At 66.8% G+C, this 57,294-nt stretch carries 52 protein-coding genes (1 of these 52 only partly in view); 22 read left to right on the forward strand and 30 right to left on the reverse strand.

Going from position 1 to position 57,294, the window contains the following annotated elements; genetic code table 11:
- From FJ386_04660 to FJ386_04680, 5 genes are all read right to left on the reverse strand, one after another.
- Positions 1–439 (reverse strand): SDR family NAD(P)-dependent oxidoreductase (locus tag FJ386_04660; GenBank protein ID MBM3875997.1); only part of this gene is annotated, 439 nt, incomplete at its 3' end.
- On the reverse strand, positions 436–1,293 hold the full coding sequence (locus tag FJ386_04665) for a metal ABC transporter permease (GenBank protein MBM3875998.1): 858 nt from the start codon (positions 1,291–1,293) through the stop codon (positions 436–438). The genes FJ386_04665 and FJ386_04660, both read right to left, overlap by 4 nt.
- A 3-nt stretch (positions 1,294–1,296) precedes the next feature.
- The gene (locus FJ386_04670) at positions 1,297–2,211 is read right to left on the reverse strand and encodes a zinc ABC transporter substrate-binding protein (GenBank protein ID MBM3875999.1); all 915 of its coding nucleotides are present in this window, start codon (positions 2,209–2,211) and stop codon (positions 1,297–1,299) included.
- Positions 2,212–2,232: 21 nt separating this feature from the next.
- Positions 2,233–3,717 carry a hypothetical protein gene (locus tag FJ386_04675; GenBank protein MBM3876000.1) on the reverse strand — a complete coding sequence of 495 codons (1,485 nt, stop codon included), beginning with the start codon at positions 3,715–3,717 and terminating at the stop codon, positions 2,233–2,235.
- A 63-nt stretch (positions 3,718–3,780) separates the two neighbouring features.
- Entirely contained in the window at positions 3,781–4,119 is a 339-nt protein-coding gene (locus FJ386_04680) for a hypothetical protein (protein ID MBM3876001.1), read from the reverse strand.
- Positions 4,120–4,227: 108 nt separating this feature from the next.
- On the opposite strand from FJ386_04680, the gene FJ386_04685 reads away from it, so the two are divergent.
- The 7 genes from FJ386_04685 (at position 4,228) to FJ386_04715 (ending at position 10,807) form a co-directional block, all read left to right on the forward strand.
- A complete protein-coding gene (locus FJ386_04685; GenBank protein ID MBM3876002.1) occupies positions 4,228–5,040 on the forward strand; it encodes a hypothetical protein in 813 nt (270 codons plus the stop codon).
- A gap of 85 nt (positions 5,041–5,125) precedes the next feature.
- Positions 5,126–5,479 carry a hypothetical protein gene (locus FJ386_04690; protein MBM3876003.1) on the forward strand — a complete coding sequence of 118 codons (354 nt, stop codon included), beginning with the start codon at positions 5,126–5,128 and terminating at the stop codon, positions 5,477–5,479.
- 6 nt (positions 5,480–5,485) lie between these two features.
- A complete protein-coding gene (locus FJ386_04695) occupies positions 5,486–6,445 on the forward strand; it encodes an alpha/beta hydrolase (GenBank protein ID MBM3876004.1) in 960 nt (319 codons plus the stop codon).
- A gap of 68 nt (positions 6,446–6,513) precedes the next feature.
- A complete protein-coding gene (locus FJ386_04700) occupies positions 6,514–7,422 on the forward strand; it encodes a rhomboid family intramembrane serine protease (protein MBM3876005.1) in 909 nt (302 codons plus the stop codon).
- 112 nt (positions 7,423–7,534) lie between these two features.
- Entirely contained in the window at positions 7,535–8,431 is an 897-nt protein-coding gene (locus tag FJ386_04705; GenBank protein ID MBM3876006.1) for an alpha/beta hydrolase, read from the forward strand.
- A 72-nt stretch (positions 8,432–8,503) separates the two neighbouring features.
- Positions 8,504–9,307, forward strand: a complete 804-nt coding sequence (locus FJ386_04710; protein ID MBM3876007.1) for a type II secretion system protein — start codon at positions 8,504–8,506, stop codon at positions 9,305–9,307.
- A 492-nt stretch (positions 9,308–9,799) separates the two neighbouring features.
- Positions 9,800–10,807, forward strand: coding sequence for an acetyl-CoA carboxylase carboxyltransferase subunit alpha (locus tag FJ386_04715; GenBank protein MBM3876008.1), 1,008 nt, complete (start codon positions 9,800–9,802; stop codon positions 10,805–10,807).
- Positions 10,808–11,029: 222 nt separating this feature from the next.
- On the opposite strand, the gene gap is transcribed toward FJ386_04715, so the two are convergent.
- The 10 genes from gap to FJ386_04765 form a co-directional block, all read right to left on the reverse strand.
- Entirely contained in the window at positions 11,030–12,109 is a 1,080-nt protein-coding gene (gap, locus tag FJ386_04720; protein ID MBM3876009.1) for a type I glyceraldehyde-3-phosphate dehydrogenase, read from the reverse strand.
- Positions 12,110–12,184: 75 nt separating this feature from the next.
- Positions 12,185–12,463, reverse strand: coding sequence for a hypothetical protein (locus FJ386_04725; GenBank protein ID MBM3876010.1), 279 nt, complete (start codon positions 12,461–12,463; stop codon positions 12,185–12,187).
- Positions 12,464–12,577: 114 nt separating this feature from the next.
- Entirely contained in the window at positions 12,578–13,078 is a 501-nt protein-coding gene (locus FJ386_04730; GenBank protein ID MBM3876011.1) for a hypothetical protein, read from the reverse strand.
- 142 nt (positions 13,079–13,220) lie between these two features.
- On the reverse strand, positions 13,221–14,180 hold the full coding sequence (locus FJ386_04735) for a pyruvate ferredoxin oxidoreductase (protein MBM3876012.1): 960 nt from the start codon (positions 14,178–14,180) through the stop codon (positions 13,221–13,223).
- A gap of 60 nt (positions 14,181–14,240) precedes the next feature.
- Positions 14,241–16,064: a 2-oxoacid:acceptor oxidoreductase subunit alpha gene (locus FJ386_04740; GenBank protein ID MBM3876013.1), complete on the reverse strand. Its 1,824-nt coding sequence runs from the start codon at positions 16,062–16,064 to the stop codon at positions 14,241–14,243.
- Positions 16,065–16,293: 229 nt separating this feature from the next.
- A complete protein-coding gene (locus FJ386_04745) occupies positions 16,294–17,082 on the reverse strand; it encodes a hypothetical protein (GenBank protein MBM3876014.1) in 789 nt (262 codons plus the stop codon).
- 30 nt (positions 17,083–17,112) lie between these two features.
- Positions 17,113–17,388 (reverse strand): DUF167 domain-containing protein, encoded by a 276-nt coding sequence (locus tag FJ386_04750; protein ID MBM3876015.1) that lies wholly within the window; start codon positions 17,386–17,388, stop codon positions 17,113–17,115.
- 26 nt (positions 17,389–17,414) lie between these two features.
- On the reverse strand, positions 17,415–18,665 hold the full coding sequence (locus FJ386_04755; protein MBM3876016.1) for a LemA domain-containing protein: 1,251 nt from the start codon (positions 18,663–18,665) through the stop codon (positions 17,415–17,417).
- A gap of 154 nt (positions 18,666–18,819) precedes the next feature.
- Positions 18,820–20,400 carry a hypothetical protein gene (locus FJ386_04760; GenBank protein ID MBM3876017.1) on the reverse strand — a complete coding sequence of 527 codons (1,581 nt, stop codon included), beginning with the start codon at positions 20,398–20,400 and terminating at the stop codon, positions 18,820–18,822.
- 67 nt (positions 20,401–20,467) lie between these two features.
- Positions 20,468–21,118, reverse strand: a complete 651-nt coding sequence (locus FJ386_04765; protein MBM3876018.1) for a hypothetical protein — start codon at positions 21,116–21,118, stop codon at positions 20,468–20,470.
- A 265-nt stretch (positions 21,119–21,383) separates the two neighbouring features.
- On the opposite strand from FJ386_04765, the gene FJ386_04770 reads away from it, so the two are divergent.
- Together FJ386_04770 and FJ386_04775 are read left to right on the forward strand one after the other, a co-directional pair.
- On the forward strand, positions 21,384–26,153 hold the full coding sequence (locus FJ386_04770; GenBank protein MBM3876019.1) for an oxidoreductase: 4,770 nt from the start codon (positions 21,384–21,386) through the stop codon (positions 26,151–26,153).
- A 58-nt stretch (positions 26,154–26,211) separates the two neighbouring features.
- Positions 26,212–27,027, forward strand: a complete 816-nt coding sequence (locus tag FJ386_04775; GenBank protein MBM3876020.1) for a type II secretion system protein — start codon at positions 26,212–26,214, stop codon at positions 27,025–27,027.
- A 32-nt stretch (positions 27,028–27,059) separates the two neighbouring features.
- Here FJ386_04775 and accC read toward each other — a convergent pair whose 3' ends face one another.
- The 5 genes from accC to FJ386_04800 all read right to left on the reverse strand — a co-directional run bounded on the left by accC (position 27,060) and on the right by FJ386_04800 (position 32,439).
- Positions 27,060–28,445, reverse strand: a complete 1,386-nt coding sequence (accC, locus tag FJ386_04780) for an acetyl-CoA carboxylase biotin carboxylase subunit (GenBank protein MBM3876021.1) — start codon at positions 28,443–28,445, stop codon at positions 27,060–27,062.
- 32 nt (positions 28,446–28,477) lie between these two features.
- The gene (gene accB / locus FJ386_04785) at positions 28,478–28,945 is read right to left on the reverse strand and encodes an acetyl-CoA carboxylase biotin carboxyl carrier protein (GenBank protein MBM3876022.1); all 468 of its coding nucleotides are present in this window, start codon (positions 28,943–28,945) and stop codon (positions 28,478–28,480) included.
- 212 nt (positions 28,946–29,157) lie between these two features.
- Positions 29,158–29,595, reverse strand: coding sequence for a type II 3-dehydroquinate dehydratase (gene aroQ, locus FJ386_04790; protein MBM3876023.1), 438 nt, complete (start codon positions 29,593–29,595; stop codon positions 29,158–29,160).
- On the reverse strand, positions 29,592–31,028 hold the full coding sequence (locus FJ386_04795) for an O-antigen ligase family protein (protein ID MBM3876024.1): 1,437 nt from the start codon (positions 31,026–31,028) through the stop codon (positions 29,592–29,594). Before FJ386_04795 ends, aroQ begins: the two co-directional genes overlap by 4 nt.
- A gap of 28 nt (positions 31,029–31,056) precedes the next feature.
- Entirely contained in the window at positions 31,057–32,439 is a 1,383-nt protein-coding gene (locus FJ386_04800; protein MBM3876025.1) for a hypothetical protein, read from the reverse strand.
- Between FJ386_04800 and FJ386_04805 the strand changes: the two genes are divergently transcribed.
- From FJ386_04805 to acpS, 3 genes are all read left to right on the forward strand, one after another.
- Positions 32,404–33,846, forward strand: a complete 1,443-nt coding sequence (locus tag FJ386_04805; protein MBM3876026.1) for a hypothetical protein — start codon at positions 32,404–32,406, stop codon at positions 33,844–33,846. The two genes, FJ386_04800 and FJ386_04805, sit on opposite strands and share 36 nt — an antisense overlap.
- Before the next feature lie 62 nt (positions 33,847–33,908).
- Positions 33,909–34,646 (forward strand): pyridoxine 5'-phosphate synthase, encoded by a 738-nt coding sequence (locus tag FJ386_04810; protein ID MBM3876027.1) that lies wholly within the window; start codon positions 33,909–33,911, stop codon positions 34,644–34,646.
- Between the two features lie 93 nt (positions 34,647–34,739).
- Positions 34,740–35,120, forward strand: coding sequence for a holo-[acyl-carrier-protein] synthase (gene acpS, locus FJ386_04815; GenBank protein MBM3876028.1), 381 nt, complete (start codon positions 34,740–34,742; stop codon positions 35,118–35,120).
- Positions 35,121–35,140: 20 nt separating this feature from the next.
- On the opposite strand, the gene FJ386_04820 is transcribed toward acpS, so the two are convergent.
- Entirely contained in the window at positions 35,141–36,421 is a 1,281-nt protein-coding gene (locus FJ386_04820; protein MBM3876029.1) for a hypothetical protein, read from the reverse strand.
- Positions 36,422–36,633: 212 nt separating this feature from the next.
- Between FJ386_04820 and FJ386_04825 the strand changes: the two genes are divergently transcribed.
- From FJ386_04825 to FJ386_04835, 3 genes are all read left to right on the forward strand, one after another.
- Positions 36,634–37,764: a M20 family metallopeptidase gene (locus tag FJ386_04825; protein ID MBM3876030.1), complete on the forward strand. Its 1,131-nt coding sequence runs from the start codon at positions 36,634–36,636 to the stop codon at positions 37,762–37,764.
- Entirely contained in the window at positions 37,761–38,978 is a 1,218-nt protein-coding gene (locus FJ386_04830; GenBank protein MBM3876031.1) for a glycosyltransferase family 4 protein, read from the forward strand. Before FJ386_04825 ends, FJ386_04830 begins: the two co-directional genes overlap by 4 nt.
- Before the next feature lie 85 nt (positions 38,979–39,063).
- Positions 39,064–40,293, forward strand: coding sequence for a hypothetical protein (locus FJ386_04835; GenBank protein ID MBM3876032.1), 1,230 nt, complete (start codon positions 39,064–39,066; stop codon positions 40,291–40,293).
- On the opposite strand, the gene FJ386_04840 is transcribed toward FJ386_04835, so the two are convergent.
- A complete protein-coding gene (locus FJ386_04840; protein MBM3876033.1) occupies positions 40,287–40,691 on the reverse strand; it encodes a VOC family protein in 405 nt (134 codons plus the stop codon). The genes FJ386_04835 and FJ386_04840 overlap by 7 nt on opposite strands.
- Positions 40,692–40,737: 46 nt before the next feature.
- On the reverse strand, positions 40,738–42,093 hold the full coding sequence (locus FJ386_04845) for a hypothetical protein (GenBank protein ID MBM3876034.1): 1,356 nt from the start codon (positions 42,091–42,093) through the stop codon (positions 40,738–40,740).
- 58 nt (positions 42,094–42,151) lie between these two features.
- On the opposite strand from FJ386_04845, the gene mnmA reads away from it, so the two are divergent.
- A complete protein-coding gene (gene mnmA / locus FJ386_04850) occupies positions 42,152–43,240 on the forward strand; it encodes a tRNA 2-thiouridine(34) synthase MnmA (protein MBM3876035.1) in 1,089 nt (362 codons plus the stop codon).
- Positions 43,241–43,269: 29 nt separating this feature from the next.
- Here the strand turns inward: mnmA and FJ386_04855 are convergent, their stop codons facing one another.
- The 3 genes from FJ386_04855 to FJ386_04865 all read right to left on the reverse strand — a co-directional run bounded on the left by FJ386_04855 (position 43,270) and on the right by FJ386_04865 (position 45,576).
- Positions 43,270–44,145 (reverse strand): trypsin-like serine protease, encoded by an 876-nt coding sequence (locus FJ386_04855; GenBank protein MBM3876036.1) that lies wholly within the window; start codon positions 44,143–44,145, stop codon positions 43,270–43,272.
- Positions 44,146–44,322: 177 nt separating this feature from the next.
- Entirely contained in the window at positions 44,323–44,652 is a 330-nt protein-coding gene (locus tag FJ386_04860) for an adenylate/guanylate cyclase domain-containing protein (GenBank protein ID MBM3876037.1), read from the reverse strand.
- 42 nt (positions 44,653–44,694) lie between these two features.
- Complete coding sequence (locus FJ386_04865; protein MBM3876038.1) at positions 44,695–45,576, reverse strand: rhomboid family intramembrane serine protease; 882 nt, start codon at positions 45,574–45,576, stop codon at positions 44,695–44,697.
- A 115-nt stretch (positions 45,577–45,691) separates the two neighbouring features.
- Between FJ386_04865 and FJ386_04870 the strand changes: the two genes are divergently transcribed.
- Positions 45,692–47,641 carry a M6 family metalloprotease domain-containing protein gene (locus FJ386_04870; protein MBM3876039.1) on the forward strand — a complete coding sequence of 650 codons (1,950 nt, stop codon included), beginning with the start codon at positions 45,692–45,694 and terminating at the stop codon, positions 47,639–47,641.
- A gap of 31 nt (positions 47,642–47,672) precedes the next feature.
- Here FJ386_04870 and FJ386_04875 read toward each other — a convergent pair whose 3' ends face one another.
- Positions 47,673–48,839, reverse strand: a complete 1,167-nt coding sequence (locus tag FJ386_04875; GenBank protein MBM3876040.1) for an FAD-dependent oxidoreductase — start codon at positions 48,837–48,839, stop codon at positions 47,673–47,675.
- Positions 48,836–50,332 (reverse strand): rhamnulokinase, encoded by a 1,497-nt coding sequence (locus FJ386_04880; GenBank protein ID MBM3876041.1) that lies wholly within the window; start codon positions 50,330–50,332, stop codon positions 48,836–48,838. The genes FJ386_04875 and FJ386_04880 overlap by 4 nt, the downstream gene beginning before the upstream one ends.
- A 134-nt stretch (positions 50,333–50,466) precedes the next feature.
- Here FJ386_04880 and FJ386_04885 point away from each other — a divergent pair, with 134 nt between their 5' ends.
- Positions 50,467–53,025: a DUF1553 domain-containing protein gene (locus FJ386_04885; GenBank protein MBM3876042.1), complete on the forward strand. Its 2,559-nt coding sequence runs from the start codon at positions 50,467–50,469 to the stop codon at positions 53,023–53,025.
- A gap of 122 nt (positions 53,026–53,147) precedes the next feature.
- Here the strand turns inward: FJ386_04885 and ribH are convergent, their stop codons facing one another.
- Positions 53,148–53,642, reverse strand: coding sequence for a 6,7-dimethyl-8-ribityllumazine synthase (gene ribH / locus FJ386_04890; protein ID MBM3876043.1), 495 nt, complete (start codon positions 53,640–53,642; stop codon positions 53,148–53,150).
- Positions 53,643–53,654: 12 nt separating this feature from the next.
- On the reverse strand, positions 53,655–54,854 hold the full coding sequence (locus FJ386_04895; GenBank protein MBM3876044.1) for a bifunctional 3,4-dihydroxy-2-butanone-4-phosphate synthase/GTP cyclohydrolase II: 1,200 nt from the start codon (positions 54,852–54,854) through the stop codon (positions 53,655–53,657).
- Positions 54,855–55,114: 260 nt separating this feature from the next.
- Between FJ386_04895 and FJ386_04900 the strand changes: the two genes are divergently transcribed.
- The 4 genes from FJ386_04900 to FJ386_04915 form a co-directional block, all read left to right on the forward strand.
- Positions 55,115–55,651: a hypothetical protein gene (locus FJ386_04900; GenBank protein MBM3876045.1), complete on the forward strand. Its 537-nt coding sequence runs from the start codon at positions 55,115–55,117 to the stop codon at positions 55,649–55,651.
- Positions 55,652–55,748: 97 nt separating this feature from the next.
- Complete coding sequence (locus FJ386_04905; protein ID MBM3876046.1) at positions 55,749–56,339, forward strand: hypothetical protein; 591 nt, start codon at positions 55,749–55,751, stop codon at positions 56,337–56,339.
- Between the two features lie 101 nt (positions 56,340–56,440).
- Positions 56,441–57,229, forward strand: coding sequence for a dihydropteroate synthase (gene folP / locus FJ386_04910; protein MBM3876047.1), 789 nt, complete (start codon positions 56,441–56,443; stop codon positions 57,227–57,229).
- Positions 57,226–57,294, forward strand: partial view of a TIGR00159 family protein gene (locus FJ386_04915; protein MBM3876048.1) — the start only. It continues 855 nt past the right edge of the window; only the first 69 of its 924 coding nucleotides appear in the window; its start codon is at positions 57,226–57,228; its stop codon lies off the right edge, out of view. The genes folP and FJ386_04915 overlap by 4 nt, the downstream gene beginning before the upstream one ends.

Consider the following 57,294-nt stretch of genomic DNA (forward strand, 5'->3'; position numbering starts at 1 on the left):
TCATCCACTTCGCCGCAAGCTGGCTGAGAAAGTAGGGCCCCTTCAAGTTCACCGCCATGAGCCTGTCGAAGTTTTCCTCCGTCGCGTCGAGCAAATCGGCGCGGCCGATCGAGGTGATGCCCGCATTGTTCACGAGCACGTCGAGGCGGCCGAACTTCCCGCGAGTGAACTCGATCAGCTTCGCGCGGTCCGCCGAGACGCCCACGTCGGCCCGGCAGGGCTCGGCCTTCACATCCTTGCCCGCAAGCGTCGCGGCGAGGACGCAGTCGGAGGCGGTTCGGCTCGCGGCTTCGGCGTTTCCGGCGAAGTTGATGACGACGTCGTGTCCAGCCCGAGCGAGTTCGAGCGCGATGCCGCGTCCGATGCCGCGAGAGGCGCCTGTGATGAGCGCGACCGGATTCACCACGCGCAGCATGTCAGCGCGGCCGCAGCGGGTCAATGAGACGGAGGATTATCCGACGTGGTCCGGTGCGGTCCGCGGAAAAACTTCGACACGAATCCCGCGACCAGCAGCGCCGCGCCAAGGGTGCAGACGATCGCCGCGCCGACGGGAAGGTCGGCCTTGTAGGAAATCCAGATGCCCGAGACGCTCGCGACGACGGCGGTGAGCCAGCCGACGAGCAGCATCGCGCCGAGGCGCGTGACGAGGAGGTTTGCGCACACCGCGGGCACGATGAGGTAGCTGAACACCAGCAGCACGCCGCCGATTTCCAGGAAGCTCGTCACGACGAGACCGAACAACGAGTAGAACAGGAAGTCCCACCATCGCAGGCTCATCCCCGCGGCCTTCGCGCGGGCGGGCTCGAAGGAAATCATGAGGAACTGTTTCCGCCAGATGACCTGCACGGCGGCGATGGCGAGAAACAACAGGCCGGTCTTCCAGACGTGCGCCCACGTCACGTTGAGCACGTCGCCAACGAGGATGGCCTGCAATTCCTCCTTGCCCGCCGTGCTGCGGCTGAGCAGCAGAATGCTCCCCGCCGCGGCGACGACATACACGATGCCGATGAGCGCCTCCTGCGGCACACGGTGTTTTCCCTCGGTGCGCGTCAGCGCGAAGATGAGCGCGCCGATGATCGTGAAGCCCGCGGACCAGATCCAGGTGTGCGCGTCGTTCGCGTCGTGCCCGAGCATGAGGCAGAGGCACGTGCCGATGGCGGCGACTTGTGCGAGCGCGAGGTCCACGAAGATGACTTCGCGCCGGATGATGTGGAGGCCGAAGTAGACGAGGATGCCCGGCAGCAGCACGCACGCCAGCACCGGCCATTTCAGGAGGTCAAAGACGATGTCCATGAATCACTTTGCCTGCGCAAACGCCTTCGCCAGCGAAGTCACCATCGCGTCCATCCAGTCAAGGTAGTTGGTGCCAGTGTTCTTGAGCGCACCGGGAAACTGCGCGGCGTCGACCACCGTCGCGCTGGTGAGCTTGGCGACGCTTTCGGCGGTGCGACGGTTCAAGTGAGGTTCGGTGAGCACGACTTTCACCCGGTCCGCATGCATTTTTGCCACCACGTCGGCCAAGTGCGCGGGTGACGGTGGGATGCCGGGCCTGGGCTCGAGAAACAGGTCCATGCTCAACTCGAAGCGCTTCGCGAAATATGGCCACGAGTTGTGATACGTGGCGACGCGCCGCCCCTTGAACGGCGCGAGGAGTTTCTGCCATTCGGGCAGCTTCGCCTGCAGCTTGTCGTCGAACTGCTTCAGGGCCGACTTGAAGTAGTCCGCTGAAGCCGGGTCGAGTTGCGCGAAAGCGTCCGCGAGATGCGCGGCGACAATGCGGCCGTTGAGCGGATCGGTCATGAAGTGCGGATTGCCCGCGGCGTGGATGTCGCCCTTCGAACGGTCGAGCGCCGCGGGCACCTCGAGCATGGTCACGCCCGCGTTGCACTGGATGCGTCCGGGCTTGCCGGCGGCGAGTTTCGCGTTGCGCGCGCCTTCGAGGAGTGGCGACAGCCAGCCGGCTTCGAGTTCGGCGCCGCTCTCGATGAGCGCGTCGGCGCGGTTGAGCTTCACGATGAAGCTGGGCTTGGCGTCCACGAAGTGCGGGTCCTCAGTGGGCTTGGCGAGCGCAGTGACCTCGACGCGGTTGCCGCCGATCTCGCGCGCGAGCGCGGCAAAATCCGGTGTAGTCGCGACGATCGTGAGCTTCGCGGGCGCGGCGTGCAGGTTCAGCACGACGCAAAGGGTCGGGAGCAGGAATCGGGTGAGCATGGTCTTTCCTTTCGCGTTGCGTCAGAATTTGTGCGCCGGGTGCGCGCCAAGGCTGAACTCGAATTGCAGCCACAGGCTGTGATCCACGCCGATGTTCTTCCGGTCATCGTAATTGTATTGGAACCGGACCTTCGAGAATTCGCTCGGGAACCACGTGAGGTTTGGCGAGAGACGCCAGCGCGAGTCTCGCTGAGGATCGGGGCCGAGGAACAGGTTTTCGTATTGCGCGCGCTTGCCGCCCAGCCAGTCGCCGCGAAGCGCCGCGACCCAACCCTTGCGGAAGCCCCATGCGACCTGCGAGTAGAGGCCGTGGTCCTGCAGCTGCTCGCGCGGATACAGGTCGGGCACGCCGTTAGCGTCGCCGTCGCGCTCGTCCGGATCCACGGTGGTGTTGTTGTTGAGGTCCCAGTTGAACGCGGCCGCTTGGTAGCGCCGCCACATGCCCTCGGTGGTCCACGAGACGAACGGGAAACCTGCGTGGTGGTTCGCCGGCCGCCACTTCCACGTCACGTCGAAGCCGAAGATGCGCGTGTCGGTGTCCGTGCCGCTCGCATTCGGGCCGAGCGCGGCGGACGCGCCGAGCAACAGCGTCTGCGTGTCGGTGAGCTCGAAGCTCGTTGCCAGCCGGGGCGTGAACAGCAGGTCGCCTGGAGAGCGAACCCGTCCCGCCGCGCCGATGCGGCCGAGATACGCCTCGCCTTCGTGCTCGCTGCGAAAGCTCTCCGCGGTCTCGCCGTGACTCGATTGCACCGTGAGAAACAGCTCCGCGTAAAACGGCGTGGGCGCGAGCCACGAGAAACGCGCGCCGGGGTTGCGAAGCCCGTCGCCACCGAAGAAGCGGCCGTTGACGAGCGGCTGGTCCACGAAACTCCACGCGTGCGGATGCGTCGGATTGTGGCGCCCGAACTCGGTGAAGAACTGGCCCGCGCGCAGTTGCAGGCCGCCGGGCAGCGATTGCGTTTCCGCAAACGCTTCCTCCAGCTCGAAGATGGACTCACCCGCGGAGTTGAGCTGGTAGACGATCGAGGACTGCGCGCGGAAGTAAGGATCCACCGCGCCCGCGAGCGTCAACTCGACATTCTGCACGGTGAAGCCGCGCTGGTTCGGGTCGTGCGCGCCGAGTTGGGTGCCGCCCTCGATGTCGCGCGCCGTGGAGCCGCCCGCGGCAAAGAGCGCGTCGAGGGAAACATCCAAATACGCCCGGCCTGTTCCGAGTCGGAGCGGATCCGTCGGTCGCCACGGCCGCGGCGTCGTCACGTCCGCAGGCGCAGGCTGCGGCGCCGCGGTCGCGCTGTCCAAGCGCGGCGGGGCTTTCTCCAACGACTCGATTTTCCGGGTGAGCGCGTCGATTTGCTGACGCTGCGCCTCCTGCTGTCGCTGGAACTGATCCTGCAGTTCCTTGAGTTGTTTGCGAAGCGGTTCGATTTCATTCGCCGTCTGGGCCTGCAGCGTCATCGCGCACAGGCAAAGGGCAGACGACCACCCCAGCAGAGATTTCAGTTTCATAGTTTTTCCTGCAATTGACCGCCAGTCTTGGCGGATTCAAACCCACTGCAACACGGACACGAACTAACGACTCGGGGTGCAGGAGAAACGAGGCGGGGCGCGGCCCGGCGCAAGCCGGACATCGCTCGAGGAGGGAACGAGACGGAAAACAGGGGTGCGCGCGATCGTGACGACGAGCAGAACCGTGCCGAGGATTGGAGATGCGTCCGCCGCGATCACTCCGCCCTTGGTGAAATGGCAGACGGCGCAGAGATGGCTGGACGAACCGTCCTCGTGATGTTCGGCGTGAAGCGCGGACGTGCCGGAGAAGACAGCGAGCCAGACGATAATCCCCGCAAGCGACACCGCTGCGACGGGCTTGAGTCGCCCGCGCAGGGTCGAGTGGAAGGGATTCCAATTCACGGCGTGGGCGAAATACAGCAGACTGGTCGTTGGAACGCAAGTAGAATTGCAAACTATTTGCAGTAAGCGGCGCTTTCACGCGGCAGTGCGTTGTGATTCACTGATGTCATGGCTTCGATCTCCCGTCGGCGTGCAGCCGGGCTTTCCGCCGGCGCGTTGCTCTCACTCGGCCTCTGGCCCGGACGGCTTCGCGCGGCGGACAATGGCAAGGGCGGTGAGTTCACGTTCATCGTCGTCAACGACCTGCACTACCTCGACAAGAAGTGCGAGCCGTGGTTCGCCGCGATGGTGCGACAGATGAAGGCCACGGAGCCGAGGCCGGAGTTTGCGCTCGTGGTCGGCGACTTGTGCGAGCACGGCACGCCCGGGCAGCTTGGGCCGGTTCGCGACGTGCTCAACTCGATCGGCATTTCATACAACACCGTCATCGGGAACCACGACTGGACCGCGCCGGGCGACCGCAAGGCCTACGACAAGTTCTTCCCCGACTCCACGAACTACAACCTCTCCCACCGTGGCTGGCAGTTCATCGGGCTCGATTCGAGCGACGGACCGAAGGCGAGCGGCGTGTCCGTGCAGGCGCACACGTTGCGGTGGCTCGACGACGCGTTGCCCCGGATCAAGAAGGACCTGCCCACGGTTGTCTTCACACACTTCCCTTTCGGCGTGCTCACGCCGTATCGCGTGGTGAATGCCGACGCCGTGCTCGAACGATTCAAGGAACTGAACCTCGTCGCGATGTTCAACGGCCACTTTCACGGCTTCACCGAGCGCCCGCACGGCGGCACGATGATCACCACGAACCGCTGCTGCGCATTCTCGCGTGCGAACCACGACCGCACCAAAGAGAAGGGCTACTTCCTTTGCCGCGCAAAGGACGGGAAGATCGCGCGGCAGTTCGTCGAGGTGAAGCTGGCGTGAGTCACTGATCCCCTTCCGCATGACTCACCGCGCAATGGACGAGGTTTTCCACCCTCACTGGAACGCCCCCGGGTTGGCCGCGTGCATGAAATCGCTCGCGGCCGCCGATCACAAGGTCATCGGCCATTCCAGCACGTCGGACCACATGAAATGGCCCGGCGGCTGGCTGCCCGACGTGATGGTCATTCCGCCCGACCGGCTGCCCTGGACGGTCGCGCCGTGGCTGAATGGGTCTGGGAAGCGAAGAAACGCCCGCACATCCCGATCGTTTTCTGCGGCGGCGAACCTGACAAGGTCGGCGACAAAAGTGATGTGTCCCAAGGCCATCTACTGCACCACCGATGTCGTTGCTTCGATCATCGCAAAGCTGCCGAAAGCCACCGCGCCCGGCGAAGCGACCCGTGGTTTGACGAAGCGCCGGAAATCGGAGATCAAGTAGCCCATCATGAAACCATCCCCGCTCACGCTCACGCTCGCCCTCACACTCACCTTCGCCCCGTCGCTTGTCGCGCAGGACAAACCCGCCGAGAAAGCCAAGAATGTTGCGAAGCGCGAAGCCAAGGCCGAGGTCGCGCGCGAACCTTCGGCGGGAACGACGCTCAGGGAGTTCACCTACAAGCGCGCGTCCGGCACCGACCTCAAGCTGTTCGTCCACCATCCCAACGGCTGGAAGGCGGCTGACAAGCGCCCGGCCATCGTGTTCTTCTTCGGCGGCGGCTGGAAGAACGGCACGCCGAACCAGTTCTTCATGCAGGCTGATTATCTGGCCACGCGCGGGATGGTCGCGGCGCGTGCCGATTACCGCGTGCAATCGCGGCAGGGCGTCACGCCCGACGCGTGCGTCGAGGACGCCAAGAGCGCGGTGCGCTGGATGCGCGCGCACGCGGCCGAACTTGGAGTGGACCCCGACCGCATCGTCGCAGGCGGCGGTTCCGCGGGCGGTCACACCGCCGCGTGCACCGCGATGTGCGAGGGCTTCGAGGCGATGGGCGAGGACGCAAAGGTCTCGTCCAAACCCAATGCGCTTGTGCTCTTCAATCCCGCGCTCGACCTCGCGGCGCTGAACGTCGTGGGCCAGTGGTCCGCCGGCAAGGACATCATCCCGCGCATGGACCCGGCGCGCCACATCACGAAAGGACTCGTGCCGACCGTCATGTTCTTCGGCACCGCTGATCGCATGTTCGACCACGCCCGCGAGTTTGCCGCGAAGGCAGCGCCACTCGGCAACCGCGTCGATCTCTACAGCGCGGCCGACATGCCGCACGGGTTTTTCAACCGCCCGCCGTGGACGGAGATCACCGCGCGGCAGGCGGATGCGTTCCTCACCTCGCTCGGTTACTTGAAGGGCGAGCCGACACTCAAGCTCCCGCCGGCGACCGAGGTCGCACTCAAGCGCGAGAAGTAGCCTGAAGCGGGGCGAACACCGAATCCGCGAGCAGGTCGCCGGCTCCGAGCAGCGCCTGCCCCACCACGATGCGCCAGATTGGCCAGTTGCAATCCGAGTCCGACGCGAGGCGGTTGGGCGACTATCTCTACGCGCAGGGAGTGGACAACCAAGTCGAGCGCGATGGCGACGCCGCGTTTGCAGTCTGGATTGTCGCGGACGAGGACGTGGACCGCGCCGCGCAGCAATTCGCCGAGTTCATCGCGAATCCCGCCGACCCGAAGTATGCCGCGGCCCGCGACGCTGCGAGCGAGCGACGCGAGGCCGTTCGCAAGGACAACGAAGCCGCGCGCCGCCGGATGTTCAACCGCCGACAGCTCTTTGCGAAGCTCGGCGGCTACGGCATCGGCCCGCTGACGTTTGTGCTGATCGCCGCGTGCGTGTGGGTGGCGATTCTCTCCAAGCTCGGCTCGGAGCGCGAACCGGTGCAGGCGTTGTTCATCTCGTGGGAGGAGCGGGTCAAACGCGCCGCGGAGGCGATGCCCGAAGTCCGCCGCGGCGAGGTGTGGCGCGTCTTCACTCCGGCCCTCCTGCACTTCGGCGCGATGCACATTCTCGGGAACATGATGTGGCTCTTCTCGCTCGGGGCGATGATCGAGGCGCGGCGCGGCAGCGGGCGCTTTGCCGTGCTGGTGCTGGTGCTCGCGGCGGGGTCGAACCTCGCGCAGTATTTCGTGAGCGGCCCCAACTTCGGCGGCATGTCCGGCGTGGTGTTCGGGCTTTTCGGCTACTCGTGGATGCGCGGGAAGTTTCTCCCCGGCGGTGGCGTGTTCCTGGGCGATCAAGAGAAGCTGATCATGCTCGCGTGGTTCTTCATCTGTTTCACGGGCGTGGTGGGCCCCATCGCAAACACGGCGCACACCGCCGGCCTCGCGCTGGGGATGGGGCTCGGGTGGTGGAGCGCGCGGCGCGCGATTCGCGGCGGACCTTCGACCTGAGTCTCACGGGGCGGCTTCGGGGCGTCCGGTTTGCCGCGCATCGCGGGGGGCGAATCAGAAACTTCCAACTCCAAACTCGCCTCCGTTGACCCGCGTCCGTATCGTCACGCCCATGAAAGCTCTGTTAGCCGTCGCCGCATTGCTCGCACTCGCTGCCACAGCCCTCGCGCAACCACGCGAACCCTTCCCGCTGTGGCCGCAGGGCGCGCCCGGTGCGCTAGGCAACGATCCCGTGAAGGACGTCCCCACGCTCACACCGTTTTGGCCGGATGCGGAAAAGGCGACGGGCGCCTCGTTCGTGATCTGCCCCGGCGGCGGTTACGGGGGTCTTGCGTCGCACGAGGGGCGCGACTACGCGCTGTTCCTCAACCAACACGGCATTGCGGCGTTCGTGCTCAAGTATCGCCTCGGCTCCGCCAACTATCGCCACCCCGCGATGATGAATGATGTCCAACGCGCGCTTCGCACCGTGCGCGCGAACGCGGCGGCCTGGAAGCTCGACCCGAGGCGCATTGGCGTGATGGGAAGTTCCGCCGGAGGCCACCTCGCATCGACGGCGCTCACGCACTTCGACGCCGGCAAACCCGATGACGCCGATGCCATCGAGCGCGTGAGTTGTCGTCCGGACGCCGGAATCCTCTGCTATCCGGTGATCAGCATGGGAGCAAACACCCATGCGGGCTCAAAACGAAATCTGCTCGGCAACGAACCCGCGCCCGAACTCGTGAAACTCCTCTCCAACGAGCTTCAGGTCACGAAGGACACGCCGCCGACGTTTCTTTTCCACACATGGGAAGACAAGGCCGTGAAGGTCGAGGGCGTGATGGATTTCGCGGCAGCGTTGCAGAAGAGCGGCGTGCCGTTCGACCTGCACGTCTATCAGAAAGGCCCGCACGGGATCGGCCTTGGCATGAAGGGTTACGATCCCGCGCAGCACAAGATCGAGGCGCTGCATCCGTGGACGCGGGACGTGGCCGTGTGGCTCAAGGTCCAGGGCTTCGTGAAGTGAGAACGGCCCCCTTTCGAATCGAGCCTTGCCAGTGCGAGGCCCCTGTGCCAGCGTCCGACCCGAACTGAAGCGATGAGATCACAACGCCCATTCCAGTCCCGCACTGCGTTCACGCTGATTGAACTTCTCGTTGTCATCGCGATCATCGCGATTCTCGCCGGGTTGCTCCTCCCAGCCTTGGCGAAGGCGAAGAACAAGTCCAAACAGTCCTACTGCCTGAACAACATCAAGCAGGTTGGGCTGGCCTTGAACATGTATGCCGATGACAACGACGACTGCACGCCGGCGGGCAACGACGCCGTCACGAGTTTCATCACGTCCGGCACCCCGAACTACCTGGGTTCGTTGGTGCCCTTCATCGGAACCACTTCCAACACCGTCGCGCGGATGTTCACCTGCCCGGTGACGCGCCCGGCAGGACCAACCCAGGAAGTAACGGCGACCAATGTGACGAGCTACCTTGGAAACGCGGTTGTGATGAGCTACATCGATGCCACGGTCACACCGAATCGAGTCATGCGCCGCCGCGTGTCGCGCATCCCCAATCCTTCGGGGCTTGTCTATCTGCAGGAGCTGTTTGACCGGCGCGACATCGCTTTCCTCCGGCCATTTCGACAGGCCAACGACACCTACCGTTACTGGCATTTTCGATTCGATCCGTTCAACCCGACCACGCTCAACTCCATCGGCCTCAAGGAAAACTACACCGTGCTCCACGAGCTTGGCGGAAACCTCCTGATGGTGGACGGACATGTCGAATATCGAAAAGGGAACACCATGCGCTCGTCGGACTTCGGGATGATCGCGCCCAACGGCTCGGTCCACATGTGGGCCGACGATCCAATGAACAGCACGGCCTACACGCCGATGTTTTGAAGCGTGGGTCTCCCCCTCATGAAACGGCTCGCTGTCGGATCCTTGGTCGTTCTCGCGGCTTTCCTCGGATGCAAAAAGCCCTCGGGAGACATGGCACCCGCGGCTGTCACCCCACCTCCTGCGAGTCCGAAGTCCGCGCCGGCAGGCGGCGCGGCGGCAGCCGCGCCATCGCCACCCGTCGCTCCGGGAGAGCCGGGTGTCGTTTCCACGATCCCGGCGACGGCACCGGGAGCGGGCGAGTCAAACCCAAAGGCGGTGAACTCTGTCCTCACGGGCGCGGTCGCCCGGTTCTACGACAAATTCCAACGGCTGCCTCGTGATTGGAACGAGCTGGTCAGGGCGGGTTTTGTCCAATCCATGCCCGCACTTCCAGCGGGGAAGCGGTTCGCGATCGATCCGGACACGCACATCGTCGTCGAAGTCGCGCGCTGAGTTGGCACGGCTTAATTGTGCATTGCCGCACTTTGCCCCGGCGCCTAAGCTCCGCAGCGCATGAAGCATCAGCTCGATTTCGAGAAGCCCATCGTCGAGTTGCAACGCAAGCTGGAGGAACTTCGCAAGCACCCCACGAAACACTCGATCGGCGTGAGCTTCGAGGAGGAATGCCGCATGCTCGAGTCCAAGCTCGACACGCTCAAGCGCCACACCTACTCCAACCTCGCCGCGTGGCAGCGCGTCCAGCTCGCGCGCCACCCCAAACGCCCCTACTCGCTCGACTACATCGGCGCGGCGTTCTCGGACTTCACCGAATTGCATGGCGACCGGCTGTTCGCCGATGACCGCGCGGTGGTCGGCGGCTTCGCGAAACTCGACGGCCGCAAGGTGATGGTCATCGGCACGCAGAAGGGCCGCGACACGAAGGAGAACATCCTGCGCAACTTCGGCTCCGCGCATCCCGAGGGCTACCGCAAGGCGCTCCGGCTCATGCGCGTGGCGGACCGCTTCAGCCTGCCGATCATCACGCTCATCGACACCGCGGGCGCGTATCCCGGCATCGGGGCCGAGGAGCGCCACATCGCCGAAGCCATCGCGGTGAACTTGCGCGAGATGACCCTGCTCGAAGTGCCCATCATCGCCGCCGTCATCGGCGAGGGCGGCTCCGGCGGCGCACTCGGCATCGGCGTCGCCGACCGCGTGCTGATCCTCGAGAACGCCTACTACTCGGTCATCAGCCCCGAAGGTTGCGCGGCCATCCTGTGGAAAGAACGCAACGCCGCGCCCAAGGCCGCCGAGGCGCTCAAGATCACGGCCAAGGACTTGCTCTCGCTCGGTCTGGTGGACGAAATCATCCCCGAACCTCTCGGCGGCGCGCACCATGACCCGGCGCGAACTGCGGCGACTTTGAAGGCGCATCTCTCGCGTCACCTCGACGAACTCTCCGCGACGCCGGTCGCCGACCGGTTGCGGAAACGCTACGAGAAATTCCGCGCCCACGGGCACTTCGACGAGCCCAAACCTCAGCCCGGCGCAGACCAGCCCGAGCCCGTCGGCGCCGCTTGATGCGCGGCCGGGCGCGGCCGCCCGATTTCATGAGCGACTGGGACTTCAAACTCCCCTACGACGGCGACTGTTCGTTTTGCGTGCCGGAGATACGCTGGTTGAGCCGTTGGAACGGGCGCGGCCGGTCGTGCGCGACGGGCACTTGCGCTGTCGCAGCCCGAGGCAGGAACAGTCTCTGGTCGTCCCGGGAGGACTGATGCGTTGTGGAAACCCGGAGGGAACCTACAGCCCCTTCGAGATCACGAACCGGACCAGGTCGCCGATGCGGTTGGAGTAGCCCCACTCGTTGTCATACCAGCTCACGAGCTTGAAGAACCGCTTGTTGAGTTCGATGCCGCTGCCGGCGTCGTAGATCGACGACGCGGCGCTGTGCACGAAGTCCGTGCTCACGACTTCGTCGCCCGTGTATTCGAGGATGCCCTTGAGGTAAGTCTCGCTCGCCTTCTTCATCGCGGCCGAAATTTCCGCGTAGCTCGTGTCGCGAGTGGTCTTCACCGTGAGGTCCACGACGGAAACCGTCGGCGTGGGCACGCGGAACGCCATGCCGGTCAGCCTGCCTTTCACCTCGGGGCACACGAGCCCGACTGCGCGCGCGGCTCCGGTGCTCGACGGGATGATGTTCACCGCCGCGGTGCGGCCGCCCTTCCAGTCCTTCTTGCTCGGGCCGTCCACGGTTTTCTGCGTGGCGGTGTAGGCGTGAATCGTCGTCATCAGGCCTTCCTCGATGCCGAAGCCCTCCCGGAGCAGCACGTGCACGACGGGCGCGAGGCAGTTGGTCGTGCAACTCGCGTTGGAAATGACGTGGTGTTTCGCCGCATCATACTTCCCTTGGTTGACGCCCAGCACGAGCGTGACGTCCTCGTTCTTCGCGGGAGCGGTGATGATGACTTTCTTCGCGCCCGCCCGGATGTGTCCGTAGGCGGACGTGGAACGAACCTTCGGATCGTCGCTGCGGTCGGCGTCGGTGAAGAGTCCGGTGGATTCGATGACGATGTCCACGCCGAGGGCCTTCCACGGGAGTTCCCCGGGAGACTTCGCGCTGACCACCAAGATCTCGGCGCCGTTCACGACGAGCACGTCGTCCTCGGCCTTGTCGCCGGAGGATTTCTTTGAGCTGGTCGTTCCGTTGAAGCGGCCCTGCGAGGAGTCGTATTTGAGGAGGTAGGCGAGGTTGTCCGCGGGGACGATGTCGCCGACGGCGACGACCTGGATCTCGGAGCCGACGAGGCCCTGTTCGACCATGGCGCGGAAGACGAGACGGCCGATCCGCCCGAAGCCGTTGATTGCGACTTTGACTGGCATGTTGGATTTCCTGATTCGTGTCGCGTGCGCGTCAGGCGCGAGCGCGCGCGGATGGTAAGGTCGCGCTTCGAAGCGTCAACGAGAATTCCGCGACGGCGAAGTGTCGCGGGATCCGCCGCCCTGCCGGTCGAAGAACAAGCGGCCGAGCGGCTCGCTCCATGCGACCGTGAGCACGACGAGGTAACCGACGCTGTGCCAGAGCAGGACCTTGGTGCGCTGGACTTTTTCGTAGGGCTTCTCGGGTTTCGGAGCCGCCCCGTCCATCGGGAGGTTCGCGATGTGCTCAAGTTTGGAAGCCGGGGTCGCCTCGGCGGGCCGGAGTTTCCGGCCCGCGGGCTTGCGTCCGCTCTTCAAGGAGAGGTTTTGAAGATCGGGCGCGTCAGAACCGCGCTTCGAAGCGCTCACTCGCGCTGGGATGATGACATCGGCGCTCCGGGATTGAAAGTCCAATCCCCCGCTCCGGCGCGCTCAGGGTGATTTGCGCGCAGGGCGCTTTCGGTCGGGCGGCCGCGGGCCAGGTTTTTGATCCGGCGTGAGGCGCACGACTTCGCCGGGTGTCCATGCGCGCTCCTTGCGATTCACGCCGAGCCGGGTCGGGAGCAGTTCGATTTCGTGGCCGAAAAAATCCATCGTTACTGCACCGGGGAAATACATGAGGTCGTCGTAGATCACCGTGCCGAATGGCAGCGGCGGGCGCGGTTTGTCGAACCGCACCAAGCCGGGCGAGTTGGTCGCGGCGAGGGCTTCGCCGGTGAACACAATGCGCACGCTCGCGCCGCCGGGCGCGGGCGGCTTGATGGCGATGGCGGGGTCGCCGCCGGGTTCGCGCTCGAACGCAATCTCCCACGGGGCGCGGCGGTTCCGGAGGTTGGAGTCCAGCGACCAGAGGAGGACGTAACCCGCGAGCGCAATCACGAAGACGATGCTGAAGTGTTTCAGCAGTTCGCGGGAGTCTGCGGGGGCGCTCATGACGTTGTGAAGTGGCGCGGGGCGGAATCTTGGACGACGAAGGGGCCGCGCTCCAAGCTGGGGGCAAGTCCGGACATCCGGCGGTCCGGGCTCACGCCTTCCTGCCGGTCTTCGCCGCGATGAGCCGGGCGCAGCGCGTCGGTCACTTCATCCGGTCGAAGTTCTTTTGCAGAATCTCCCAGTCCTTCATGCTTTTCGTCTTCTCCTGCGCCTTGGCGTTGATGCCGGCCTCGAGCGCGTTCTTCGTCGGGCGGTTCACCTTGTAGAAGATTCCGAAGTGGCCGGGAAACGCCTCGCCCGCGAGCTTGTAGGCGGCGTCCTCGCTGGTCACGTCGTGGTCGGCGGGGACGGGTGTAAACTGGCCGCCCTTGCGCGGGTTGCTGGCGTCGAAGGCGCCCTCGTAGAACTCGACGCACTCGCTGAGGCATTCGATGAAGCTGAAGCCATCGTGATCCATCGCGGCTTCCATCGTCTGGAGGACGTGGTTCGCGTTCGTGTGGGTGGTGCGGGCGACGAATGTGGCACCGGCGGAGATGGCCTGTTTCATCGGGTTGATGGGCTGGTCGATCGCGCCCCACACGTCGGTCTTGCTCTTGAATCCCAGTGGGCTGGTTGGCGAGGTCTGCTTCTTCGTCAGGCCGTAGACCCAGTTGTCCATGACCACGTAGGTCATCTTGATGTTCTTGCGCGCGGTGTGGTTGAAGTGGTTGCCGCCGATCGAAAAGGCGTCGCCGTCGCCGCCGAAGACGAACACGTGCAGATCGGGCCGCGAGAGCGACACGCCGCTGGCGAACGGGAGCGCGCGCCCGTGAATGAAATGCGCGCCGTGGCCCTGGACGAAATACGGAAACCGGGACGAGCAGCCGATGCCCGCGACGGTCATGAGCTTTTCATGGTGCAGCTTGCGGCGCTCGATGAGCTTGAAGTAGAGCGCGAGCACCGAGAAGTCGCCGCAGCCGGGGCACCACGTCGGGTGATCGGCGGCGACGTCCTTTTTCATCAGCGGCTTGCGGTCCGCATCCAGAAACGGGGGCGGCACGGGCAGCGTCCCAGCAACGCCGGTGCGCGGGAGGGGTTCGAGCGAAAGGGCGGGCGTGTTCATGGTGGGTCAAGAGGCAGGGGTCGGTCCGGGTGAAAGGGGGACGAGTGTCTCATCGAAAGGTCACAGTTTCCGCATCCCGGCCGCCACGCTGTCGGTCGCGCGCTGCAGGATCTCGCGCACCTTCCAAGTGAGGCCGTCGGTCTTGTTGATGCCTTGGATCTTCGGGTCGCAATAGCGGGCGCGCAGCAGGCCGGCCAGTTGCCCGTAGCCGTAGATGCCCTCGTCGTTCAACTCGACGACGAAGACGTGGTTGAACCCGGCGAAAATCGTGTCGAGCCCGTTCGGCAGCGGATTGAGATACTTGATGTGCAGCGCGCTGACGCTGTCCCCGACGGCGCGCGCGCGGTTCACGGCCTCGCGCAGCGGCCCCTGGGTGCTGCCCCAGCCGACGAGCAAGACGTTCCCCTCGGGCGGGCCGTAAGTCTGCGGCACGGGCAGTTCGGCGGCGAGCTTTCGCAATTTGTTCCGGCGCTTGGCGGTCATTTGCATGTGCAACCTGGGCGAGCCGGTGGGGTGGCCGAGTTCGTCGTGCTCGAGTCCGGTGGTGATCGGATACTTCCCGCTCGCGATGCGTGTGCCCGGCGCGACGTGGCGCGTGATGCCGTCCGGCGCGTTCAAGTCGTAGGGCTTGTGGTCGGCGACGGGCGTGAAGTCCGGGGAGATGTCCTGGCAAACCTTCGCGAGGTCGGGTTCCTCGAACGCCTCGATGCGCGTGGCGATGCCCTGGTCGGTGAGAAAAATCACCGGCACGGAATACTTGCGCGCGATGTTCACGGCCTCGATCGCCATGTAAAAGCAGTCCTCGACGTTGGCCGGCGCAATCACGACGCGCGGGCTGTCGCCGTGGCCCCCGAAGCACGCGATGTTCAAGTCGCTCTGCTCGACGCTCGTGGGCATGCCCGTCGAGGGTCCGCCGCGCTGCACGTCGATGATGACGATCGGGACTTCCGCCATGACCGCCCAACCGAGCGCCTCCGTCTTGAGCGAGATGCCAGGGCCGCTTGAACCCGTCACGGCGACACGCCCGCCGTAACTCGCGCCGATGGCCATGGAGATCGCGGCGATTTCATCCTCGGTTTGCACGAATGTGCCGCCGTATTTGGGCAATTCGCGCCGGAGCAACTCCATGATGTCCGACCATGGCGTGATCGGGTAGCCCGCGCCGAAGCGCACGCCCGCCGCGATGAGGCCGTAACCGATGGCCTCATTGCCGTTGGTCACGATCTGGCGGCGGCCCTTTTTTTCGCTGTCAATGAAGCGGAAAAGGTCGACGACATTGCCGAGCGAGTGCGCATAGCCCGCGTGAAACGCCGTCAGCGCGTTGGTCACGATGCTTTGGTCCTTGCCCGTGAAGCGCTCGGTCACGAGCCGCTCCAGCTTCGGCACGTTCAGGTCGAACATCTTGGCGATGAGGCCGAGGGCGAAGATGTTCTTGCCCTTGTCCTTTGCCGTGCCGCCGATCGCCTCGACGGTGAGGCCGGAAATCGGCACGCCGACGTGGTGGTAATCCTGCTGACACTCGGGCTTCACCTCCACGTGATCGGAGTCATACAGCACGATGCCGCCTTTGCGGAGCGACTTGATGTGGTCTTCGTAAGAGTGCTGGTAGAAACACAGCAGAACATCCGCGTCGTCGCCCGAACTGAGCACCTCGCCGTTGCCGATGCGCACTTGAAAAATGGAGGGCCCGCCGGAAATCGTCGAGGGGATCGTCATGAACGTCATGACGTCCTGCTCGCTGCGGCCGGCGAGGCGCGCGAGGAAACCGCCGATCGCCTGGATGCCGTCCTGTGAATTGCCCGCGATGCGGATGACCGCCTCGGAGATGCTGGAAATTTTGGGCGCGCCGCCCTGCGCAGGCGCCGTCGTGGTGGAATCGCTCATGGGTCGAAAGCTGGATTCAGACTGGCAAGAGACGGCACTGCCCGGGTGATATTCACAGGGCGGAGCGCCTCGAAATGCGGAGGCACACTAACATCGGACCCCGGTCTGTCAATCGATTAGCCGCATCGCGAAGTGCCTGTGGGCGCGGGGGTTCAGCGAGGGCGTGGTCGGGGCGGGTGCGCGCCTGTTTCGTGTCAATAAGTTCCGTTCAAACTAGTTCGAAGTCAGTTTAGCTGGTTTGTTGAGCCTTCAAGGCCGCGCAACACCAGTCGATCCCCTCGAGTGTGCCCGTGCCGCCGTCCCGTGTGCTGATGAAGCCGCCGTGAGCGCGCACCGCGTCGCGCACGGGCATGATCGCATTCGCGGGCGCCACGAGCCAGTGCGCCACGTCGCCGCGCAACATCGGCAGGTCGTTGAAGTGGTCGCCGGCGGCGAGCACGTTCCCGCTCCGCAAGCCGAGTTGCCGTGTGATCTCCGCCAGCGCAGTCCCCTTGGTGAATGCCGCGTGGCAGAACCGCGCATACACATCGTTTCGGACCACTTTGAGATCGTCGCGACCGCGCGCGTAGTCGAGCAGGAACGCCTCGATGGTGTCTGCGTCCTTGTTGTTTTGCGCGATAAGGCAGAACGGCGACCACGGATCCGAAAACACGGCTGCCTTGAACCGGCCGTTCACCCACTCGAACAAACCCGGCAGGTCGCCCGCGAGACTCCGGAACAGTGCGGCGTGCTGGCGGTCGCACTCGGTGCTCCACGGTTCGAGCGGCACGAAGCGCGCCCCGTCGCGGAAGTGAATCGTCCGCTCCACCGTCACCACCCAGTCGGGTGTGACCGTCATGCGCGCTCGCGCCATGCCCTCGAGCAGTCCCGCGAGATCGCGCCCCGTGTTGATGCACCACTGCACGCCGGACCGCTGCAAGTCCGCGATGCGCGCTTCGAACGCCGCGGGCACGGGCGGATCCGTGTGGTCCAGGTGGATGGTTCCGTCAAAGTCGGTGGAGATCAGTCGAAGGCTCATTCGTGGTTGGTTCTGAGATTCGAAGTCCAGTCATGCCAGTCGTTTCACGACCGACCCGGCGGACATTCCGGTGACGGCGACTGACTTGTGGCGGGCGGTCTGTCCGCGCACCAACCGCACCGCGCCGCGTGGACAACCGAGGTGGCTCGCAAGAAACCGCAGCAGCGCCTCGTTCGCAGCGCCATCGACAGGCGGCGCGGTGACTTTCACTTTCAGCTCGCCGCCGGCTTCACCCGCGACTTCGTCGCGTGAGCCGCGGGGGTGCAGCTTGATCGCAAGCAGCACGGTGTCCCCGGAGGCCTTCAGCCACGCCGGAAGTTTCGGTGCGTCGCTCACGTCGCAAACTCCACCTGCACCGGGGTTCGCTCGAAGTCATTCGCCGCCATTAATGGCTGCGGTGTGAAAGCCCCGAGGCCTGCAAGGAAACGGTCCGGCACGGTTTCGAGCCGCGTGTTGTAGTGCGTGGCGATGTCGTTGAAGTAGCCGCGCGCGAGCGCGATGCGTTGTTCGGTGTCCACGAGCTCGCGCTGGAGCTTCGCGAAACTCTCCTGCGACACCAGGGCCGGATAACGCTCCTGCACGGCGACGAGCACAGGCGTGCAGGCGCGGTAATCCGGCCCCGGCACGCCCGGCGGCGTGGCTTGGAGCTGGCTTCGCATCGCGGCGAGTTCGGTCTGCAACGACTTCTCGTGCCCCGCGAGCCCGGTCACCACGCCCACGAGATTCGGGATGAGATCGTGCCGGCGCTTGAGTTGCACGTCCACGAGCGACCACGCCTGCCGCACGCGCTGGCGCAGGTCCACAAGGCTGTTGAACGCCATCCACACCCACGCGAGCGCGACGACAAACCCGTAACACGCCGCGGGGATCAGGTAGAACGGCCAGCGCCCCGCGACGTCGCGTCCGGTTGCCGAGTCGCGTGCGATCACACCTGCCAGGGCCAGCATCAGGCCGAACACCACCCAGCCCCAGTACGCCCAGCCAAACCCGGAGCTGATTTGTTTCTCGTTGCGCGTCGAGATCAGGAACATGGGCGCGGATTTGTCGTGCGCAATTTCCGGCGCGACGAGGTCATTGCGCTCGCGCGCCTGCCCCATGACGTAGAGCGGCGCGTGCAGCTCGATGGCCGATTCCGTGAAGCGCCGCCGGTGATCGGAGTCCGACACGGCGACGGCGGGGCCTTTCCCGTAGTAGAGCGGGTCGCTCCGGCCGCAGGTCTCGTTGAAGACGGGGGCTGGCTCGACCTCCGCGCCTTCCGGTCGCACGAGCACGTGGCTGCAGTCGTCCTTCACATAGAAGGCGTCGAGCGCTTCGCCGCCGCTGTCCACGGTCTTCCACCCGCTCTCGTGGCGCGTGCGCGTCTGGGGCTTGCCCTGGTTGTCGGTATACGTCTCCGTGACGGTGCGCGACCAGTGCTCCTCAATCTCCCACGAGTATCGCACGCACCGGGCGCCGGCGAGGTGACTCACGAGCGGGTTCGCGCTTTCCGCGGTGCCCTTGACCTCGACGAACCCGATGAACACGCCGCTGGTCTTGGATGTGGGCAGGTTGTCCACGAAGCGGCGGCGGCGTCCCGCGCGCATCGCGCCCCACAGGCAGAGCAGCGAGAACACGCCGCCGAACACCGGGAAAAAATCCTGAATGGGAACCTGGGCAACCACGCGCTGAGCGTAACGGGAGAGTCGCGACGCGTCGAGGCGGCGGATGCGCCGGCCGGCAGCGGGTCTCGTCGCGGCCCTACTTCACGGTTGCCGCGAGGTTCAGGCAGCGCACGCCGTTCTTCATCCGGAGCAGCAGCTTGCCGTCGGCGATGCACGGGGACGGAACCCAAAGCGCCTTCACCGCGGCTTTGCCGAGTTCCACGCGCTCGTCGGGCGTGGCTTTCACCATCAGCAGGTTGTTGCCGTTGTTGGCGAGCACGAAGATCTTTCCATCGGCGAGCACGGGCGAGGTGATGTTGGAGGGGACCTTCTGCCGCCACGCGATGGTGCCGGTGTCGAGCTTCACGCACATGTGGTCGCCGTCGTCGAAGAGATACACGTGGCCCTGGTGAACGAGAGGCGAGGACTGCGTGCGGAGCGGGTCGAGCGGGATGTTCCACAGCTTCTCGGCGCCGGTCGCGGAAATCTTGAAGCCGGCCAGGCCGACTTTCGTGTTCCTCGAATAGACCGCCAGCAGGTCGCCGGCGAGCGCGGGCGTGGAGTCGCCGCCGCCGGGCGCGGTCCATAACACGTCGCCGGACTTGAGGTCCACGCCGGCGACGTCGTTGCGCGAGTTGCAGAGGATCACGGTGCGGCCGTCCTTGCTCCACGCGGCGGGGGATGAGTTGTTGCCGGCGACTTTGGGCTGTTCCCACAGCTTCTTGCCCGTCGCAGCGTCGAAGGCCGCAAGTCGTCCCGCGAGGATGACGACGGTGCCGTCTGCGACGAGCGGCGAGGAACCGGGCGCCTTCGCGGGGAGCGATTGTGACCACAGCAGTGTGCCGTTGGCGGCATCGACGCCGTAGAGATGCGTGCTGCCCATCGCAAAGACGCGTCCGCCCGCGACGCAAGGCGTGCTCGAACACCCGCGGCCGCGCGGTTCGCCCGGCGAGGCCGTTTTCCAAAGCGTCTTGCCCGTCTCCAAGTCGAGGCAGATGACGGTGTCCTCGGCAATCCGCTTGGTGGGCGGCACGGCGGCGAGGACGGCTTCCTTGACGTAATCCGCGAAGCCCTGCTCGTCGACCCACTTCTTGAACTCCGCCTCGGTGGCGAACGGCTTGTCCTGGCGCGGGACAATCTTTGCGTAGTCGCCGAGCGGGATGGCGAGCTTGCCCTTCTTAAAACGGCCGCTGATGAAGCCGCTGTAAAGCTGGCGCTGCTTCACATCGAGGTTGGCGTCAATCCATTCCTTGATGAACTCGTCGAGCTTCGCGCCTCGAAGCGTGGCGGGGATGGACTCGCGGGTGGCTTCCATCTTGGCGGTGAGTTCCGCGCCGAGGCCGGCCGTGCTCTGGTGGCCGAGCTGGCGCACGGTGAGATCGTGGATGGTTCGCGTCTCGCTCGCCACTTCGCGGTGCCAGACCACGGAGACGTAAGCGCGCTTGCCCGCGGTGACGACGCTGCTGTGGCCGCCGTCGTCATCGCTCGGAATGGCCTCGCTGTCCCAAAGCACGGGCGGGCCGTCGGCCGACCACACGTTCATGAGCGGCGGGCTGAAGGAAAGCACGCCGTTGCGATCGGGACCGCGCCATTGCGGCCAATCGCGCGACGGCGCGGCGCCGGAAACGAGCGGCGCAACAAACAGGGTGACCACGCTGAGCCGGAACACAGGATTCATGATGCGGGGGATTGTCCAAGACGCCGGCCGGAGAGAAAACACAAAATGCGGGCGTCCCGAGTGAGTTTCAGCCGGCGGGTTGATACCCGTGACGGGCGAGCGCGGCTTCGACAAGTTGCGGCAGGGCGCGGCAGGATTCGTCCACGCACTGCATCACGTCGCCATTCACCAAGCCCGCGGCGGGCGCGGCCGCGACCACGAACCGGCGGGTCGTGGCTTGCGCGTAGTGCAGCATTCCTTGTCGCAGCGGCAGCGAAAACACGGAGAGTGCCAGCCCGAAGACAAGTGTGTGCCACGCGTGCGCCTGTCCGGCGTCCACCGCCGCGATGTAGCGCTGGACGAGCCGCCGGTCGCGCAGCGGCCGGAGCTTGTGAAGCTGGCGCCGCCCGACAGCCTGGCTGGCGGCTTTGAATGGCGCCGGCAGCGGCGCGGCTGAAAGCTCCCGGTCGAACGAAAGCAACTCGCGCAATTCGTTGCGGTCCGAGTGACGATGCGCGCGGAGGATGGCCGGGAGATCCACCGCCGCGAGCGCGCGCGACTGGAATTCCTCCACGAAGGCCCGCAACCCGGCGGCGGAGCGCGGCGGCTGGGTGGCGAAGCCCGCGGCGACGCCATCGGGGACCAGGTCAGCGGCGTCGCCGAGCTGCGCGAGCAGCGGTCGGGACTCGCCGTCGCGCGCCGGGGCGCTGGAGAGCATCGGTTGTGCGGGCCGGGCCATCGCGGGAGCAGGTTCGTTGAACCTGCTGTAGCACCGCGGCCCGGCTGGCGACAAAGGAAAACCTTTCCGCGCGGCGGATTTTCCCGTTGACCACGGACGGCGTCGCGATTCGTGAAAATGGCGTGGCTTGGCGGGGCGTGCATTTCGTCCGCTTTGCTGCTTGTCGGCGAAACGACGTTGGCTAATGTTGCTCGGTTCGTCGGGCTCGCGACGCGGGCGGTTCACAACCGCACGGCGAGCGATGGTCCCGCAAGTTACTTTGCTTATGGTCACTCAAGAAAGCGTATCCCAGGGCGCCGCCAGTCAGCAAAACGTGGCGACCAGTTCCCCCGCCGCGACCCGTTCGAAGCCCAAGTATCCCGGCATCCGCGTCACGTGCAACGGCAACCAGCTTGTCGCGCAGCACGTCGAAACGCGCATCACCGAGGGCGGGGTGTTCTATCCGATCACGCCTTCGACCGAGGGCGGCGAGATTTACCAGGGCTCGTATGCCATGGGCGAACTCAACGTGTGGGGCGCGCAGAAGATCGCCGTCGAGACCGAGGGCGAGCACGCGGCGCAGGGCGGGGCGACGGCGTTCGCGGTGGCGGGACGGCGCACGGTCAACTTCACCTCCGGCCAGGGCATCGTGTATGCGATGGAGCAGTATTACCACGCGCCCGGCAAGCTCTGCACGATGGTGCTTGAAGTCGGCGCGCGCGCGCTGACCAAGCATGCGCTCAACGTCCATTGCGGCCACGACGATTTCTATGCCGCGCTCGACACGGGGTGGATCATGGTGATGTCGAAGGACGCCCAGCACGCCGCCGACCAGGCCATCATCCTCCGCAAGGTCTGCGAACTCTCGCTCAACCCGGGCATGAACATCCAGGATGGCATGCTGACCACGCACTCGGAGCGCACATATCTCGCCCCCGAGGCGGAGTTGCTCCGCGAGTTCCTCGGCGCGCCGGACGACATAATCGACTGCCCGACGCCGGCGCAGCGCGAGCTCTTCGGCGCCCGCCGCCGCCGCCTGCCCGAGATGATGGATCTCAAGAACCCCATCCTGCTCGGCCCGGTGCAGAATCAGGAGCACCACATGAACGGCGTCGTCGCGCGCCGCAACAATTTCAACGAGCCCATCCTCAAGTTCCTCGAGCAGGGCTACGCCGAGTTTGGGCGGCTCACGGGCCGGTTCTACGGGCTCATCACCGAGTTCAAGACCGAGGACGCCGACACGGTGTTCGTGTCGCTTGGCTGCGCCGCGGACAACATCGAGGCCGCGTGCGATTACCTGCGCGAACAGCGCAACGCGAAGGTCGGCTCCATCCACATCAACGTCATCCGCCCGTTCCCCGAAGCCGCGGTGATCAACGCGCTGCGCGGCAAGAAGAACGTCATCATCCTTGAGCGCACGGATGAAGGCCTGTCGGGCGACAATCCGCTCGCGCGTGACATCCGCGTCGCGCTGGGCAAGGCGAACGAGGTCGTGAAGTTCGGCGGCGAGCTCCCCGCGCTCGCTCCCGAGGAAACCCCGCGCCTGTTCCGCGGTGCCTACGGCATCGGTTCGCGCGACTTCCGGCCCGAGCACACGCTCGGCGCGTATGAGTTCGCGACCGGGCAGTCCAGGCGCAAGGACGGGCGCAGCGCGGCGGACGGCGAGACGTTCTTCGTGCTCGGCGTGGACCATCCCTACGCGGTGATTTCCAAGGACACGCCGTCGCTGCTGCCGGACAAGGCCATCGCGGTGCGGTTCCACTCGATCGGCGGGTGGGGCATGATCACCACGGGCAAGAACCTCGGCGAAATCATCGGCGACTTCGGCGAGCTCTTGAAGAAGCGCGCCAACCAGGTCGAGCCGGACGGGCGCCTGAAGGAGCAGCTGTTCATCATGGCGAACCCGAAATACGGTTCGGAAAAGAAGGGCGCGCCCACCAACTACTACCTCACGGTGGCCCGCGACCAGATCAAGGTGAACTGCGAGCTCAACCATGTGGACGTGGTGCTCTGCTGCGACCCGAAGGCCTTCACGCACACCAACCCGCTCGAGGGCATCAAGAAGGGCGGCTGCATCGTGTGGGAATCCAGCGACACCACCGAGACCGCGTGGATGCGCATCCCCGCGCAGCACCGGCAGTTCGTGAAAGAGAACAACATCCGGGTGTTCATCCTTCCCGGCTTCGACATCGCGCGCAAGGCGACCGACAAGCCCGAGCTCCAGCTCCGCATGCAGGGCAATTCCTTCCTCGGCGCGTTCTTCCGCGTGTCGCCGTTCCTCAATGACAACGCGATCTCCGAGGAGCAGTTCCACGAGACGGTGCGCAAGCAATACGTGAAAAAGTTCGGCCGCTTCGGCGATGCCGTGGTGGCCTCGAACATGACCGTGATGACCGAGGGGTTCGGGCGCGTGCAGGAGATCAAGTATGGCGAGATCGACGCCGCGGATCGTTCCTCGATGCGCAACCCGCCGTTGTGGCCGCTCGGCGACCACCAGATGATCCCCACCGCGGGCTGCAACGTCGGCGGTTCATGCGCGAGCATCTCCACGCCCGTCGGGCAGGCGGCGCGCGCGGCCTTCCAGACGCTCGGGAAGTTTGACAGCGAGTTTCGCGCGGGCCTCGGCTACCACCAACCCGCGGGGGCGATGGCGTCCATCGGCGTGATGGGCCCCGGCACCGGCGCCACGCAGTCCAAGTATGTCGCGCGGCGCGAGACGCCCGTTTACATCGCCGAGAATTGCACCCAGTGCATGGAGTGCATCACCGCCTGCCCCGACACCGCGCTGCCCAACGCCGCGCATGATGTCGCCACCATCCTCCGCACGGCCGCGGGGAATTACGTCGTGGACGCCGCCGAGCGCTCGAAGTTGATGAAAGAGCTCAAAGGCATCGAGGACCGCGCGCGCGTGAAGATGAACGAGGCCATCAAGGCCAAGGCCAGCGTGCCGTTCAAGGACATCATCGCCGCCGAGGTCACCGCGCTCACCGCCATCGGCGAGGCGGCGAAGGCGCAGTTCAACGGCATCATCGCCAAGCTCCCGCTCGCCTACACCGCCGTCCCCGCGATCTACCGCTCCATCGAGCAGAAGACCCCGGGCGCGGGCGGTGTGTTCTCCATCTTCGTCAGCGACCTCTGCAAGGGCTGCGGCGAGTGCGTGCAAGTCTGCGGCGACCACGACGCGCTCCGCATGACGACCGAGACGGAGGAGTTGAACGCCGACCTCACCACGGCGCAGATCTTCTCCCGGCTCCTGCCTGACACGCCGCAGAAGTTCCTCGGCCTTTACAACGACACCAACGCCGCGGGCTCGCGCGAGGCCGCGCTGCGCAACCACCTCATGGTCCGCCGCAACTACGAGGCGCTCGTCTCCGGCGACGGCGCGTGCGCCGGGTGCGGCGAGAAGTCCATCCTGCGCGCCTGCGCCAGCGTGACCGAGGCTTACATGCGCCCGCTGTATCACGCGAAGGCCGACCGTCTCCGCGCGAAGGCCTCCAAGCTCGAGGCCGTGGGTTTGCAGAAACTGCAGGCCGTCCAGGCACGCAGCGCGGCCGAATACGAGATGTTCCGGAAGACCGTCTCGCACATCATCATGGGACTCGGCGGCGAGAACGACGCGGACACGGCGAAGCGCATCGCCGACCACGAGGCGAAGCACGGCGTCATCACCGACGAGCAGATCATCGGCGGGCTCGTGGCCGTCATGAAGCAGGACGCCTTCAACCATCGCGACCTCCAGACCATCGACGGCCGCCGCGCCAACGGCATGTCCGTGATGATGATGGGGGCGAGCACGGGCTGTAACACCGTCTACGGCTCGACGCCGCCGAGCAATCCGCACCCGTATCCGTGGATGAACTCGCTCTTCCAGGACGGCGCGACCATCTCGTGGCTGCTTGCCGAGTCGCTCATCCTTTCGCACGCGCGCCGCTCCGTGGTGCCCGAGCGCATTTGCGATGCGCTGCTCGACCGCGAGGAAAGCGTCGCGACGGCGGCGGACTACTTCACCTACACGCACCTCGACGACGCGTTGATGACCGACCAGGAAATCCGCGAACTGCCGAAGATGTGGGTCATCGGCGGCGACGGCGCGCTCGGCGACATCGGCTTCCAGAACGTGTCGAAGGTGATGCTGCAAAACCGGCCGAACGTGAAGATCCTCATGCTCGACACGCAGGTTTACTCGAACACCGGCGGGCAGAACTCCGACAGCTCGACGATGCTCGGCGGTTACGACATGAACCAGTTCGGCACGGCCTCGCAGGGCAAGCTGATCGAGAAGAAGAATGTCGCCGAGGCGTTCACCAGCGGGCACGGCTCGCCGTTCGTCGCCCAAGTCTCCGTGGCCAACGCCGCCAAGCTCTACAAGGCCATGCTCGACGGCCTCGAATATCGCGGCACGGCGTTCTACCAGTGCTACACCACCTGCCAGCCCGAGCATGCCGTCGGCGACAACATGAGCGCGGACCAGGCCAAGATGGTCCGCGACGGACGCGGGATGCCGGAATTTGTCTTCAACCCGCGCAAGGGCGAGACCTCGCAGGAGGCATTCGACGTGAAGGGCAACCCGACCGTCGACCGCGACTGGTGGCGCACGAAGTTCAAGGCCGACGGTTCCGAATACAACTTCACCGTCGCGCACTGGGCGATCACGGAGGGGCGTTTCCGCAAGCACGTCAAGGCCGTGAAGGACGAGGAGGCGGCGAACCTCATCCTGCTCGACGACATGCTGACCTTCATCACGCAGGACGATGTCATCCACCGCCGCGTGTTCGACCCGGCGCACCGCTCGTGCGTGCCGAACTTCGGCTGCTACATCAAGGCCGACGTGAACGGAAAGCTGAAGCATTTCGCCGTGTCGCGGCAGATGGTCCTCTTCGCCGTGGAGCGCCGCAAAGCCTGGCGCATGCTCCAGAGCAAGGCCGGCGTGGTGAACAAGGACTACGTCGCGCAGAAGTCCTTCCTCGCGAAGGTGGACAAGGGTGAAATCCCGCTCGCCGACGCGAAGGCAAGGGTCCGCGAACTCTACGCGGCCGAGCTCGCTGCGGCAAAATAACAACAAGCGGTTCGCAAGCGCGGTTCGCATCCTCCGCCGGGGAATTCCCTCGACGGGAATGTTTGATGCCCGTTACGCCTCATACCGTCAGAATGCCATGACTCCCACAACGCTTCACACACGCAAATCAGCCTTCACGCTGATCGAACTGCTCGTCGTCATCGCCATCATCGCCATCCTCGCGGGGATGCTGCTTCCCGCGCTCTCCAAGGCGCAGGAAAAGGCGCGCGGCTCCAAGTGCCTCAGCAACTCGCGCCAGATCGCTTTTGCCTACAAGTTCTACGCGGACGACGCCGACGGGAAAGTCGTGGAACTCGCCCGCGCGAACGTGCAGGTTCCCAACCCCGTCGCGCCGAACGGCGGAACCTACGTGTGGTGGCCGGACCTGCTGCTTCCGAACCTCGGCGGGGCGCGGGAAATCTTCAAGTGCCCCAGCGTGCGCGTCGGCAACGGCATCGGCATCGGCATGAACCATCCGGACCTCGGGTTCTGGATTCCGACCGGGAATAACTCCCTCAAGGAGCACCAGATCGCGAACCCGGAGAACACCATCGTGATCGCAGACGCGGCAAGCATGTCGCAGGCATCCACGCCCACACCGACGCTGGATCCGGACAATTGGCGGCCCGCGGTGCCCTTCTCCGGCACGCTCCTCTGGCGCACGCCGCGCAATGAGCCGTGGTATAGCGGTTACGGTGCCTCGGGCGGCACGTTCGCCGAGCGGGTTTTCAACCGGCACAACGGGCGCACAACGGCCGTGTTCGTGAACGGCCGCGCAGAGCCGATGAAGGCGAGCCAGTTTGGATTTCAGAATCCCGCCACTGGCGCGACCGTCTTGCAGCGCGATCCGATCGCGCTCTGGGACATTTTCTAGGCCGAAGTTCCTCCTCGCCCGGCCGGGTGGCGTCAGGCCTTCTCTTCGATCAACTCGCGGCGGCCGCCGCCGAGCAGTTGCTCGATGAAGTTGGTGGAGTAAACGCCCCGCCGGAAGTTCGGGTCCTGAAGGATGGCTTGCTCAAAGGGGATGGTGGTCTTCACTCCCGTGATCATGAACTCGCCGAGCGCGCGGTTCATCCGCTCCATCGCCTCGCGGCGGTCCTTGCCGTGAGTGATGAGCTTGCCGATCATCGAGTCGTAGAACGGGGGGATGGTGTAGCCGGCGTAGGCATGGCTGTCCACGCGCACGCCGCGGCCGCCCGCGCTGTAATACATCTCGATGCGCCCGGGGCTCGGGCGGAAGTCGTCGAAGGGGTCTTCCGCATTGATGCGGCACTCGATGGAATGGCCCTTGAACTGGATGTCGCCCTGCGAAATGCGGAGTTGCTCGCCCGAGGCGATGAGGATTTGCTGTCGGATCAAATCCACGCCCGTGACCTCCTCGGTGATGGGGTGCTCGACCTGGATGCGCTTGTTGACCTCGAGGAAATAGAAGTTCCCGCGGTCGTCGCAGACGAACTCGACGGTGCCGGCGTTGGTGTAGTTGGCGGCCTCGGCGATGCGCAGGGCGGCCTTGCCCATCTTCTTGCGGTGGTCCTTGAACTCCTTGCGCTCGAACAGCGGAGAGGGCGTTTCCTCGATGACCTTCTGGTGCCGGCGCTGGATGGAGCAGTCGCGCTCGCCGAGGTGGATGATGTTGCCCTTGGCGTCGCCGAGGATCTGAAACTCGATGTGGTGCGGGTTCTCGATGTATTTCTCGATGTAAACTCCCGCGTTGCTGAAGGCCTTTTCCGCCTCGGCGCGCGAAGTGTGGAAGCCCTTGATCATCGAGATGTCGTTGTGGGCGACGCGCATCCCGCGTCCGCCGCCGCCGGCGACGGCCTTGATCAGGACGGGGTAGCCGATTTTCTTCGCCACGGCGAGGGCTTCCTGTTCGCTCTCAACCAGGCCATCGGAGCCGGGGGGCGTCGGCACGCCTGCCTTCTTGGCGAGCGCCCGGCTCACTTGCTTGTCTTCCAATGCCTTCATCGTCCGGGAGTTCGGGCCGATGAATCGGATGTTGCAGCTCTCGCAGACGTCGGCGAAGTGGGCGTTTTCGGACAGAAACCCGTAGCCGGGATGGATGGCGTCCACGTCGCTGATCTCAGCCGCCGAAATCAGCCGGTCAATCCGCAGGTAACTGTCGGTCGCCTGACCTTTGCCGATGCAGATCGCCTCGTCGGCCAGTTGCACGTGCATGGAGTTGGCATCGGCTTCGGAGTAAACCGCGACCGTTCGGATGTTCATTTCCTTGCAGGCGCGGATGACCCGGACCGCGATCTCGCCACGGTTGGCGACGAGGACTTTTTCGAACATGACGGGGGGAAGGTGGCTTGAACCGGCTTGGGTCAGGTGGGGCGAATCTTGAACAGCGACTGGCCAAACTCGACCGGCTTGCCGTTCTCGGCTTGAACCTGCGTGATGACGCCTCGGACCTCGGCCTTGATTTCGTTCATCACCTTCATGGCTTCGATGATGCAGACCACGGTATCGGGGCCGACTTCGGTTCCAACCTCCACGTAGGCCGCGGCTTCGGGCGATGGTGATCGGTAAAAAGTCCCGATCATGGGCGACTTGATGTCCGCCTCGGGACCGGGATGCGGCGCAGGCGATGGGACCACGCTGGCAGGGGCCGCGGCCGCCGGGGCTTGGGCCGGCAGATAAGCCTGCGCGGGCGCGTCGTCGTAGGCCACGACAGGATTTCCATTGAGTCCGCGCTTGAGGCGAATCTTGAAATCCTGACGCTCCATCTCGAACTCCGAAATGGCGTTCTTCTTCATCAGGTCAATGATGGCCTTGATGTCTTTCAGATCCACAGGAGTCTCCTGGTTGAGGGTTGGGGAGCCGGCGCGTAGGGACGGTTCGCTTCTGGGCAGAAGGGCAAGACTTGGTTCCGGCTCGGCTTCGATTGGGTCATCAGCGGGTGGAGGTTAGGAATGGCCCGGGGGTGCGTCAAGCACCGTTTATGGGGAAGACCCGAGCCCAAGGCAGGCTGGGAATTGGTGAAAAACCGCCTTTTCAACCAAGTCTACCGCCGGATTATTGTTAAAGCCGCCTCCAAGCCGAGCAGATACGAGTCGGGACCGAATCCAGCGATCTGACCCTTGCAAACCGCCGCGATCATGGAGTGGTGCCTGAACTCCTCCCGCGCGTGAATGTTTGAAAGGTGAATCTCAATCGTCGGCACCGCCACCGCTGTGATGGCGTCCCGGAGGGCGATACTGGTGTGCGTCAGGGCTCCTGCATTGATAACGATGGCTTGGAATTCCCCCTTTGACCGCTGAATCCAAGTTACGAGGTCACCTTCAGAGTTCGACTGGCGGAACTCGACGTCAACCGAAGCCTTCGACGCGCGATCCCGCACCGCAGCCTCAATGTCTGCCAAGCTGGTCTTCCCGTAGATGTCCGTCTCGCGTTGACCGAGCAGGTTCAGGTTGGGCCCGTTGAGGAAGAGTATCCGGCTCATGCGCGGGTGAGGCTAGCGGCGGCGGTTTCGGGTGTCGAATCCAAAGCTGGCTGCTCTCGCCAAAGGCAGCCAAGCAGTAGGAACGCAGTCCAGGCCGAGGCCGGGATGTAGAGGCCGAACTCCACGATCCCCTGCATCGCCCAGCCCGCGAGCCCGAGCCAGACGGCGAAGGTCAGGTCATCCCGTGCGGTGCGCCTGGCGAGCAGCACGATGGAGCCTCCGATGAAAAGGCAGTAGGCGAGGCATCCCGGCCATCCCGAGTCACTCGCCTGCTGGAGGTAGTCGTTGTGAGCGAGTCGCGCCATCTCGGACTCGGGCTTCTTGGTAACCTTGTAGACGGCGAAAAAGGTTCCCGGCCCGGAGCCGAGCACCGGATGCTTCGCGGCGTTCTCCCAAGCAGCGGTCCAATAATCCAGCCGGGCGGCTGCGCTGGTCGCCCCCCGCGAGAAGTAATCACGATACTTGATCGCCAGTCCTGCCGCGCCGCTGATAATGAGCAACGTCGCCAGGCCGACCTTGAGGGTTTTAGCCAACGGCAGGCGCAACAGCGTCAGGACACCGAGTGCGAGCGCGACGAGCCAGCCGGACTTCGACCCCGACCAATACAGGCACGCGATTCCGACATACGCCACGGAGCCAACGAGCGCGCCGTGAGGCACGTTGCCGAGCCGTCGCGTCCAGTCCCGGGTGGACACGAGCGCCAGCGGGAGGAGCAGGAGGATGACACCGGCGAGCGCGTTCGGGTAGACGAGCGTGCCGAAGATTCGCCCGCTGGCCAGCTTGTGTTCCACCGCGGGATTGACCGTGAGCGAGCCGTCGGGCTTGCGCACCAGCATGCGGGTCATTTCGAGTTGCCGGACTTCTGCGGGCGGCACATTCGTCCAGCCAGACATTTCGTTCTCCTCGAAGAAGCGGCGGTTCGACTCAAAGCCGCCGTGGTGCTGGTGAATCCCGGCCGCGAGCACGACCAGCAATCCCGCCACCAACCCGGGTCGCACTCGCCGGAGCCCGCTTCCCGCGCCGCCTGCAGAGCAAAGTCCAAGGTAGAAACACGCCGTGCTCGCCACGAAGTGGGCGATGGTCAGCCGGGTCAGCGGGGGATCGATCGTCCGCGCGGATGCCAGCAACTGCCAGCCGAGCCAGAGCGCGGGCATCCAAAGCATCCACGCCGGGTTGGCCGCCGGTTTTCGGACCACGAACAATCCCGCGACCGCGAGAACCGCGAGCATCACGTAGCCCCACGACATCGGCCACGGTTCGGAGATCACCTCGCCCAAACCCGCCGGCGGTGGATACATCGTTCCGGCGTCGAGGAGGACCGGGTTGCCGAGCTTGAGCAGCGCAATCCCGAGAAAACACCCGGCCGCGACCGCAAACACGCCCCGGCCCGTGGCCGTGCCGGCGGCTTCCGCTCGTGGTGGGGGTGGGGCCATGGTGCCTTCGATCGCGCGAGGGCTCGCGTCAGAGGCGGAGCTTCAAGAGCCCCACCTCGAGTGCGAGCGCCTCCTGGACGTTCGTATGAAGCAACCGCTGAACGTGCTCCATCGCGCGGAGGTTCTCGGTCGCGTCCGGCTCGGCGATGCGTTGCCCGACGGTGCGGGTGTGGCCGGCGAGGTCGGCGAACATCGCCATTTCCCCGGCGAGCCCGAGCCGGGCGAGCCAGACATCGCGGAGCCATCCCTGCAACGCGCGCATAACCTCCGATCGCCGGCGCCGATACTCCGCCTCGATCGCGGCCTTGAGCTCGTCTTCCCATTGCTCGCGCAACTTGGGGTCCACATCGTCGAACCGGGCCAGCGGCGAGCGGGCCGTCTCGGCCTGCTCCACTTCCTCGCGCATCGAGGCCAGCCGGGCGAGCAGCGTGCCGAGCAGCCGGTATCGCGCGAGCAAGCCCGGCATTTCCGAGGCTGCGGTGGCGCTGAATTCCGCCAGCCACGCCCGCGACTCGCCGTCCAGCGGACTGCTTCCGTCGCCTGCGAGGCTCAGGCGCAGGCACCGCGACGACACCGTCTCGAGCAAACGCTGCGGCTCCGTGCTCAAGAGCAGCAGCACCGAGCGCGCCGGCGGCTCCTCAAGTGTCTTCAGGAAAATGTTCGCCGCGTCCTCGTTCATCCGGTCCGCGGCCGTGATCACTGCGACTTTGAACTGCGCCTCGGCGGGCTTGAGGTGAACCGCGCCGATGAGCTCGCGCGTCGACTCCACCAGGATCTGCCGCAACTTGGACTCCGGCCGTATCCAATGCACGTCCGGGTGCGACCCGCCCGCGATGCGCCGGCACGGTGAGCAGCGACCGCAGCAATCCAGCGCCGCGCCGCCGGGGCTGCGCCGGGGCGATTCGCAGTTCAAGACCTGTGCGAGCGTGCGCGCCACGGCTTCGAGTTCACCGAGCCGGTCGCCCGTGAACAAATACGCGTGGCCAAGGCGCCCGCGCTCGAGGCTCCGCTGCAGGAGCCCGATGGCCCGTTGCTGTTCGCTGAAATCGGCGAGCGGCATGCGCGTGAACCTACCGCCGCCGCGCGGATTGTGGAGAAGAAAGACGCAGACCGGGAAACTCGCGCCGCTTTCGGTTTGCCTCGTGGGGCGGACTCTGGCAATCACAGCGCCACCATGCGACGCATCTTGTTCCTTCTCGCGCCCGGCCTGCTCGCGTTCGGAGCCGGGTGCAGGGACAAGTCCGTCGCGCCGAACCCGCGCGAGCCGGTCACCAAGTCCGCCGCCGCGCCCGCCCCGCCGGAGGTCGCGATCGCGCTGCACTTCGCCGGCTTGGAGGCCCTCTCGAAGAATCCCGCCGCTTCGAAGCAAGCCGGGATGTTCCAGGCGCCGGCCACGCGCGCGCTCGTTCATGCGGCGCTGGAGAAGCTCGCCGTTGCGGCGACGCGCGGATTCGCCACAAGCAGCAACGCGACCGCGGAGTTCCTCGCGCCAATGCGACCGCTGCTCGCCGACATCCCGACGGTCGAATCGGTCGTCGCCGTGCGCGGGACGGCTGCGTCCGAGGATTGGGCGCTCGCGTTGCGGCTCGGCCCGGCGCGCCTCGCGGCGTGGACGAATCAGTTGCAGACCGCCGTCAAGAAACTCCCCTCGCCCTCGTGGAATCTCGGCCTGGTCAGGGGCGTGGTTCACGGCGACTTTGGAGGTGCGGACCCGAAGGTTCGCGTCAAGTTCCAGCAAGTCGGCGACTGGCTGTTGTTCGGCGGCGGCCCGGGCAAGCGCGCCTTGCTCGAGGCGTGGCTGGCGGACGCGAAGTCGTCCGGCACCCCGCGGCCTCCGCTCGGCGCGGACTGGCTGCGCGTCGAGGCCGGCCCCCAGCTTGCGCGCCTGCTCGACTGGCCGGACCTCGCGGACTGGCCGCACTTGACGGCGGGTTTCTCTTCGCGCTCGGACATCGTCCGCACCGAGGCGCGGCTTTCATGGCGCGAGCCGATGGTTTCGAGCCTGCAGCCGTGGCAGGTGCCGACCAACACCATCCGTGACCCGCTCGTCAGTTTCACCGCGGCTCGCGGCGTGGCGCCGTGGCTCGGGCGAAACGCGGCGTTGCGGACGTCCGCCGCCGGCCCGGTGCCTGACCAGTGGTTCAGTTGGTCGCGTTCCGACATCCCGTTCCAGACGCTTTTCGCGCTGCCCGCGAAGGACGCCGCGGCGCGGGTGCCCGCGTTGTTGCAACCGCTCGAATCCGCGGCGCGCGCGGCGCTCGGGACGAACTTCACCGGCCGCATTCACCACGTCACGGACCGCAACGAGGTCGTGTGGAGCGGGCTGCCGATTCTCGTGCCGTTCGTCGGGGTCGCGCCGGAGCCGTCCGGCAGCTTCATTCTCGGGGGCTTGATGTCCGGCATCGTGCCGCAAGGCGTGAACACCAATCCGGCACCCGCCGAATTGCTCGCGCAGCTCGGCCGCACGAACCTCGTCTACTACGACTGGGAGGTGACGCAGTTCCGGCTCCAGCAGGTGCGCCAGACGCGGCAGTTGCTGCAACTGCTCGGCGGCCCGGGCGCGGGCTTGATGGGCCGGACGCCGGGGCAGGCCTGGCTCGACGCGATCGCGCCGCAACTCGGCAACACCATCACCGAGGCGACGATCGACGGGCCGAAGGAGCTGCGGGTCATCCGCAATTCGCACGCGGGGCTCACGGGCTTCGAGTTGCTCATGCTCGCGCGCTGGCTCGACAACCCGGATTTCCCCGCGTGGCGCGAGCCGGCGGCTGCGTTTCCCGGCCTGCCGCCGGTGCCGTCGCTGCCGCCGGGGAAGTGACGCGGCCGCTGGCGGATCATTCGTGTTGATTCGCGCCCGCGCCTGCCGTTCCCTGTGCAGCCATGTTGAAACTCGGCGTCAATATCGACCACGTCGCGACGCTGCGCGAGGCGCGATACCGCGGACAGTTGCGGGGCGAACCCGACCCCGTGGCCGCCGCGCTCGCGTGCGAACGCGCCGGCTGCCACGGCATCACGGCGCACCTGCGCGAGGATCGCCGCCATGTTCAGGACCGCGATGTCCGCGAGTTGCGCAAGCGCATCCGCACGCGTTTGAATCTCGAGATGGCGAACACGCCGGCAATCGTCCGCTTCGCGCTCGACCTGAAGCCCGACATCGTGTGCATCGTCCCCGAGCGACGGCAGGAGGTGACCACCGAGGGCGGGGTGGACGTGCGCGCCGGGTTGAAATCCATCACCGCGACACGCCGCCGAATGAACGAAGCCGGAATCCAGGTGAGCCTGTTCATCGCGCCCGAGTCCGCGCAAGTCGAGGCGGCGGCGCAATCGGGCGCCCAGTTCATCGAGTTGCACACGGGCGCTTACGCGGAGCACTTCCGCAGCGCGCGCGGACGCAAGCGCGAGTTGCGCCGGCTCGCGTCGGCGGCGCGGCTTGCGAACGGCTTGGGGTTGCGGGTGAACGCGGGGCACGGTCTCACCTGCGAAAACGTCGAGCCAATGCTCGCGTGCGTGCCGCATCTGGTGGAACTGAACATCGGGCATCACATCATCAGCCGCGCCGTCTTCATGGGCATCGAGCGCGCGGTGGGGGAGATGCTGGAGGCGATGCGGCGCGCGTGAAGAAGAAGAGATTTGAGTTTTCTGTGTTCAGGTCGAGGTCGTATCGCCTGTGGTAACAAGTCTGCTGTCCGCACGCTGAACGCTGCATCTCCCATGATCCTCGGCACCGGCATTGACCTCATCGAGGTGGAGCGCATCCGCGCGTCGTTCGCGAAGTTCGGCGACCGGTTCCTGCGACGCATCCTGCGGGCGGGCGAGATCGAGTATTGCCTGACGCACAAGGATCCCGCGCCCCACCTCGCGGCGCGCTTCGCGGCGAAGGAGGCCATTTCGAAGGCGTTCGGCACCGGCATCGGCGCGCAACTCGGCTGGCAGGACATGGAGATTGCGCGCCATCCGAGCGGCGAGCCGTTCGTGGTGCTGCATGAGGGCGGGGCGGCCCTGCTTGCGAGCCGGGGCGCGACGCGGATTCACGTGAGCCTGAGCCACACGGAAGGCCACGCGGCCGCGGTGGCGGTTCTGGAGAAGGACTGACGCCGGCCGGGTTTTCCGGACTACTGCGCGAGTTCGATGGCGAAGAGCTTGGCCTTGTCGCGCTGGAGCAGCTTGCTGTCCGCGAGCGCGGGATGGCTCCACGTGTTGCCGCAGGTCTGGATGCGACCGAGTTCCTCAAACTTCTCCGGGTTCGCGCGCATGAGGAGCAATTCGCCGGACTGCGCCTGCACGAGAATCTTGTCGCCGACGGCGATGAACGCCGCGTAGTCGCCGAAGCCCGGCTGTTTCCATCTCACTTCGCCGGTCTTGAAATCCACGCATACGAGCTCGGTCTTGCTCGTGCCGCTGCCGAGGCCGAAAAGGAAGTCGCCGTGCAAGACCGGCGTGGCGAGGAGCGGCTTGACGGTGTCGTTCTTCCACATGGGTTCGGCCGTGAAGCCGCCCGAGTCCTTGTTGATCTTCAGACGCGTCATCCCGACCGACCACGAGGCGATGGTGACCGTGTCGCCGGCGAGGATCGGCGTGAACCCGTGCCGCTTCGCGCCGGTCTTGACGGGAATCTTCCACAGCACCTTGCCCGTCTCGACGTCCACGCCCATCAGCGAGTCCGCGGTGAGGTGCACAGCCTGCCGGACGCCGGCGAGGTTGCCGACCACGACGGACGAATACGCGGCGAAATCCGTGCCCGCCGCCCAGAAGACTTTTCCGGTCATCTTGTTGAAGGCCACGAGCGTGCCTTTCGTCGGGCTGCCGACTGGGACAAAAATGCGGTCGCCGTCCACCACGGCGGAGCCGTTGTTGCCGTGGCGGCTTGCGGCGGTTTCCTTGGCGGCGGGATGGTTGTTGCCGGAGTTGCCGTAGAATGTCACGCCCCAGTCCTTCTCGAAGTTCGTCTGCCAGATCGTCTTGCCGTCCGCGATGGACAGGCAGCGGAACTCGCCGCGGCATGACTGCACGTAGACGCGGTCGCCATCCACGAGAGGCGTGCAGCGCGGGCCCGCGCCGTAGGTGTTCCGCCACGACTCGATCTGGTCGAACTTCACCTGCCAGCGCTCCTTCCCGTCGGCGAGATTGACGCAATGCACCGTCTCCTGCCCGCCCTGGTCGTCGAGATAGATCACCTGTTTGCCGGAGATGACGGGCGAGGCTTGCCCGTCGCCAACCGCGATGGTCCAAAGGGTCTTGGCCTCCCGGGGCAGCGCGTCGAGCTTGAGCGCATTGCCCACGGCGCGGCCGTCGCGCGAAGGCCCGCGCCACTGGGGCCAGTCGGAGCCCCGGGCGGCGAGCGCCGTGGTGAAGGCGAGCGTGGCGAACAGGGCGCGGCGGGGAGTGGGGTGCATGGTGGAATGTCGCGAGGTTGTAAGTGGACGCACGAAGCGCAGCAAGCTTCAATGTCGGCGGACCGGCGATCCGGTCTGCGAAGTCCCCAACCCGGGCACTCGCGGGTTGAGTTCCGGCGGCGGAACGCTACGCTGGCCGCGCGTTTTTGAGCGCGCCTCCGTCCCGGGTGTCTGAGTGGATGGCACGTTCCACCCGCGCGCCGCGACTCCAGATGTTCCCCGCCCTCAAACTACTTCGAGAACTCATCGCGCTGCCGAGCGTGAACCCGGCGTTCCTCGACGGCTCGCCGCATCTCACCGGCGAGGCGCGTGTCGCGGAGTTGCTCGCGTTCCTTGCCGGCCGCGAGGGGCTCGAGATCGATTTCCAGGAGGTCTTCCCCGGGCGCTCGAATCTCCTCGTTCGGCTCATCCCGCCCGGCGGCAAGCCGCGGCAACGGATTCTCCTCGCGCCGCACCTGGACACGGTCTGCGGAACCGCGGAACAGTTCGTTCCCGTGTTGTCGCGCGGCCGTCTGCACGGGCGCGGCGCGTGCGACACCAAGGGCAGTGTCGCCGCGATGGCCGCCGCGCTGCTCGACGTCGCCTCGCGCGGCGCGCGGCCGAAGGAGACGGAGGTCGTCTTCGCCGGACTGGTTGACGAGGAGAACGGCCAGACCGGTTCACGGCACCTCGCGGCCAGCGATTTCCGGGCCGACCTCGCCATCGTCGGTGAACCCACGCGCCTCGACGTCGTCTCCGCGCACAAGGGCGACCTGTGGCTGCGACTCGAAACCCGCGGCCGGGCGGCGCACGGTTCGCTCCCGCACCTCGGGCGCAACGCCGTCCATGAAGCCGCGCGACTCGTGGACTTGCTCGAGACGACCTACGCCGGGAAGCTCCGCCGCCGCCGCCATCCCTTGCTGGGGCACGGCACCATCAGCGTCGGTTCCATCCGGGGCGGCGTGCAGGCGAACATCGTCCCGGATGAGTGCAGCGTCATCGCGGACCGCCGCACGCTGCCCGGCGAGACCGAATCCACCGTGCGCCGCGAACTGGCCGCGCTCTTCCGCCGCCACAAGTTCGCGGTGAGGATCCACGACACGAAGGGGGCAACGTGCGACCCGCTCGAGACGGATCCGAACCTTCCGCTGGTGCAGCGGTTCCTCGCGAGCGCCGGACGCCGCCGCACGAAGGGCGTTTCGTTCTTCTGCGATGCCGCGCCGCTCGCCGCAGGGGGCACGCCCGCGATCGTCTTCGGCCCGGGCGACCTCGCACAGGCGCACACCGCGGACGAGTGGATCGCCGTCGAGTCGCTCGAACGCGGCACGGCGGTGTTAACCCGTTTCCTCCGATCGCTCCCGTGACGGGAGACGGAATGCGCCTCGCCTTCCTCACTCACGAGCCGTTTCATCCGCCGAGCGGCGGCGGGTCCGCGGAAGCCGTGTATCTGGTGGAGGAGTTTGCCCGGCGCGGGCACGAAGTGCACGTCTTCAGCCCCGCATTCGAATCGGCGGCGGAACTCGGCGCGCGGATGCGCGTGACGTTCCACCCATTCGCGGGCTGGCCGATGGGGCGTTACGCGCGGTTCCGGAACGTCAAGTATCTGCTCTATCCCACGGCGCTCGCGCGGATGGTCGCGCGGGCGGCGGCGCGGACGAGGTTCGACCTCCTGCTGTCGCAGCACACGATTTCCGCGGTCGCCGCGGGCCGGCTCAAGCGCCGGCTCGGCGTGCCGGTGGTGATGAACTTCCTCGATTACCTCACCGGCTTCATGGAAACGTGGCCGGCGTGGACCGCGCCGCCCCCGGTGGTCGCCGCGCTCATGCGCTACGAACTTTCGCTCCCGCGCCGCTTCGATGCCGACGGCGTCATGACCGTGAGCGACACGCTTGCCGGTTGTTTCGCCGACGCGGGATATCCGCGCGAACGCCTCCGGCCGATTTACTACGGCTACGACGCGGAGCTGTTCAAGCCCGCGTCGCCCGGCGCGGCGCAGCCTGCGACTCCCGTGGTGGTCATGCACGGGTCGTTCGACCAGCACCACTTGCAGCACATCGCGGTCGAGGGCGTCGTGAGGGTCGCGTTGGCCCGGCCGGAGACGGAGTTCAAGTTCGTCGGCCGCGAGACCCCGACGCTGGTGAGGTTCCTCGCCGCGGTCCGCGCCCGCGCGCCGCGGGTGCGGCTCACCACGACGGGGTTCGTTCCCTACTCGGAGGTCGCCTCGCATCTCGCCGGCGCGGCCGTGGGCATCATTCCCTACGAGGAATCGCGCGGGACGCACTGCGCGTTCGTGGCGAAGGCGGTCGAGTATCTCGGCTCGGGCATCCCGGCGGTCTGCACGCCGCTCGACAACGTGCGCCGCTACTTCGCGGACGAGCCGGCGGTCAAGTTCAGCGGCTTTGACGGCGCGAGCTTCGGCGCCCAGATTCTCGCGTGGCTGGACGAACCTGCGGACTCGCGCGCCGCCCTCGGCCTCGCGGCGAGCGGGCGCGTGAAAGCCGCGCTCGACTGGCGCGCCCTCAGCCGGCGCGCCGCCGATTTCGTCGAGCAAGTCCACGCCCGCGCCACCGGTCACTGAACGCAAACCCGAACGCAAAGCCCTGAACGCGCGCAACCCAAACTCCGGCGAGTCGTCCGCCTCGTTCTTCCGGCAAGGCGGCTGGATGGTCTTCGCCACCGTGGCGAGCGGCGTGTTCATGTGGGCGGTGCACCTGTTCAGCAAGGTGATTCCACCCGCGGAATACGGCGTGCTCGGCACGATGCTGCAACTGCTCAACTGGGTCATCATCCCGGCGATCGGGCTGCAGATGGTCTTCGCCCAACAGGCCGGCGCGGCGCTCGACGCGGGGCAGCAACGCGCGCTCGCGTCCACGGCGCGCGGGGTCGCGAAGGGCGTGTTCATCGTGTGGCTGGCGGTCGCGTTGTTCGTCGCCGCGAGGCAGGAGGAACTTTGCACGACGTTCAAGGTCGCGAACCCGGCCGCGCTCTGGGTGACGCTGGCGTCGGGTCTCGCCCTGCTGTGGCTGCCGATTTTTCAAGGCGTGTTGCAGGGGCGGCAGAACTTTCTGTGGTTCGGACTCGCGGGCATCTTCAGCGGCGTGGGGCGGTTCGCGGCCGCCGGCGTGATCGTGCTCGCGCTCGGGGGCTGGGCGGCGGGAATCCTCTCCGGCGTGCTCGTCGGGTTGCTCGCCGCGCTCGCCGTCGCGGCGTGGCAATGCCGCGATTTGCTTCGCGGGGCGGCGCCGACGTTTGAAGCGCGCCCGTGGGCCGGCCGCGTGCTGCCGCTCACGGTCGGCTTCGGCGCGGGGCAGTTCATGTTCGCGGCGGATCAGGTGTTCGTGCAGGCGAACTTCTCCGCGGACGCCACGGGGCCATACGTGGCGGCGGGGACGCTGGCGCGCGCGCTCGTGATGTTCACGGGGCCGCTGGCGGCCGTCATGTTCCCGAAGATCGTGCGAAGCGTGGCGACCTCGGACAGCACGGACGTGCTGCGGCTCACATTCCTGGGGACGCTTGCGATGGGCGCGGGCGGGGCGCTGGCCTTGAGCGTGATGGCGCCGCTGTTCCTCAAGCTGGGATTCAATCCGAAGTTCGTCAGCATCGCGCCGCTCGTGCCGTGGTTCGCGTGGGCGATGGTGCCGATGGCGCTCGCCTCGGTGCTCGTGAACAACCTGATGGCGCGCGGGTTGTTCCGCGCCGTCCCGGCGCTGCTCGGGGTGGCGGTCATGTATTCGGTGGCGCTCGCGGTGCTCGTGCCGAAGTTTGCCGCCACGCTGCCGCCGCTCGCGGGCTTCGTGCGTGTGACGCAAGTGCTCGGGTGCTTCAACCTCCTGCTGCTCGCGGTCGCCGCGTGGTTCACGTGGCGCGCGCGCGCGCCGGCCCCGGCTCAGTAACCGGCCGCGCCCGACTGCGGCGCGGGCTCGATCAGTTCCACTTCATATCCCTCGGGCGCGTCGATGAACGCGAAGCCGCCGCCGGCGGGCTTCATCGTGGGGCCGTCGGAATACTTCAGCCCAAGCCGCGCGAGGTGTTCGCCGAACGCCGCGAGGCTCGGCACCTCGAACGCCACGTGCGTGAGGTCCGCCTGCACCTCCACCGGCCCGCTGTTGGGGAAATGACACAGCTCGATCGTCTCCTCGCTTTGTGGCGCCTTCAAGAACACAAGCTCCGACCCGCGGGGCGACTTGTGGCGGCGGACTTCGTCGAGGCCGAGCACGTCCTTGTAGAATCTCACGGAGCGCTCGAGGTCGTTGAGCCGGTAGCGCGTGTGGAGGAGCTTGGTGACTTTCATGGCGGAAGGTTAACGGCGGGACGCGGCCAAAGGCAATCACCGCCGGCTACCGGCCCGCGGCGGGCAAGCCGGGAGACGCGCTGAATTCCGTGACGAGCGTGCCGTCGTCGGAATTCCACATGCGGACGCGGCTGTCATGGCTGCCGGTGGCGACGCGCTTGGTGGCCGGGTGCACGGCGACGGAATAAACCCAGTCGGCGTGGCCGCTGTAGGCGCGCACGAGCGACGCGCCCTGGAGCGCGTGCTGGCGCAGTTGTTTGTCGGAGCCGCACGTCCACACACTGCCACCCGCGACGACGAGCCGCAGGATGTCATCGTCGAAGCCCGTGATCTCCGAGATCTTCTGCGCATCCTTCGCCGCCCACGCGTGGATTTTCTTGTCGCGGCCCGCCGAGTAGACGGTCCTGCCGTCCGGGCTGAAGGCGACGGCGGAGACGCCGGCGTTGTGACCGAGATAGCTGTGCTCGATCGCGCCGGTCTTTGCGTTGAACAGCCGCGCGCTGCGGTCGCGGCTCGCGGAGGCGAGCTGCGACCCGTCGTGGTTCCACGCGACGGCCATCACCCAGTCGGCGTGCTGGTCGATGCGCAACGGTTCGCGGCCGCCCGCGACCTCGATCACCCGGATCGAATTGTCCGTCCCGCCAATGGCCAGCCGCGAGCCGTCGGGGCTGAACTTCGCGTCGAGCACCACGTCAGGAAGCGTGGCGAGCACGCGCGCGAGTTCGCCCTTCTTCGTGTCGATGAGGGCGAGTTCCCCAAGCTGGCCGGGATCGCCGCCGGCGACGGCAAGCAATGCGCCGTCGGGACTCCACGCAAGCGCGTGGGTTCGTTGCGCGACGCCGCGGATGCGGCGCAGCAGTTTGCCGTCGTCGGCGTTCCAGAGGAGAACCTCGTTGTATCCGCCGGACGCGAGTTGCGCGCCGTCGGGACTGAAGGCCAGCGCGAGGACGGGCAGCGGGAGCTTGTAGGCTGCGGGCGGCTCCGGATGTGGCGCGCGCGGGATGATCGCCGCGAGCGGCGCGCGCCGGTCGGCGGCATCGAAGGCCGCGCCCTCCCGGATCCACCGCCCGACGAGCGCGAGGTGCGCGGCGGGCAGCGGGTCATCCTTCTGCGGCATGCGGTCATCCGCGTCCTTCGCCGTGAGCAATTCGAACAGGTGACTCGACGCAGGATTGCCCGGCACGACGGGCGCGCGCTTGCTGGCGCCGGGCTTGAGCAGCGCCTCGAAGGAGTCGAGCCGATAGTTGCCCCTTTGCTTTTCCGGCCCGTGGCAGGTCACGCATTTCGTTTGCAGGATGGGCGCGATGTCGCGCGCGAAGGCCACCTTGCCCTCGGCCTGCGCGCCGGCCCGCCCGGGGATCAGGAGCGAGGCGAGCGCGGGCAGCAGAACGGTCCGGTGCATGCGACTTGTTTCGCGAAAAGCCCGTGCCAGGTCAAGCGGCGCGAGGTAGGATCCGCGCGTGCCGGAAGCCAAACACAACCGGGTGCTCGTGGGATTGAGCGGCGGGGTGGATTCCTCCGCGACGGCGGCGTTGCTCAAGGAGCAGGGCTACGACGTGGTGGGCGTGACGCTCAAGCTCTGGCCGCAGGACTGCGTGAATCGCGCGGAGGACCGCTGCTGCGGCCCCGAGGCGGTGAAGGACGCGCGCGCGGTCGCGCATCAGCTCGGCATTCCCTACTACCTCATCGACGAGGCGGCGGAATTCCAGCGCGCGGTCATCAGCTACTTCGCCGAGGAATACAAGGCCGGCCGCACGCCGAACCCGTGCGTGATGTGCAACGAGCGCCTGAAGTTCGGCACGCTGCTCACCCGCGCCGACCAGCTCGGCGCGGCGTGGCTCGCGACGGGACACTTCGCGCGCACCGGAAGGGACCCCGCCAGCGGGCGCACGCTGCTCAAGCGCGGGCGCGACCTCCGCAAGGATCAGAGCTACTTCCTCTTCTCGCTCAAGCAGCGGCAGCTTGAGCGGGTGATTTTCCCGCTCGGGGAAAGGACGAAGGCCGACACGCGCGGCGTCGCCCGCGGGTGCCGGCTCAAGACGGCGGAGAAGGACGAGAGCATGGAGATTTGCTTCGTGCCGGACCGCGACTACGGGAAGTTCCTGCTCGACGCGAAACTGGCCGCGAAGCACCGCGGCGAAATCGTGGACACGCGCGGCCGCGTGCTCGGGCATCACGAGGGCGTGGCGTTTTACACCATAGGCCAGCGCAAGGGGCTCGGGATTTCCTCCGCGACGCCACTCTATGTGATCGAGCTCGACGCCGGACGCAACCGTGTGGTGGTCGGCGACGACTCGATGCTCGAACGCGACACGCTCACGGTGGAACGCTGCAATTGGATTCCGTGGGACGCGCCGCCGGGGCCGATGGAGGTGATGGCGAAGATTCGTTACAACCATCCCGGTTGCGCGGCGACCGTCACGCCCGGCGCGGCGGATTGCGCCACGGTGAGGTTGCACACGCCGCAACGCGCGGTCACGCCGGGTCAGGCCTGCGTGTTCTACGACGGGGACGTGGTTCTCGGCGGCGGCTGGATTGCGCAGCCGTGAAACAGGCGGGATGCCGGTTCCCCGACACTTCACTTCGTCCCTGTGGATTCCTTGATCGCCCGGCTCGGCGGGGCGAGGTAACGGTAGGCGTTGCTCGGATTGTCGGCGTCGTAAGCGTAGGCGTCGCGGTGGTCGAGGAAGTATTTTACCTGATCCACGGGAATGGCGAAGCCGAGCCCCTCGCCAAAAGTGAGCTTCATGTTCGTCACGCCCACAACCTCGCCGCGCAAGTTGAAGAGCGGTCCGCCGGAGTTGCCGGGGTTGATTTGCGCCGTGGTCTGGAGGAAGAGCGAGCCCTGCATCTGCCGCGTCTTGGTGCTCACGATGCCCTCGGTGACGGTGCGCTCGAGCCCGAGCGGGCTGCCGACGGCGAACACGCGCTCGCCCTGCCCCAGCACCGCGGTGTCGCCCAGCGGCACGGGCTTGAACTTCGGCGCGTCCTTGTCCTCGACTTTGAGCAGCGCGAGGTCGGCGAACTTGTTCATCGCCACGATGCGCACCTGCTTGTAGAGCGCGCGCTCGAGCTGGCCGCCGCGCTGGTGATAGACCTCGATGGAAATCTGCGTCTCGCTCTCGATCACATGGAAATTGGTGATGAGGAAGCCGTCCTCGTTGAGGAAAAACCCCGAACCGAGCCCGCCCGGCGTGCGCACTTGCACGACGGCCTCGCCAATTTGCGCGACGAGTTCGCGCACGGATCGCTCCGCCCCCGTCCCGTCGCCGAGCGTGTAAAGGCCGGTCCGAACGGAAGTCCCCGTCACGGTCGCGGTCGTGTGGGTCGAGCCTGCCGCCGGTTTTCTTGTGCCGGAGGAAGTCACGGGCTTCGCGGACTTGGGGTCCGACTCGCGGGTGATCCTGATCACGTCCTTGCGCGGCACGAGCAGCACGGTGTAGCCGACGTCCACGACGACGAGGTCGGGTTTCTCGGCGAGGATGCGCCCGGTGATGGCGGCCTTGTCGCGGAGTTGGAGTTCATCCGCGGCTGCGGGGCCGGCCGAAAGTGCGAGCAACGCGGCGAGCAGGCGGGGCGTCTTCATGCGGAACAAACTACCGGCGGGCCGCGCGAGTGGCAAGCGCCACGCTCAAGCCGCACGGTCTTCGAGGAAGTGCGTGGTGATTTCGCCGACGCCCTTGGCATGGATGACGCCGCGGTCGGTGAATCGGGATTCGCCGTCGAGCGCCACGCGCGGCGTGGCCGAGACGTGGACATGGCCCGGCAGCCCGGAGGATTCGAGCCGGCTGGCGGGGTCCCCGTCGCGCCCCAGGGGGTCGTGTCTGAACTTCTTGCGCCGGCCTTCCTCGCCGCTCGAATTGTAGCGCGCCTCGACGAGCCACGGCTCGGGCTTCTCGGACTTCGGAAACTCCAGCCGCACGACGGCGGAGTAGTTGGGAGGTTCCTTGCCGGCGAGTATCTCGACGTAGTGGTTTGTGTGCGCGTCGCCGAGGCGTGCGCGTCACCGGCGCGACATCCTTTTGCGCGCGGCCTCGAGGGTTTTTCGCTCGCGCTCGGTGAGGCTGTGGATGCCCTTCGCGGAAATCTTGTCGAGGATCGGATCCACTTCGCTGCTGATGAAGTCGGGCACGAGTTCTTCCACCGGGATGTCTGCGACGTCCGGTTTCGAAGGCGCGGAGCGCTGCACGCGCCGCGTGGTCTTGCGACGGAACGAGGCGCGCAACCACTCCCACCCGCCTTCCAGCGGCAGCGGCTGGAAGTCGCGATGCCAGCCGAGCCGGATGAACAGCCATCCGCCAAGGATGCCGCCGAGGTGCGCCGCGTGGGCGACGTGGTCCGCGGGCACCAGCGTGAAGAACACCGACATGCCGGTGTAAATCCAGAGCAACGTCATCGCGCGGACAGGAATGAGGAAGTTCCATCGCACTTCGGTCTCGCGGTCGAGCAGCGCGAACACCGCGAAGAGCCCGCTCACGCCCGCCGAGGCGCCATACATCATCGGGGCGAAGTAGCGCGGGAACGCCAGCATGAGCGCGCCTTGCAGCACGCCGCCCATCACGCCGGCGCCGAGGTAGACCAGCAGGTATCGTTGCGAGCCGAGGGACTGCTCGACCACCCGGCCGATGAAGAACAGCCCGAGGAGATTTCCCAACAGGTGAAGCAGGCCACCGTGCAGGAACTGAAACGTCAGCAGTTGCCACACGAAGCCGCGGCGCATCCCGTCGTGGGTCAGCGCGAGCCAGTCCTCGGCGGGAGTGCGGAGATGCACGACGTTGATGCACTGCATCGCGAAGATCACCACGAGCGAGAGCATCAGGATGGCGGAGACGCTCCACCGCAGTCGTCCGCGCCCTTCCCTCATGTAATGCCGGTCCGCGAGCATGTGGGCGCAAGCTAAGCGGAGGCCGGGGCGAATTCAACCGCAATGCCGTCCCGCAACTTTTCCAGGGCGCGGGCGTTGATTTCCGCGTCACCCTTTGCAAATCTGCGCCGCCGCCATGAACAAGCCACGCCTCCTCCTGCCTGCCCTTTGCTCCGCCGCCGCCCTCGCGCTTGCCCCGGCGCGACTCGGTGCCGCCGCGGCCGAACCCGCCGCGAAGCCGCCCGATCTCTCCGACTACAAGACCGTCGCGACCGCGATCACCACCGAGATCAAGAAAGCCAACACGAACGCCGCGCCGCAGAACACCGGTTATCTCGGCGTCAACGCGCACGCCGATCGCAGCGGCAAGGTGATCATCCTTGATGTCGGCCCGGACACGCCCGCGGCCAAGGCCGGCATCCAGCCCGGCGACCAGGTCGTGAAACTCGGCGCCACGATGATCAAGTCCGTTGACGACATGCGCGACTACCTCCAGGCCAAGCCGCCCGGCGAACCGCTGCTCGTCAACGTCAAGCGCAAGAACAAGTCCATCGAGCTCGTGGCCACGCTCGGCGCCACGAGCCGCCCGATGAAGATGGGGGCGCAGCGTCCCATCATCGGCATCACCATGGGCACGGGCGGCGACGAGGAAGGCATCCCCATCTCGCGCGTCAGTTCCAATTCACCCGCGGAGAAAGCCGGTCTGAGATCCGGCGACGTGATCCTCAAGGTGAACGGCATTTCGCTCAGCGGAGCGTCGAGTCTCACCGACAACCTTGCCGACAAGAATCCCGGCGACACCGTCACGCTCGTTTACCGGCGCGACAACATGGAGCAGAGCGTGAAGGTGGAACTCGCCGCGGACACCGAGGGCAACGACCCGCGCTCGATCTTCGACCCGACCCGCACGACATGGAAGAAGGACCTGTATCGGATGGCCGTGATCCTCGTCGAGTATCCCGACGTGAAGCACAACGAGAAGATCACCACCAAGGCGTGGGCGGACTCGTTCTTCAGCACGGGGACCTACAACAAGACCAACGCGACCGGGCAGCCGACTTACGGCAGCTTGAACGACTATTACCTCGAGCTCTCCTGCGGCAAACTCCGCGTCGAGGGCAAGGTCTTCGACTGGATCGAAGTCTCCAAGAAGCGCGCCGACTACGGGCAGACCGCGACGCAGACGGCCAAGACGCAGTTCCTCGTCGAGGCGATGGACGCGCTTGTGAAGCGCGAGGGCGCGGACGCGCTGAAGGAATTCGACGGCGCGATGTTCATCTACGCCGGCTCGCGCTTCTCGACGGCGAACCGCGGCAGCCTCTACTGGCCGCACCGCGCGAGCGTGAGCTTCAAGGGCAAGAGCTGGCCTTACTTCATCTGCCCCGAGGGCGAGGGGTCGCCCGGCGGCGGCATCGGCGGCGGGTTGGGCGGCGCGCGATTCGGTGGCGGCAGCGGCAGCAGCACGAACCGCGAGATCGCCCGCACAATGCAGAACATCAGCGTCTTCTGCCACGAGTTCGGACACATGCTCGGCCTGCCCGATCTTTACGCGCGGCCTGAGAATCCCGGCTCGGAAGGCCTCGGCAACTGGTGCGCGATGTCCAATCAGACCGGCGCGGGCCGTCCGCAGCACATGGGCGCGTGGTGCAAGGAACGCCTCGGCTGGCTCAAGCCCGCAGTCATTGACCCGACCGTGAAGCAGAAGCTCATCCTCTCCCCCATCCAGGGCACGACCAACGAGTGCTACAAGGTGCTCGTGCGGCCCGACGCCAGCGAGTATCTGCTCATCGAGAACCGGCGGAAGATCGGGTTCGACAAGGCGCTGCCCGGCGAAGGGCTGCTCATCTGGCGCATCGTCGGCTCGCGCGTCATCCTCGAGGAATCCCACGGCGTCGAGGGCCCGAGCGGTCCGCGCGTGTTCCCGACCTCGGTGCCGTTTCCGAGCAAGGCCAACGACGCCTACACGCCGTTCACCACGCCCTCGAGCCGCTCGCAACTCGGCGGCGGATTGCCGGTCCACATCACCAACATCCGCCAGCTTCCCGACGGGCGCGTCACCTTCCACATCGGCTACGAATACCAGTGAGGCTCCGCCAGTCGGCGCGGCGTGGACAGCGTCACTGTGCCCGCGCGCCTTCCGTTGCGGCGGCGTTTCGCTCGCGCCACGCGAAGCGGGTCGTGAACGGGTTCGGCTTCTCCTCCACCACGTCCGCGATGAGGCCGCCCATCACCGGCGCGAACTTGAACCCGTGCCCGCTGTCGCCCGCCGCGACCACAAGCCCGGGACGCGCAGGGTCGTGACCCATCCAGAAATTCCCGTCGAACGTGTCGCAATAGAGGCAGGTCTTGCTCAGCAGCACCGGCGCGTCGGCGAGCGCGGGAAACGTCCCCCGCAGGAATTCGCGGAAGCGCTCCTCCTCGCCCGGCCACACGGCGCGCGGCTCGTCAGGCTCCACGCGGCGGCCGGGACCGTGGTTTGCGACCTTGAGCGTGCCGTCCGCGAGCGCGGGGAATCCATACCAGCCCGTGCGCGAGATGTCCGCGGCCCACACGGGAAACCGCGGCGGCTGCCACGCTGCGGGATTCGCGACCTTGAAGTGGAACACCGGCTGCGCCGTCGCCCACATCACGCCGCCCAAGTGCCGCAGCAGCGTCGGCGTCCACGCGCCCGCGGCGACGAGCACGACATCCGCGCGCCATGCCTCGCCGCTGGTCGTGACGACGCCGGCGACCCGTGAGCCGTGTTCGAGCAACCGCGCGAAGCCCGCGCCCTCGCGGACGATCACGCACACTTCCTTCGCCTCCCGCGCGAGCCGCGTTACGACCCGGCCGCTCTCGACCCAGCCCGCGCGCACGCTCAGGTAGCCGTCGGGAAAGTTCTCCGAAGCCCACGCGGGGAACTGTTGCCCGAGCGCCGCTGCATCGAGCCGCCGCAGCGGGAAGCCCCGCTGCGCGAGCCGCGCGAAACTCTCATGCTCGAAGCCGCCCGGCTCCATCGCATCGCGGCGCATGAGCAGGAAACCGTCCTCGTGATACAACACTTCGCCCTGCTGCCGGTTCCACAAGTGCCAGCCCGCGAGGCTCACCTCGCCGAGCGCCGTGTAGAGGTCATCCGCGCCGTAGTCCGCGCGCACGACCTTGCTGATGTCGTTCGACGCCGCGGTCGCGCGCGGAATCGGCCCCGGGTCAAGCAGCGTCACCCGCCACCCGCGCCGCCGCAGCTCGATGGCCGCCGTCACCCCGAACATCCCGGCGCCGACGATGATGATGGTGCGCTCGTTCAAGCCCGGAGTTTGCCAAACCGTGCCGCCGCGCGGTCCCACTCGGCGCGGTCGCGCGGGGCGAAGGTGCGGATGTTGGAGGAGCGCAAGGCCAGGTCGCGCCCGGCTTCGAGCGAGCAGAGCGTGCCGGTGGCGATGGCTTGCACGAGGACGTTTCCAATCGCCGTGGCCTCGGACGGACCGGCGCGCACGGGCACGCCGCAGGCGTTCGCGGTGAACTGGTTCAGCAGGTCGTTCTTGCTCCCGCCGCCGACGACGTGCAGCACGCCGACGCGCGTGCCGGTGAGCAGTTCGATCTCGCGCAGCGTGCGGCGGTAAAGCAGCGCGAGGCTCTCAAGCACGCAGCGGACATACGCGCCGAACGTGCCGGGCGCGGCCTGCCCGGTCGCGTCGCAAAACTCGGAGATCGCCGCGGGCATGTCGCTGGGCGCGAGGAAGCGCGGGTCGGCGGGATTGACAAGCGACGCGAAGGGTTTGGCCCCGGCGGCGAGCTTGGTGAGTGCGTCGTAGTCGAGTTCCTTGCCCGCGCGCGCCCACGAGCGCCGGCACTCCTGCACGAGCCAGAGGCCGCTGAGGTTCTTGAGCAGCCGCACGGAGTTGGCGAAGCCGATCTCGTTGGTGAAGTTCAGCGAGCGGCTCATGTCCGTGATGACCGGCTCGGCGACTTCCACGCCCATCAACGACCATGTGCCGGAGCTGAGATAAGCCCAGTTCGGCGTGCCGAATCGCTGCGCGGGAGCGCCGGGTTTCGACGCGACGGGCGTGGCGGCCACGGCGGCCGCGGTGTCGTGCGAGCACGTGGCGATGACTTCGATGGGACCGAGGCCGGTTTCCTCCGCGAGCTTGGGGAGCAGGTTGCCGAGTCGCGTCCCGGCCGTGGCCAGCGGCGGCATCTTCACCGGCGCGATGCCGACGGCCTTGAGCATCGTGGGCGACCATGCGCGCGCGCGCGGTTTGTAGAGCTGCGTCGTGCTGGCCAGCGAAACCTCGGCGCAGCCCACGCCGCTGAGCATCCAGTTGAAGGCGTCGCCGATGGGCAGCAGCTTCGCGGCGCGCGTGATGCGGATCGGCGTCTCCGCCGCGAGTTGGAACGCGGTGTTGATCGGCATGAACTGCACGCCCGTCTCGGCGAAGATCGCCTCCCATTTCATCTTCTCGAGCAGGATCTTGACGCCGGCCTGCGTGCGCGAGTCGCGGTAGTGGAAGACGGGTTCGATCATGCGGTTCCACGCGTCGAGCAGCACGTAGTCGAGCCCCCACGAATCGCAGCTCACGCTGGCGACCGGAAGCCCGCGCTCCGTGACCTTGCAGAGACCTTCCCGGACGCCGCTGAAGAGCGCGGGAATGTTCCAGTGCAGCCCCGCCTCGGTCCTCAGCGGCGTGTTGGGAAAGCGGTGGATTTCCTCGATCGACAGGCTGTTCGTGCCGACGGTGCCGAGCATCACGCGGCCGCTTTCGGCCCCGAGGTCAACGGCGATATGGCGGGTGGGAGTCACGGCGCGGCAACGTGTCGGCGCCCATTTGAAACCGAACCGCGCGCGCCGCCAAGCCGCAACTCGAATCGCAAATCTCTGTCCGCCCGCGCCGCGAATGCGTTACGGTGGGGCGTCGTCGAGATTGCCTGTCTGCCATGACGCCTTGCCTTTCCCGCCCGTGCGCCGGGCGCGCCCGGCTCCGGCTTGGGACCGCGCTGGCCGCGTGGCTCGCGTGCGCCGGCGCGGACGCCGCGACGCGCGGCGCGCCGGACTTCAACCGCGACGTGCTGCCGATCCTCTCCGACAACTGCTTCACCTGCCACGGACCCGACGAACAGACGCGCAAGGCGAAGCTGCGCCTCGACACGCGCGAGGGCGCGCTCCGCACGAAGGACCCCGTGATCATTCCGGGCAGGCCGTCGCAGAGCGAACTCATCCGGCGCGTCGCGGCGAAGGATCCGGACGACGTGATGCCGCCGCCCGAGTCCAAGCGCAAGCTGTCGGCCGCGCAAGTCGAGACGCTGCGCCGTTGGGTCGCCGACGGCGCGAAGTGGTCGGCGCACTGGGCGTGGGTCCCGCCGCAACGGCCCGCGGTTCCCGTGGTTCAAACTTCGCGGTTCAAGGTCCAAGGCTCGAGGCTGGAAATCCGCAACCCGATCGACCACTTCATCCTCGCCCGGCTCGCGGCGGAGAAGCTCAACCCGTCGCCCGAGGCGCCGCGCGAATCGCTCCTCCGCCGCGTCACGCTCGATCTCACGGGCATTCCGCCGACCCCCGCGGAGGTGGACGCGTTCCTCGCGGACCCTTCGCCCGAAGCCTACGAGAAGGCCGTGGACCGCCTGCTCCAGTCGCCGCGCTACGGCGAGCGCATGGTGTGGGACTGGCTCGATGCCGCGCGCTACGCGGATTCCAACGGCTACCAGGGCGACGGCGAGCGCACGATGTGGCCGTGGCGCGACTGGGCGGTGCAGGCGCTGAACGACAACATGCCGTTCGACCAGTTCACCACCTGGCAGCTCGCGGGCGACCTCCTGCCCGGCGCGACGCGCGAGCAGAAGCTCGCCACCGGCTTCAACCGCAACCACATGATCAACGGCGAGGGCGGGCGCATCGCCGAGGAGAACCGCGTGGACTACATCTTCGACCAGCTCGAAACAACGGCGACCGTCTGGCTCGGCGTGACGATCGGCTGCTCGCGCTGCCACGATCACAAGTTCGACCCGCTCACGATGCGCGATTACTACGGCCTGTTCGCCTTCTTCAACGGCACGCCCGTCGCCGGCGGCGGCGGCTCGGGGCAGACCGCGCCCGTGATGGACTTCGTCACGCCGGAGCAGACCGCGCGCCTCGAGCAGTTGCGGCAGGACGTCGCGCGCGTCGGCGGCGAGGTGGACGAGTTGGAACTCGCCGTGTTCCCGCGCCCCGCGGGCAAGCCCGCGTCCGACTCGCCGGTGGCGAAAGATTTCGCCGCCGAGCCGTCCGCCGCGCTCAAGCAGAAGGGCGCGGCCCGAAACCTCACCCAATTGCGCGGGCTCGCAAAGCTCTACAAGGACAAGGAGCCCGCCGCCTACTCGTCCGCGCTCGCCGCGCTCGTCAAGGCGGTGGAATCCCGCGACGACTTCAACCGCACGATCCCGCGCGTGATGGTGATGGAGGAGATGCCGAAGCCGCGCGACACGTTCCTGCTCGTGCGCGGCCTCTACAACAAGCCGACCGAGGACAAGGTCGCGCCCGCCTTCCCCGCGAGCCTCGCCGTCCGCTCCACAAATCCAGGCGCCAGGCTCTCGCGCCTCGACCTCGCCCGATGGCTCGTCGCCGCGGACCACCCGCTCACCGCGCGCGTCACCGTCAACCGCGCGTGGCAGCTCTTCTTCGGCATCGGCCTGGTCAAGACCAGCGAAGACTTCGGCGTGCAGGGCGAAAAGCCGTCCCACCCCGAACTGCTCGACTGGCTCGCGACGGAATTCGTCCGCACGGGCTGGGACGTGAAGCGCCTCCACAAACTGATCGTGATGAGCGCGGCGTATCGGCAGTCCTCGCGCGTGACGCCCGCGCTGCTCGAGCGCGACCCGGAGAACCGCCTGCTTGCGCGCGGCCCGCGCCACCGGCTGCCGTCGTGGATGCTCCGCGACCAGGCGCTCGCGCTCGGCGGGCTGCTCGTGGACAAGCCCGGCGGGCCGCCCGTGAACCCGTATCAACCCGCCGGCGTGTGGGAAGAGGCCACCTTCGGCAACAAGACCTACAAACAGGACCACGGCGAGGCGCTCTACCGCCGCAGCCTCTACGTTTTCTGGCGGCGCATCATCGGGCCGACGATGTTCTTCGACGTCGCCACGCGCCAGAACTGCACCGTCAAGTCCCCGCGCACCAACACCCCGCTCCACGCGCTCGTCACGCTCAATGACATCACCTTCGTCGAGGCCGCGCGCGCGATGGCCCAGCGCGTGTTGAAGTCCGCGCCCACCACCGACGCGCGCATCGAGTCCGCCTTCCGCCTCGCCACCGCGCGCAAGCCCGCCGCGCCGGAGGCGAAGCTGCTCGCCTCCCGGCTGGAGAAACTCCGCGGCCCGTTCGCGGCGGACCACGCCGCCGCGCTCAAGCTGCTCAAGGTCGGCGAATCCCCGCGCGACGAATCCCTCGACCCCGCCGAGCACGCCGCGTGGACCTCCCTCTGCAGCCTGCTGCTCAACCTCGACGAAGTGATCACCAAGTAGCTCGAAGGATTCCCGCGCTTGACGCCTCCGCCGCGGGCGCCGCCGTGCTCGGCGGGCGCGCTCTCGCCAAGGCCATCGCCGGCCTCGGCGCGCGCGACCTCACGCCGCAGTGAAGTCGGGGTTCAAGCCGGTCGAGGTTGCGCCGCGGCCTCGCGCTTGCGCAGGCCGGCCATCACGCGCGCCATCTGGAGCGCCGTGCGGGCGGCCTCGGCGCCGCGGTTGAAGGTTTTGCCGAGGCATCGCGCCCTGGCTTGCGCCTCGGTTTCGAGGAGGAGGACTTCGTGGATGACGGGGACGCCGTGGGCGGTCTGGAGGCGGGCCAGTTCGGCCGTGACGGCTTCGCCGATGTGCTGGGCGTGGGTGGTTTCGCCGCGGAGGATGACGCCGAGGCACACGATGGCGGACCACGTGGAGGATTGCGCGAGCGCGGCGGCGACGACGGGGATCTCGAACGCGCCGGGGACGCGCACGACGCACACGTCGCGCGCGCCGGCCTTCTGAAGCTCGGCCCGCGCGGCGCGGAGCATGGCGTCGACGTAGCGGCGGTTGTATTCGGACGCGACGATGGCGATGGGCGCGGGCGGGGCGCGGCGTGCCGGGGCGGGTTTCTTGAGCATGGGATGCCGGATTCAGATCAAGTGGCCGAGTTTGTCGCGCTTGGCCTTGAGGTAGCCTTCGTTGTGCGGGTTGGCGGGAATCTTGAGCGGGAGCTGGCCGACGATTTCGATGCCGTAGCCGTGCAGGCCGACGACCTTCTTGGGGTTGTTCGTAAGGAGGCGGATGGTTTGGATGCCGAGGTCGCAGAGGATTTGCGCGCCGAGGCCGTATTCGCGGAGGTCCATGGGGTAGCCGAGCTTGAGGTTGGCTTCGACGGTGTCGAGGCCGCGTTCCTGGAGCTTGTAGGCGCGGATTTTGGGGGCGAGGCCGATGCCGCGGCCCTCCTGCCGCATGTAAACGACGACGCCGGCGCCTTCGGCGGCGACGCGGCGCATGGCTTCGTGGAGTTGCGGGCCGCAGTCGCAGCGGCGCGAGCCGAAGACGTCGCCGGTGAGGCATTCGCTGTGGACGCGCACGAGGACGTTGCGCGCGCCGGCGACTTCGCCTTTCACGAGCGCCACGTGGTGCTGGCCGTCGGTCGCCGAGCGGTAGAGGTGCAGGTCAAAGTCGCCGAACTCGGTCGGGAGTTTCACCACTTCGACGCGCTCGACGAGGCGCTCGCGCTGCCGCCGGTGCTGGATGAGCTGCTCGATGGAGTAGATGCGGAGCTTGTGGCGGCGGGAGAACTTGAGGAGGGCGGGGAGGCGGGCCATTTCGCCGTCGTCGTCCATGATTTCGCAGATGACGCCGATGGGACGGCAGCCGGCGAGCTTGACGAGGTCGACGGCGGCCTCGGTGTGGCCGGCGCGTTGGAGCACGCCGCCGGGTTTGGCGCGCAGCGGGAAGACGTGGCCAGGCTGCACGAGGTCCTCGGGCACGGCGGTCGGCCCGGCCATGACCTCGATGGTGCGCGCGCGGTCGGCGGCGCTGATGCCGGTGGTCACGCCCGTGGCGGCGTCCACGCTCACCTGGAAGTCGGTGCGGAAGGTCTCGCGGTTTTGCGTGACCATGCGCTCGATGCCGAGTTGCTTGAGCCGGTCGCTGGTCGTCGGCACGCAGATGAGCCCGCGGCCGTGTTTGGCCATGAAATTCACCGCGGTCGGCGTGGCGAATTCCGCCGCCATGATGAGGTCGCCCTCGTTCTCGCGGTCCGCGTCGTCCACGACGATGACCATGCGCCCGCGGCGCAGGTCGGCGAGGACGGCTTCGATGGAATCAAACGGGACCTTCATGCGGGCCGCAGTCTAGCCGCGCGCGCGCGGGCGGGGCAAGGCGGGCGTGTTCGGGCTTGAAGCTCCCGCGCGCGCGGCCCGGCGGCGGGGAAGAACGCCGAGGTCGCGAAGTGGCTTGAAAAAAGTCAGCCGGCCGCGGCCGCGCCATCGGTCATTACGCGTGGGCGCTGCTGACTTCGATGGAGTTCTTGGCGAACCGCTGAGGCCGGCCACGAGGGTCCCGCGTTGACATCGCGCCGCGCCGCCGTTACCAAGCCGCCATGAAACAACTCATTCACGCCGCGCTCCTCGTCTGCCTCGTTTCCTTCTCCGCCGTCCGCGCGACGGCGGCGCCCGAGTCGTTCAAGGTCAGCGACCTCACGTTCAAGCGCCCGGCGGGGTGGGAGTGGGTCGAGACGACTTCCAAGATGCGCGCCGCGCAACTCAAGGTCACCGATGCCAAGACCAAGCAGAGCGGCGACGTGATTTTCTTCTACTTTGGCGCGGGCGGCGGCGGCGGCGTGAAGGCGAACGTGGACCGCTGGTTCGGGCAGTTCGAGGAGCCGCGCGAGAAGATCAACGCGAAGACCGAGGAAGCCACGGTCGGCAAGACGAAGGTCACCTACGTCACCGCCGAGGGAACCTACAAGAGCGGCCAACCGGGCGGCCCCTTCACGCCGATGAAGGACCACATGCTGCTGGGAGCAATCGTCGAGGCGAACGAAGGCAGCATCTTCATCCGGCTCACCGCGCCGAAGGACCTCGGCAAGGCGTCCACGGCGGACTTCAAGAAAATGATCGAAACCGCGTTGAAGTAGCCGCGGGTGATTCGCGCCCAGGGAGTTTGTGCGCCGACACGCCCTTGAAATCCCGCGGGTGGCCTGCCAGTTTCTGCCCGTCGCTCAACCCACGTCCATGAAACCGAAACTCACACTAGCCTGCACACTCGCCGCGCTCATGACGTGCGCGGTGGCTGCCGACAAGAAACTGCCCGACGGCAAATCCCTGCTGCCCGCCGACACGCTCAAGGCCGCCCGCCGCCACGCCGGCCCGAAGCCCTCGGGCGAATTCAAGACCGTGGACGTCGGGGACCAGGCCTTCAAGCAGGCCATCCGCGTGACGGTGAAGGAAATCCCCGCCAATCCGTGGACCGTCCAGCTCAGCACGCTGACCAGCGCGGACGCGAAGGAAGGCGACATCGTCCTCGCGAGTTTCTGGGCGCGCTGCGTCGAGTCCAAGGCCGCGGGCACGACGTCGGAGTTTCTCGTTTACTTCGGCATCCCCGAGGGCGGCGTCGAGCACAGCATCGCGCAGGAACTTTCCATCGGCGCCAAGTGGACGAAGGTGCAGGTGCCCGCGCGCGTCGCCGCCGACTACGCTTCGGGCAAGGCGATGCTCAACCTCGACTTCGGCTACGCGGTGCAGACGGTCGAGGTCGCGGAGATCAAGGTCACAAACTTCGCCCGAGCGGTGAAACTCGAAGACCTGCCGGGCTCGGGGTTCTGACCGGCTTGCGGGCTGACACGCCGCGCCCGATTTGTTGAAGTCACCCCGTGCTTTGGCGCGCCCGATCGTTTGAATTCCGGTTCCCCCGTCCCGCACTGGTGATGGGCATCGTGAACGTCACGCCGGACTCCTTCTCGGACGGCGGGCAGTTCCTCGACGCGGACAAAGCCGTCGCCCACGGACTGCGACTCGCCGGCGAGGGCGCCGACATGCTCGACATCGGCGGAGAATCCACGCGCCCCGGCGCGGAACCCGTCTCCGAGGCCGAGGAACTTCGCCGCGTGCTTCCCGTCATCAGCCAGCTCGCCGCGCGCGTGAGCATCCCACTCTCCATCGACACTCAAAAGCCCGCGGTCGCGCGCGCCGCGCTCGGCGCCGGCGCGAGCATCGTCAACGACATCGCCGCGAGCCGCGCCGACCCCGCGATGGCGCGGGTCGTCGCCGAAGCCGGCGCGGGTTACGTGGTCATGCACATGCAAGGCACGCCGCAAACCATGCAGCGCGCCCCGGCCTATGCCGACGTGGCGGCCGAAGTGGACGGGTTCTTCGCGGAGCGGTTGCGGTGGCTCGCGCCGCACGGCGTGGCGGCGGAACAACTGGCGCTTGACCCCGGCATCGGCTTTGGGAAGACGGTGGGGCACAATTTGAAATTGCTCGCGGCCATTCCGCGGTTTACAAAGCACCGGCGCCCGTTGCTGGTCGGAGTCTCCCGCAAGTCATTCCTCGGGCAACTCCTCGGCGCTGGCGTTGCGGCGCGGCTTCCGGCGGCGCTGGCATGCACGGTGACGGCGGCGCGCGACGGCGCGAACGTGTTCCGCACGCACGACGTGGCGGCCACCGCGCAGGCGCTCCGGATGGCCGAGGCCCTCGGCGCGCAGGACATCCGATGAACTGGACCCCGATCAAAGAGCACTGGCGGGACGGCGTGGAGATTCTCCTCCTCGCGGTGGTGATC

Source organism: Verrucomicrobiota bacterium (assembly GCA_016871675.1).
Classification (GTDB): Bacteria; Verrucomicrobiota; Verrucomicrobiia; order Limisphaerales; family VHCN01; genus VHCN01.

What these genes read in the sequence shown, in the direction of transcription:
- FJ386_04710 (MBM3876007.1), top strand. Translation starts at nt 8,504, where the DNA reads ATGAGATCACAACGCCCATTCCAGTCCCGCACTGCGTTCACGCTGATT.
- FJ386_04905 (MBM3876046.1), top strand. Translation starts at nt 55,749, where the DNA reads ATGAAACCGAAACTCACACTAGCCTGCACACTCGCCGCGCTCATGACG.
- FJ386_04885 (MBM3876042.1), top strand. Translation starts at nt 50,467, where the DNA reads ATGACGCCTTGCCTTTCCCGCCCGTGCGCCGGGCGCGCCCGGCTCCGG.
- FJ386_04715 (MBM3876008.1), top strand. Translation starts at nt 9,800, where the DNA reads ATGAAGCATCAGCTCGATTTCGAGAAGCCCATCGTCGAGTTGCAACGC.
- FJ386_04810 (MBM3876027.1), top strand. Translation starts at nt 33,909, where the DNA reads ATGTTGAAACTCGGCGTCAATATCGACCACGTCGCGACGCTGCGCGAG.
- FJ386_04825 (MBM3876030.1), top strand. Translation starts at nt 36,634, where the DNA reads ATGTTCCCCGCCCTCAAACTACTTCGAGAACTCATCGCGCTGCCGAGC.
- FJ386_04665 (MBM3875998.1), bottom strand. Translation starts at nt 1,293, where the DNA reads ATGGACATCGTCTTTGACCTCCTGAAATGGCCGGTGCTGGCGTGCGTG.
- FJ386_04795 (MBM3876024.1), bottom strand. Translation starts at nt 31,028, where the DNA reads ATGGCCCCACCCCCACCACGAGCGGAAGCCGCCGGCACGGCCACGGGC.
- FJ386_04765 (MBM3876018.1), bottom strand. Translation starts at nt 21,118, where the DNA reads ATGGCCCGGCCCGCACAACCGATGCTCTCCAGCGCCCCGGCGCGCGAC.
- FJ386_04755 (MBM3876016.1), bottom strand. Translation starts at nt 18,665, where the DNA reads ATGCGCGCGGGACGCCGCCGCCGCTTCGTGGACAACCTGCCCACATCC.
- folP (MBM3876047.1), top strand. Translation starts at nt 56,441, where the DNA reads ATGGGCATCGTGAACGTCACGCCGGACTCCTTCTCGGACGGCGGGCAG.
- FJ386_04770 (MBM3876019.1), top strand. Translation starts at nt 21,384, where the DNA reads ATGGTCACTCAAGAAAGCGTATCCCAGGGCGCCGCCAGTCAGCAAAAC.
- FJ386_04760 (MBM3876017.1), bottom strand. Translation starts at nt 20,400, where the DNA reads ATGAATCCTGTGTTCCGGCTCAGCGTGGTCACCCTGTTTGTTGCGCCG.
- FJ386_04685 (MBM3876002.1), top strand. Translation starts at nt 4,228, where the DNA reads ATGGCTTCGATCTCCCGTCGGCGTGCAGCCGGGCTTTCCGCCGGCGCG.
- FJ386_04820 (MBM3876029.1), bottom strand. Translation starts at nt 36,421, where the DNA reads ATGCACCCCACTCCCCGCCGCGCCCTGTTCGCCACGCTCGCCTTCACC.
- FJ386_04695 (MBM3876004.1), top strand. Translation starts at nt 5,486, where the DNA reads ATGAAACCATCCCCGCTCACGCTCACGCTCGCCCTCACACTCACCTTC.
- FJ386_04705 (MBM3876006.1), top strand. Translation starts at nt 7,535, where the DNA reads ATGAAAGCTCTGTTAGCCGTCGCCGCATTGCTCGCACTCGCTGCCACA.
- FJ386_04670 (MBM3875999.1), bottom strand. Translation starts at nt 2,211, where the DNA reads ATGCTCACCCGATTCCTGCTCCCGACCCTTTGCGTCGTGCTGAACCTG.
- aroQ (MBM3876023.1), bottom strand. Translation starts at nt 29,595, where the DNA reads ATGAGCCGGATACTCTTCCTCAACGGGCCCAACCTGAACCTGCTCGGT.
- acpS (MBM3876028.1), top strand. Translation starts at nt 34,740, where the DNA reads ATGATCCTCGGCACCGGCATTGACCTCATCGAGGTGGAGCGCATCCGC.
- FJ386_04805 (MBM3876026.1), top strand. Translation starts at nt 32,404, where the DNA reads ATGTTCCAGGCGCCGGCCACGCGCGCGCTCGTTCATGCGGCGCTGGAG.
- gap (MBM3876009.1), bottom strand. Translation starts at nt 12,109, where the DNA reads ATGCCAGTCAAAGTCGCAATCAACGGCTTCGGGCGGATCGGCCGTCTC.
- FJ386_04895 (MBM3876044.1), bottom strand. Translation starts at nt 54,854, where the DNA reads ATGAAGGTCCCGTTTGATTCCATCGAAGCCGTCCTCGCCGACCTGCGC.
- FJ386_04740 (MBM3876013.1), bottom strand. Translation starts at nt 16,064, where the DNA reads ATGAGCGATTCCACCACGACGGCGCCTGCGCAGGGCGGCGCGCCCAAA.
- FJ386_04745 (MBM3876014.1), bottom strand. Translation starts at nt 17,082, where the DNA reads ATGAGCCTTCGACTGATCTCCACCGACTTTGACGGAACCATCCACCTG.
- FJ386_04865 (MBM3876038.1), bottom strand. Translation starts at nt 45,576, where the DNA reads ATGCTCGCGGACCGGCATTACATGAGGGAAGGGCGCGGACGACTGCGG.
- FJ386_04730 (MBM3876011.1), bottom strand. Translation starts at nt 13,078, where the DNA reads ATGAGCGCCCCCGCAGACTCCCGCGAACTGCTGAAACACTTCAGCATC.
- FJ386_04845 (MBM3876034.1), bottom strand. Translation starts at nt 42,093, where the DNA reads ATGCACCGGACCGTTCTGCTGCCCGCGCTCGCCTCGCTCCTGATCCCC.
- FJ386_04700 (MBM3876005.1), top strand. Translation starts at nt 6,514, where the DNA reads ATGCGCCAGATTGGCCAGTTGCAATCCGAGTCCGACGCGAGGCGGTTG.
- ribH (MBM3876043.1), bottom strand. Translation starts at nt 53,642, where the DNA reads ATGCTCAAGAAACCCGCCCCGGCACGCCGCGCCCCGCCCGCGCCCATC.
- FJ386_04690 (MBM3876003.1), top strand. Translation starts at nt 5,126, where the DNA reads ATGAAATCGCTCGCGGCCGCCGATCACAAGGTCATCGGCCATTCCAGC.
- FJ386_04775 (MBM3876020.1), top strand. Translation starts at nt 26,212, where the DNA reads ATGTTTGATGCCCGTTACGCCTCATACCGTCAGAATGCCATGACTCCC.
- FJ386_04870 (MBM3876039.1), top strand. Translation starts at nt 45,692, where the DNA reads ATGAACAAGCCACGCCTCCTCCTGCCTGCCCTTTGCTCCGCCGCCGCC.
- FJ386_04675 (MBM3876000.1), bottom strand. Translation starts at nt 3,717, where the DNA reads ATGAAACTGAAATCTCTGCTGGGGTGGTCGTCTGCCCTTTGCCTGTGC.
- accC (MBM3876021.1), bottom strand. Translation starts at nt 28,445, where the DNA reads ATGTTCGAAAAAGTCCTCGTCGCCAACCGTGGCGAGATCGCGGTCCGG.
- FJ386_04800 (MBM3876025.1), bottom strand. Translation starts at nt 32,439, where the DNA reads ATGAACGAGCGCGCGCGTGGCCGGCGCCTGGAACATCCCGGCTTGCTT.
- FJ386_04735 (MBM3876012.1), bottom strand. Translation starts at nt 14,180, where the DNA reads ATGAACACGCCCGCCCTTTCGCTCGAACCCCTCCCGCGCACCGGCGTT.
- FJ386_04835 (MBM3876032.1), top strand. Translation starts at nt 39,064, where the DNA reads ATGGTCTTCGCCACCGTGGCGAGCGGCGTGTTCATGTGGGCGGTGCAC.
- FJ386_04840 (MBM3876033.1), bottom strand. Translation starts at nt 40,691, where the DNA reads ATGAAAGTCACCAAGCTCCTCCACACGCGCTACCGGCTCAACGACCTC.
- FJ386_04900 (MBM3876045.1), top strand. Translation starts at nt 55,115, where the DNA reads ATGAAACAACTCATTCACGCCGCGCTCCTCGTCTGCCTCGTTTCCTTC.